Origin of the sequence: Pseudonocardia zijingensis (assembly GCF_042657305.1) — a bacterium.
Taxonomy (GTDB): domain Bacteria; phylum Actinomycetota; class Actinomycetes; order Mycobacteriales; family Pseudonocardiaceae; genus Pseudonocardia; species Pseudonocardia zijingensis.
Genome location: NZ_JBHSKO010000025.1, coordinates 1 through 56509 on the forward strand (window position 1 = coordinate 1; position 56509 = coordinate 56509).

Genomic DNA, 56509 nt, shown 5'->3' on the forward strand with positions numbered 1-56509 from the left:
CTCGACACCGTCGCCCACGAACTCAACGGCCGCCCACGCAAGACCCTCGGATGGAAGAATCCCGCCCAGGCACTCGACGAGCTGCTCGTTGCAACAACCAGTTGAGACCGCCGATCATCTAGCGACCCTTTCCCCTTGATCGACGGCCGAGGGAGGCAATCTCGGCCGCCACCGGGGCCATGATCAGAGAGTTGGCGCATTCCCGGGTCGATTTCGCCCGAGAACGCGCCAAAGCCCTGATCATGGCCGCGGAACCGGCCGGAGGTGGCGCCGCGCGCCCACCGGGCAGGCCCCGGCCTGCCCACGTGGTTGCCCCGCACGATGCGCGGCGCCACCGGAGGCCCCAGACCCGCGGTGGTCACCCTGTCGGGCCAGGGCCCGGCCAAACCGGTCATGATCGCCAACCTGGCGCGTTTCCCGACGCCTCACGTCGGGTTTTGCGCCGGAACAACGATCATGCCCTACTCAGCAGCCGGGAGCGGCGACTCGGGTACGGGTCCGTGCCGGCGCCCCCGACGTGCCGGCACGGACCCGGGGCTCATCGGGTGGGCGGTGCCGGCGGCGCCGATGGTTGCGGCGTGACCGGCGGGGCCGGCGGCGCCGACAGCTCCGGCGTGACCGGCGGGGCCGGAGCGGCGGGCGGGGCCGGCGCGGGGGTCGCGGTGACCGCGCCCGGGGCGGGCGTGGTGGGCACCGCGACGACCAGCGGCCCGGGCGGGGTGTGGCGGCAGCGTCCGGTGCGCGGGTCGTAGTCCCAGGTGCCGCGGGGGTAGGCCGCGTTGGCGGCCGCGGGGTCGTCGAGGTCGGGGTCGGTGCCGGAGCACTCGCCGCTGCCGGACGTGTCGATGGGCAGGCCGTCCTGGTCGAACAGGTACACGCCGGTGAGCGGGTTGCCCGCGGCGTCGACGGGGCGGATGTCGCGGATCTCCCGATCCCCGTCCTGCCACAGCCCGGGCGCGGACGCGGTGTAGCTCGCCGGGGAGGGCTCGCGCGAACCCGGCACCCCCTCGAACAGCATCCACAGCACCACGAGCGCGGCGAGTGCGTTCAGCGGAACCACCACCCAGAGCAGCCGCCGGTCGCGCCGGGTGCGGTGCCCCACCCAGATCGACGCGGGCACCGCGAGGAGGCCGAGCAGCAGCACCGCGGGCGCCTCGGCGCCGGAGAAGAACTCGAGCACGATCACGGCGGCCGCGATCGCGCGCAGCACCCACCAGGCGGGCTGGAGGCTCGCGACGAAGTCGGTGACCGTGCGGCTCGTGGTGCCGGTGGCCGGGCGCCCGGCGAACCACCGCACCTCCGGCAGGGCGGCCACGCTGGGGACGCCCGGCCCGTCGCGGAACACGAGGGGCAGCGCGATCGCCCCGATCACCAGCGCGACGAACACGACCGCGGGCTCACGTGCGGCGACGCCGAGCAGGAACAGGACCGCCCCGGCCACGGGCGCCGCGAGCATGAGCCGGGCGCGCGCGTGGCGCGGTTGGTCGGCGGGCTCGGCCGCCGGGTAGCCGGCGGCGGCCCGCAGTTCGGCGGCGTACGCGCTCGGGGGTCCGAGGCGCGCGGTGAGGGCGGCGACGTCCGCATCGCCGCCGAGCTCGTCGGTGAGGTCGGCGAGGTGCGCGCGGACGTCGTCGAGGATCTCGGCGACCTCGGGTTCGGGGAGGTCGGCCAGAGCCGTCCGCACGCCGCCCAGGTACTCCTCGGCCGCGGCGCTCGCCAGCTGCACCGTGGGCGCCCCGCTCTGCGCCCTCCCGTCGTCGGTCATGCTGCCCCCACCAGCCCTTCCATCGTCTCGGCGAACGCCCGCCACGTCTTGGCCGTCTCGCGCAGGCGCTCGCGCCCCGGCGCGTTCAGGCTGTAGTACTTGCGGTGCGGGCCCTCCTCGCTGGGCACCACGTACGAGGTGAGGAGCCCGGCGTTGTAGAGCCGCCGCAGCGTGCCGTAGACGGACGCGTCGCCCACCTCGTGCAGCCCGGCGGCACGCAGGCCGCGCACCACCTCGTAGCCGTAGCCGTCGCCGCGGTCGAGCACCGCGAGCACGGCCAGGTCGAGCACGCCTTTGAGCAGCTGACTCGTGTCCATGCCTGCCCCCTTCTGCGCGTTGCACACTACTACGCATCGCGCAGTAGCGCGCACCGGGTGGTTCCGGCGTGGCGGGATTACGCTGCGCACCCATGTCCCTGGTCGACAACGCCATCTACATCGACGGCAAGCGGGCCGCGGCACCGGACTCGCTCGGCCGGACCTTCGAGGAGCTCCGCCAGTGCCCCGACCAGGGCCGCAGCTTCTGCTGGATCGGCCTCCTGCGCCCGACACCGGAGGAGATCGAGGCCGTAGCGCAGGAGTTCTCGCTGCACGGCCTCGCGGTGGAGGACACGATCACCGCCCACCAGCGCCCCAAGGTCGAGCGCTACGGCGACGTGCTGTTCGTGGTGCTGCGCCCGGCGCGCTACGTCGACTCCGTCGAGGTCGTGGAGATCGGCGAGATCCACCTGTTCCTCGGCCCGGACTTCGTGATCACCATCCGGCACGCGGAGGAGCCCGACCTCGCGCAGGTACGGCAGCGGCTCGAACGCGAGCCGACCTTGCTCGAGACCGGGCCCTACGCGGTGCTCTACGCCGTGCTCGACCGGATCGTCGACGACTACGCCCCGGTGCTCGACGGCCTGCAGGACGACGTCGACGAGATCGAGGTGCAGGTCTTCGGCGGCGACCCGCACGTGTCCAAGCGGATCTACCAGCTCTCCCGCGAGGTGATCGAGTTCCAGCGGGCCGTGGAACCGCTGTCCGACATGTTCGACGAGATGCAGGAACGCCTGAAGGAGAAGGCCGGGGCGGCCGACCTGGAGCTGCGGCGCCTGCTGCGCGACGTGGCCGACCACGCCACCCGGGTGCTGGATCGCATCGAGGCGTTCCGGCAGCTGCTGGCCAACATCCTGCAGGTCAACGCGGCGCTCGTGGGCCAGCGGCAGAACGAGGAGATGGCCCGCATGACGCAGGCGGGCTACGAGCAGAACGAGCAGATGAAGCGGGTCTCGTCGTGGGCGGCGATCCTCTTCGCCCCCACGCTCGTGGCCTCGATCTACGGCATGAACTTCGACGACATGCCCGAGCTGCACTGGACGCTCGGCTACCCGTTCGCCCTGACGCTGATGGTGCTGCTCGGCGTGGCGCTCTACCTCATCTTCAAGCGGCGCGGCTGGCTGTAACCGCTTACCGCTCATGGCAGACCCCCTCTTGCCCTAATTATGAAACCTGCCTAGCGTAATGCGCCGTGGCCTCGGACTCGTCGGCGGAACGGCACGCCAACACGATCAGCGTGCTGACCGCCCTGCGCACCGACGAGGGCAGCAGGCTCGCGGAGCTGGCCCAGCGCACGGGCCTGTCCCGGCCCACCGTCGACTCGATCCTCACCGAGCTCGGCCGGCTGGGGTGGGTCGAGCAGCGCGAGCCCGCCGACGCGCCCGGCGGCCGCCAGGCCGGCCGGCCCGCCCGCACCTACCGGCTCGACCCGGACGCGGGATTCGTCGTCGGCGTGGACGTCGGGGTGAATCTCCTGACGGCGGTGGTCGCCGACATCACCGGCACCCCGCGGCACACCCTCACGCGCCCGATCAGCCGGACGACCCCGGGCACGGAGCGCCGCACGGCCGTGCAGTCGCTCGTGGCCGACGCCGTGGCCGAGTTCGGCATCGAGCCGCACGACACGCTGGCGCTGAGCCTCGGGGTGCCCGGCATCGTGGACCCCTCCGGCCGGGTCACGCTGAGCACCGTCATCCCGGACTGGACCGGCTTCCACGTCGAGCGGCACTTCGCCCGCTGGGCGGGCGTGCCGGTCACCGCCGCCAACGACGCCAACATGGCCACGCTGGCCGAGCACTGGATCGGCGCGGCCCGGCTCGTCGACGACGTCGTGTACGTCCTCGCCGGGCGCCGCACCAGCGCCGGCATCATCGTCGACGGCAAGTTGCACACCGGTCGCCACGGCGCGGCCGGCGAGATCGGCAGCATCCCGGACCTGTACTTCAGCACCGAGGAACTGCTCGCCACCCCCGGCCGCGACCCGGACTCGCCCGACGCCATCGGCTCGGTCTTCCGCGCGGCGCAGGCGGGCGACGCGCAGGCGGCCGCGCTGGTGGAGGAGTTCTACCGGCGACTCGCCCGCGTGGTCGAGTTCCTGGTCAAGTCGTTCGACCCGGACATGGTGGTGCTCGGCGGTGGCGTGTCGCGGGCCGGACGCCCACTGCGCGACGGCGTGGAGCGCCACCTCGACCGGCCCGTGTTCAACACGACCCCGCTCGTGCTGTCCGAGCTCGGGCCGGAGGCGGTGGCCCTGGGCGCGTTGCGCTCCGCCCTGCAGCTCGCCGTGCGACACAGCCCCCTGCTCGCGGCACTCGTCACACCGCCGCTGCGCGTCCCCACCCGCCCCGTCCCCGGAGGCCTGCGATGACCCCGGTCCCTCGACGCACCCTGCTCAGATCCCTCGCCGCGCTCCCCCTCGCCGGGGGTATCGCCGGGTGTTCCGGCACCACCGGCCCCGCGTTCGTGCCCGACGGCGGGCGCGTGCGCATCGGCTACGGCATCTGGGACGCCGACCAGGTGCCCGCGATGCAGGAGGTGATCGCCGCGTTCAACGCGGAGCACCCGGACATCGAGGTCGCGATCCAGCTCACGCCGTTCTCGACGTACTGGCCGCGCCTGCAGACCTCGATCGTGGGCGGTGGCGCTCCGGACGTGTTCTGGATGAACGCGCCCAACATCGCGATGTTCGCCCGGCACGCCACGCTGCTGCCCCTCACCGACCGGCTGGCCCGCGACGGGGTCACGCTCGCCGAGCACCCGCAGCACCTGGTGGAGCTCTACCGGCGCGACGGCGAGCAGTACGGCGTGCCGAAGGACTTCGACACGATCAGCCTCTTCTACAACCGGGAGCTGTTCGACCGCGCCGGTGTGCCGTACCCGGACGAGAGCTGGACCTGGCAGCACGTCCTCGACGCCTCCGCCGAGATCCGCGACCCGGCGGCGGGCGTGTACGGCTTCTCCGCGGGCCTGGACCGGCAGCGCAACCTCTACCCCGCGATCTTCCAGAGCGACGGGTGGGTGGTGCGGGGCACCCGGTCCGGGTTCGACGACGAGGCCACGCTCGGCGGCCTGCGCTTCCTCACCGGCGCGATCGACCGCGACCTCGCCCCCAACGCGATGGCCGAGTCGGACACCCGGGCGCGCGAACAGTTCCAGGGCGGCAGGATCGCGATGTACAACGGCCTGCCGAACGACTCGAACGCGACCTACGAGGACCCCGAGGTCCGCGCGCGCACCGGGATCGCCGTGCTCCCCCGCGGCACGCGGCGGGGCAACGTGATCCACGGGCTCGCGAACGTGATCAACGCGCGCACCCCGTACCCGGACGCCTGCTTCGAGTTCGTGAAGTTCATGGCCGGGCGCACGGCCGGGGAGATCCAGGGCCGCTCCGGGACGATCCTGCCCAGCTACGCGGGCACCCAGCAGGCGTTCCTGGACGCCAAGCCGGAGTTCCGGATGCAGTCCTACATCGACCAGGTGCCGGACGCGACCGCCTATCCGGCCTCGGTCACGACCATGACGTGGGAGCGCATGCAGCTGCAGATCCTCGGCCCGTCCTTCATCGGCCCCGGCGCCCGGCCCGTCGAGGAGTCGGCCCGGCAGCTGGCCGACGAGATGAACGTCGTCCTCAGCAAGGAGGCGGTATGACCCAGCTCGCGACGGCGCCCGCGGCGCGCGTCGAACGCCCCGTACCGGCCCGGGCGCCCCGGCGCCACCAGCACAGCGCCTACCTGTTCATCGCGCCGGTGGGCCTGGGCCTGGCCGCGCTCTACCTCTACCCCGCTCTCTCCACGTTCGTGCTCAGCTTCGCCGAGTGGGGGCCGTTCGGCGGGCACACGTTCACCGGGTTCACGAACTACCTCACCGTCTTCCGGCTCGAGACGTTCTGGACCGCGCTGGGCAACACGCTGCTCTACATGGCGATCGGCCTGCTCACGCTGCCCGTCGCGATCTTCTTCGCGGTGCTGCTCAACCGCGACGGGCTGCGCGGCGTGACGGTCTACCGCACGATGTTCTTCATCCCGTTCGTCACGCTGCCGGTGGCGTCCGGGATGGTCTGGCGCTGGCTCTACAACGGCGACTTCGGCCTGATCAACCAGTTCCTGTCGGTGTTCGGGATCCCGGGCACCTACTGGGTGTCCAACCCGGCCACGGCCCTGTTCGCGATCGGCGTGGTGCAGGTGTGGTCGCAGGTCGGCTACTACCTGGTGATCTTCATCGCGGGGCTCAAGGCGATCCCGCGGGAGTACGCCGAGGCCGCCGCGATCGACGGGGCGAGCGCGTTCCAGCGGTTCTGGCGGATCACGTTGCCGCTGCTGTCGCCCAGCATCTTCTTCTGCACGGTCATCAACGTGATCGCGACACTGCAGATCTTCGACCTCGTGTACGTGATGAGCGCATCGCCCACGGTCAACCCGGCCTTCTCCTCGTCGCAGTCGATCGTCCAGCTGTTCTACGAGAAGGCTTTCGTCGAGTCCGACAAGGGCACGGCCACCGCGCTGGCCTTCCTGCTGATGCTGCTGATCGCGGCGCTCACGTTCGTCCAGTTCCGGCTGCAGCGCAGGTGGGTGACCTATGTCTGATCGCCGACTCGGCTCCGTCCTCACCCACGCCGCGCTGGTGATCGGCGCGATCACGATGATCGGCCCGTTCGTCTGGCAGCTGCTCACCGCGTTCAAGTCGTTGCCGGAGACCACCACGGTGCCGCCGCCGATCCTGCCGCGGGAGTGGCAGTGGTCGAACTTCGCCGAGGTGTTCGAGCTGCTGCCGTTCGGGCAGCAGCTGCTGAACTCGCTGATCGTGGCGGCGGCCGTGACGCTGGGCCAGCTCGCGTTCTGCTCGCTGGGCGCCTACGCGTTCGCCCGCCTGGAGTTCCGCGGACGGGAGCTGATCTTCGCGCTGTTCCTGTCGGTGCTGATGGTGCCCAAACAGCTGCTGATCCTGCCGCAGTACCAGATCATGTCCGACCTCGGACTGCTCAACACCCTGCCTGCGCTCGTCCTGCCGGGGCTCTTCTCCGCCTTCGGCACCTTCCTGCTGCGCCAGTTCTTCGCGACGATCCCGAAGGACTTCGAGGAGGCCGCGCTGTTGGACGGCGCGGGCCGCCTGCGCATCTTCTTCTCGATCATGCTCCCGCTCGTGAAGCCGGCGCTCGCGGCGCTCGCGGTGATCACCGTGATGCACTCGTGGAACGACCTGCTGTGGCCCCTGGTGGTCAACACCGCCCCGTCGTCGATGCCGATCAGCGCGGGGCTCACCAGCCTGCAGGGCCAGGAGTGGACCGACTACCCCGTCCTCATGGCCGGGGCCCTCATGGCCTCGATCCCGATGCTGCTCGCCTACCTGGCGTTGCAGCGGCAGTTCGTGCAGGGCATCGCCCTGTCGGGCACGAAAGGATGATCCCCATCAAGACCACCTTGCGCGTCGGCGTGGTCGGCGCGGGCGGAATCGCGAACGCCCACCTCCCGGCCTGGCTCCACCTCGGCGCGGACGTCCGCGTGCACTCGCTGCACGGCGCCCCGGAGCTGGTCGAGCGGCACGGCGGCGGGCAGGTCGCCTGCAGCCTCGACGAGCTGCTCGCGGGCGTCGACGTCGTCGACGTGTGCACGCCCACCTTCGCCCACCCCGAGATCGTGCTCGCCGCCGCGGCGGCGGGCCGCCACGTGGTGTGCGAGAAGCCGCTCGCGCTCGACCCGGACACGGCGGAGTCGATGGTGGCGGCGTGCGCGGCAGCCGGGGTGCAGCTCTACCCGGGCCACGTCGTGCGCTTCTTCCCCGAGTACGCGGCGATGCAGCGCGCGGTGGCCGACGGCGCGATCGGCACGCCCGCGGTGCTGACGTTCCACCGTTGCGGCTCGCGCCCCCTGCGCGGCTGGTTCGCCGACCCCGCGCTCTCCGGCGGGATCATCATGGACCAGATGATCCACGACCTCGACTTCGCGCGGTGGCTCGGCGGCGAGGTCGACTCCGTGCACGCCCGGCTGTCCGACAGCGCGCCCGGCACCGCCACCGGCGTCGTGTCGGCGCACGTGACGGCGCGCCACCGCAACGGCGTGATCAGCAACGTCACCGGCACGTGGGCCCGCCCGGGCACCCGGTTCCGCTACGGGTTCCGCGTGGCGGGCACCGACGGCCTGCTCGCGTACGACTCGGCCGACGACCCGTCGCTGCGCACCGACACCGGAGCCCCGGACGCGGGCGGCGAACGGCTGCTGCCCGACGTCTCGCTGGTGGAGAGCCCGTTCATCGCCGAGCTCGGGGAGTTCGCGGCCGCGTTCGCGGGCGGCCCACCCCCACGGGTCGACGCCGCCGACGGCGTCGCGGCGGTGCGGCTCGCGGCCGCCGCCAACGCCTCGCTCGCGAGCGGCCGCCCCGAGGCCGTCGAGCTCGCTGGGGTGCCGGCGTGACGCGGCAGCGGATCGGCGTGATGTCGATGGCCCACCTGCACGCGCTGGGCTACATCGGGCTCCTGAACGAACGCGCGGACGTCGAGCTCGTCGTGACCGACCCGGACGCCGGGGAGCGCCCGCCGGGCGAGAGCGGCGGGCGGGAGCTCGCCGAGCGCCTCGGCGTGCGCCACTACGTCGACAGCTACGAGGAGCTGCTCGACCGGAGCCCGGACGGGGTGGTGATCTGCTCGGAGAACTCGCGGCACCGCGCCCTCACCGAGCTCGCCGCGGCGGCCGGGGCGCACGTGCTGTGCGAGAAACCGATGGCCACGACCGTCGCCGACGGCGAGGCGATGGTCGCGGCCTGCGCCGCCGCGGGCGTCCACCTGATGGTGGCCTACCCGGTGCGCTTCTCCCGGCAGTTCCGGGCGCTGCGGGCCGCTGCGGCGAACCTCGGCCGGGTGGTGGCCGTGACGGGCACGAACAACGGGAAGATGCCCTCGGCCCGCGCCTGGTTCGCCGACCCGGTGCTCGCGGGCGGCGGCGCGGTGATGGACCACACCGTGCACCTGGCCGACCTGCTCGACGTGCTCCTCGACGGCGCGGAGGCCGAGTCCGTGCACGCCGTGGCCAACCGGATCGTCCACGAGACCGCGGCCGTGGAGACCGGCGGGCTCGTCTCGCTGCGCTACCCCGGCGGTGTGGTGGCCACGTTCGACTGCAGCTGGTCGGTGCCCGAGAGCTACCCGACGTGGGGCGGGCTCACGATGCGGCTCACCGGCGACGGCGGCATCGCCGACATGGACGCCTTCGGCCAGGCCGTCCACGGGTTCCGCGAGTCCACGCGTGCGCCGCTGCGCGTCGAGTACGGCACCGGCGGCGACGCGGCGATGCTCGAGGAGTTCCTCTCCGCGATCCGCGACGGGCGCCTCCCGCAGCCCGACGGCGAGTCGGGCCTGCGGTCGCTACGGGTGGTGGAGCGTGCCTACGAGTCGGTGCGCACCGGGGAGCCCGCGTAGTGATCGGCGTGGGTGTGGTGGGCGCAGGCTTCCGCAGCGGGCTCGCCGCGGCCGCCGAGGTGCCCGGGACGTCGCGGGTGGTGGCCGTGGCCGACGTCGACGAGGACGCCGCGCGGCGGGCGGTGCGCGAGCGCCACCCCGGCGCGTCCGTCCACACCGACCACCGGGGGCTGCTGGAGCGCACCGACGTCGACGCGGTCCTGCTGATCACGCCCGACCACACCCACGCCGACCTCGCCTGCGCCGCGCTGGAGGCGGGCAAGGCGGTGTTCGTGGAGAAGCCGCTCGCGATCACCGTGGAGGACTGCGACCGGGTGCTGCGCACCGCGCACCGCACCGGCAGCAGGCTCTACGTCGGGCACAACATGCGGCACATGCCGGTGGTCCGCGCGATGCGCGAGATCATCGAGCGGGGCGACATCGGGGCGGTGCAGTCGGTGTGGGTGCGCCACTTCGTCGGCAACGGCGGCGACTTCTACTTCAAGGACTGGCACGCCGAGCGCCGCTGCACCACGTCGCTGCTGCTGCAGAAGGCGGCGCACGACATCGATGTCGTGCACTGGCTCGCGGGCGCCTACACCGAGCGGGTCAGCGCGTTCGGCGCGCTGCGCGTCTACGGCGACGGGCACCGCCGCGAGCCGGGCACCGCGAAGTCCGACGACTGGCTCGCTCCGGACCGGCACTGGCCCCCGCGCGCCCAGCGCGACCTCAACCCGGTGATCGACGTCGAGGACCTGTCGCTGGTGAACCTGCAGCTCGGCGGTGGCGTGCTCGCCGCGTACCAGCAGTGCCACTTCACCCCGGACTACTGGCGCAACTACACCGTGATCGGCGACGCGGGGCGGCTGGAGAACTTCGGCGACGGCTCCGGCGCCGTGGTGCGGGTGTGGAACAGCCGCCGCGCCGGCTACGCCCCCGACGCCGACGCCGAGCACCGGATGCCCGACACCGCAGCCGTGCACGCGGGCGCCGACGACCCCCTCCTGGCGGAGTTCCTGCGCTTCGCCCGCGACGGCGGGCCCACCGACACCTCCCCCGTGGCCGCGCGGATGAGCGTGGCGACGGGGGTGCGGGCGACGGAGTCGCTACGCGCGGGTGGCGAGCCGCGCGACGTCCCGCCGCTGGACCCGCAGGTGGTGGCGTACTTCGAGCGGGGACAGGCCTGAGCCGGGCTCCTCGCCGGGTGCCGCGACCTCGAGCAGCGACCGGGCTGAGTGAGCGAGTCGAGGGCACAGCGCTGCCGCTGAACGAGCGGCACCTTCGTCCGATAGGTGCGTACGAGTGTGCCGTTCGTACACGGAAGGGCGGGGTGGTCCACGCGAGGCGTACGTGGGGACAGCTGGTGCAGTGGTGTGGTGCTTCTCGCGGTCCGGGAGATGTTGACCAAGGGCAGATGGTCGCTCCTGGAGATCATTCAGCGACCTTCTGCCCTTGATCGCGGAGATGGCCGTGATCGTGCCCTTTACGCGTGGGGGCGGCGCCGCTCAGGGGTGCGGGTTGCGGGGCCGGGGCTGGCAGCGCGGGCAGGTGTAGGAGCTGCGGTTCATGAACGGGTCACGCCGGATCGGGGTGCCGCAGCGCGGACACGGGCGGTCGGCCCGGCCGTAGACGGCGAGCGAGCGGTCGAAGTAGCCCGACGCCCCGTTGACGTTGACGTACAGGGCGTCGAACGAGGTGCCGCCCGCGGCCAGCGCCTCACCCATGACGGCGGTCGCGGCGCCGAGCACCGCCCGCCCCTGCGCCCGGGTGAGCGTCTCGGTGGGCCGGGAGCCGTGCAGCCGGGCCCGCCAGAGCGCCTCGTCGGCGTAGATGTTGCCGATGCCCGACACCACGGTCTGGTCGAGAAGCGCGCGTTTGAGCCCGGTGCGCCTGCGGCGCAGGCCCGCCACGGCGGCGTCGAGGTCGAACGCCGGGTCCATCGGGTCGCGGGCGATGTGGGCCACCGGCGCCGGGAGCAGGCCGCCGCCCACCGCGGGCACCAGCGGGTGGACCGACAGCCCGCCGAACGTCCGCTGGTCGACGAACCGCAGCTCCGGACCGCCGTCGGCGAACCGCAGGCGGACGCGCAGGTGCGTCTCGTCGGGGCGGTCGGCGTCGGCCACGAGCATCTGCCCGCTCATCCCGAGGTGCGCGAGCACGGCGTCGTCACCCTCGTCGGCGTGGTCGAGCTCGAGCCACAGGTACTTCCCGCGGCGGCACGCACCGGCGACCGTGCGGCCGGTCAGGCGCGCGGCGAAGTCGGCGGCACCCGCGGTGTGGCGCCGGACCGCACGCGGGTGCGCGACGGCGACCTCGGCGATCGTGCGGCCCAGGACGTGGTCGGCGAGGCCGCGGCGCACGACCTCCACCTCGGGGAGCTCGGGCACCTACTGCTTCTGCTGCTCCGGGCCCGCGGCCGCCTCGGCCGTGAGCGTGCGCCACGCGAGCTCGGCCGCCTTCTGCTCGGCCTCCTTCTTGGTGCGCCCGACACCCGAGCCGAGGTCGCGGCCACCGACCACCGCCGTGGCGGTGAACTCCTTCAGGTGGTCCGGGCCGTCCTCGGCGATCCGGTACTCGGGCACGCCGAGGTCGGCCGACGCCGTGAGCTCCTGCAGGCTGGTCTTCCAGTCGAGGCCGGCACCCAGCAGCGGGGCACCCTCGAGCAGCGCGTCAAAGAGCCGGTGCACCAGCTCACGCGCGGTGTCGAGACCGTGCTCGAGGTAGACCGCGCCGATCAGCGCCTCGGTGGCGTCGGCGAGGATGCTCGCCTTCTCCCGGCCGCCCGTGAGCTCCTCGCCGCGGCCCAGGTACAGGTGGGCACCCAGCCCGGTGTCACCGAGCGTGCTCGCCACACCGGCGAGCGCGTGCATGTTGACCACGCTCGCGCGCAGCTTGGCGAGCTGGCCCTCGGGCAGCTCCGGGTGGTCGCGGTAGAGCCGCTCGGTGACGATGATCGAGAGCACCGAGTCGCCGAGGAACTCGAGCCGCTCGTTGGTGGGCAGCCCGCCGTTCTCGTACGCGTACGAGCGGTGGGTGAGCGCCAGGGTGAGCAGATCCTCGGAGATCTTCACGCCCAGCGACGCGAGTAGGGGCCCGCGATCCTCCGCGGGCCCCAGAGGGGCGCGATCCGCCATCCGCCCGTCGTCAGGCCGGAGTGACGACCGGACGGCCGTCGTAGGTGCCACAGGTGGGGCAGGCGACGTGCGGCGGCTTGGTGGCCCGGCAGGCACGGTTGGAGCAGGCGACGAGCGTGGGGGCGGCGGCCTTCCACTGCGCCCGGCGCGAGCGCGTGTTCGACCGCGACATCCGGCGCTTCGGAACAGCCACGTGAGTTCTCCTAGCAGTGAGGCGGGGTCAGTCGGCGGACAGGCGCCCCTTGAGGGCGGCCCACCGAGGATCCAGTGTCTCATGCCCGTGGTCGGGCGCGAGGTCGGCCCACTTCTCCCCGCAGTCGGGGCACAGACCTGGGCAGTCGGCGCGGCAGAGCGGGGCCAGCGGGAGGGCGAGCACCACGGCGTCGCGCACGATCTGCTCGACGTCGATCAGCTCGTCGACCACCCGCGGCACCTCGTCGGCGTCGGTGGTCTCGTCGGTGACGCTGTCGGGGTAGGCGAACAGTTCGGACAGGGCGACGTCGACCTCGTCGGCGAGCACGTCCAGGCACCGCGCGCACTCCCCGGACAGCGGCGCGCGCACGGTGCCGGAGACGTACACGCCCTCGGTGACGGACTCCAGCCGCACGTCGAGGTCGATCTCCTGGCCCTCCGGCACGGCGATCGTCTCCAGCCCGAGGCGCGCGGTGCCGGTGGGAGCGGCGATCTGCCTGCTGTAGGAGCGCATGTTGCCCGGGCGGCGCCCCAGCTCCCGCGTGGCGAACACCCACGGGCTGGCCGGGTCGGGGTGGACGGGGCGGGGGTGGTGCGTGGTCACGGGTCCAGGGTATGCCCCCAGCGCGAGTCCCCTCGCCGGCACGGCGCTCAGAGCTCGCCGAAGGGAGCCGCGTAGCGGAACGTGCCGCGCAGCCGCTCGTGGTAGGCGGTGAGCGGGCGGGCCTGGAAGTGCGGCGCCCACTCGGCCACCTCGGGATGGATGTCCAGCTCGGCGGCGGGCCGGAAGCCGAACCGCGGGTAGTAGTCCGGGTGCCCGAGCAGCACGACCACGCCCTCGTCGAGCGCGTCGGCGGCGCCGAGCACCGCGTGCACGAGCGCGCTGCCCACCCCGCGGCCCTCGAGGCGCTCCCGCACACCGAGCGGGCCGAGGCCGAGCGCGGGCAGCGCGTCGGGACCCAGCGTCGCGCGCGTGACGCACACGTGGCCCACCACCTCCCCGTCGACCTCGGCCACGAGCGACAGCGGCGGCAGCCACGCCTCGTCGGCGCGCAGCGCGTCGACGAGGCCCGGCTCCACCGGGGTGGCCCCGGGGTACATCGGGGCGAACGCGTCGGCGTGGACGGCGGCGACGGCGCGCGCGTCGCCCGGGAGTTCACGACGGACCAGCACCGGCACAAGATCCCGGCCGGCCGGCCGGGGCGCAATCGATTAGCTCACCCGATGTGGCGCAGCTGCGGCCAGAGCTGCGCCCACGACACCCGCCGGTCGCGCACCAGCCAGACCGGCTCGCCCTGCTCCTCGTTGTCGAGCCCGACCCCGTTGTCGATGCGCGCGGCGAGCTCCACCGAGCCGAACCAGCGCCGCAGCTGCGCCTCCTCCAGCCCCACCACGACGAGCGTGCCCGCCTCCTCGGGCGGCGGCCCCCACCCCCAGTACGCGTTGTGGCCGCTGTGGGCCGGGGCGAGCGCGGGCAGGAACCGGTCGACCGCGCCCGCCTCCCCGTAGTTGCCGGTGAGCACGGCCACCCGCTCCCCCGCCGGCACCGTGGCGTGCACGGCGGCGATCGTGGCGGCGAACTGCGGCCACCCGACCGTCTCCCCCACGTCGTAGCTGATGTCCGGGATCGGGGTGTCCGCGAGCTCCTCCACGGGCACGAGCGGCAGCATGAGCAGCGCCGACATCGCGGCGCTCACCGCGAGCGCGAGCCCGAGCAGGGTGCCGCGCAGCCGGACGGCGCCCCGGCGGGCCCACCCGACGACGGCGGGCGCGCCCGCGGCCAGCAGCACCGGGAAGAAGCCCGCGAGGTAGTAGGGCTTCCCGCCCGTCACCAGGAACAGCACCGCCACCACGACGTAGGCCACGGCGAACGCGCGCCACGTACGCAGTGCCGGGTCGCGGGCCAGCCGCCACCACCCGAGCGCCCACACCGGCACGAGCAGCGGGCTCACCAGCACGAGCTGGAACGGCAGGAACACGTACCAGGGCTCGCTGCTGCCGGAGCTGCCGCCCGCGATCGCGGCGGACAGCGCGACCACGGGGAACCCGTTCGCCGCCTGCCAGGCCAGGTTGGGCGCCCAGATCACCAGGGCGACGGCCGCACCCCGCCACGGCCACCGGCTCGCGAGCGCGGCCCGCGGCCCGGCCACCAGCACCCCGGCCGGCACGCCTGCGAGCAGCACCAGAGGCAGGGTCTTGTTCTGCAGGGCCAGCCCGGCCACGACGCCCGTGGCGAGCCAGACCGGGCCGCCGTCGCGCAACGCGCGCACCAGGAGCCAGGACAGCGCGGTCCAAGCGAGCAGGTCGAGCCCGGTGGTCGACAGGGTGTGCCCGACGGCCAGGAGCACCGCCGAGACGGCCATGCTCGCCGCCGCCAGCAGCTGCGCGCCGCGGTCCCCGCCCAGCTCCCGGGCGATCAGCCCGGTGAGCAGCACGACCAGCGCCGCCGCGAGCACCGACGGCAGCCGCAGCCCCGTGAGCGAACCCGGCAGCAGCACGTCCATCGCGCGGGCGAGCAACGGCGTGAGCGGCGGCTGGTCGACGTAGCCGAACGCCAGCTCCCGCCCGGCCCGCAGGAAGTACAGCTCGTCGCGGTGATGGCCGTAGCCGCCCGCCGTCGCGAGCAGCAGCGCGGCGACGCCGGCCGCGAGCGCGGCGAGACCGCCCCACGCCGGTGCACGGAGGGGGGCGATCACGCCGTGACGCTAGCGCCTTCCGCTCAGCCCCCGCCCCCGGCCGACGGGGCCGGGGTGGTGGCCTGCGGGAGCAGGAGCTCCTGACCCTCGCGCAGGCCCGAGAGCACCTGCGTGTACTCGTCGCCCGCCGCACCGGGCTCGAACGGCGTGGGCACCGGCTGGCCGTCCGGACCGCGGACGTCCACCAGCGTGCTCGCGCCCTCGCGCCGCACCGCCGCCGACGGCACGCGCAGGACGTTGTCCACGGACTCGGTGATGACGTCGGCCAGCGCGGTCTGGCCGTCACGCAGCCGGGCGTCGCCCTCGCGCAGCACGATCGTGGCGTTGTACTCCACGATCCCCGACGACGGCGTGCCGGTGGGGGCGAGCGCCAGCACCGTGGCCTGCGCCCGCAGGTCCGGGATGGCGTCGACCGTGACCTCCACCTGCTGGTTCACCGCCACGCGCGCCGCGTCCGACTCCTCGAACGGCACCACCAGCTGGAACGAGTCGACGTTGTTCAGCACCATGAGCGGGCCGCCCGTCCCGCCGCCCCCGCCGTCACCGCTCGCGGAGATGTCGTTGCTCTCGGGGAGCGTGGCGGTGCTGCCCGGCGCCACCGGGGTGGTGCCGGTGGCCTCGCCCACGAACTCGCCGACCCGCCCGTTGATCTCCGAGACCACACCGGCGACAGGCGCGTAGAGCACGGTGTTGTCCACGTCCTGCTGCGCCACCCGCACCGCCGCCTGCGCGTTGCGCAGCTGCGCCCGGCGCACCTCGATGTCGGCGGGTCGGTCATTGCGCGCCGCCCCGCTGTCGTTCTCGGCGGAGATGACGATCTGCTCCTCGCGCTCGACCGCCACCCGCCCGGCCGCCTCGTCGACGTCCTCCTGGTGCTTCGCGGCGTCCAGCGCGGCCTCCGACTCGAGCACCGTGCGCTTGGCCGTGTCGACGGCGTCGCGGGCCACCCGGACCTGCTCCTCGCAGGTCTGCGTCTGGGTGTAGGCGATGCCCCTGAAGAGGAACGACGCGTTCCCGGTGTCGTCGTCGTCCTCGTCGTCATCCGGCTCCGGCGTCCGGCTGGGAGCGGATCGCGAGTTGCTGGGCGCCGGAGTTTCGGTCGCCGGCGCGCTCTCGGCTATGGAGGGGCCGCTGTCGTCGCAGTCGTCCTCCAGCCGCTTGAGGTTGTCCCACGCCCGGGAGAGGACCTTCTTGTCGAAGTCGAGCCGGTCGCGCGCCCGCTTGGTGGCGGCGCGGTTGAGGTCGTTGGTCTCGTCGACCTGCTTCTTGACCGCGTCGAGGATCTCCCGCGCCTGGTCGAGGGTGCGGCCGGTGGCGTGCACCGAGTTGTTGCCGGTGGCGCGGTCCAGCTCGGCCTGCGCCTCGGCGAGGTTCGCCTGCTCCTGCGAGAGCGTCTGCTGCAGCGCGAAGTCGTCGACGCGGGCGAGCTCCTGCCCCGGCACCACCCGGTCGCCGACGTTGACCAGCACCTCCGTGAGCTGCCCGCGCCGCGGGAAGCCCAGGGTCTGCTCGGAGATGGCGACGAGCGTCCCGGTGGCCGACACGGTGGTCTGCACGCTGCCGCGGTCGACGCGCAGCGTCGGCGGGGGCGGCGGCTCGCCGGTGCAGGCCGTGAGGGCCAGCACCGCGACCGCACCGATGGCGCACGCCGGCCAGGCGCGGCGGCCGGTCGTTCGGGACATGGAAGCTCCTGCCTTGATCGCTTCGGGTCGGACTCTCGCGCGGGTCATTGGTATCGGAGGGCCTCGATCGGGCGCAGCCGAGATGCGCGGTGGGCGGGGTAACCCCCCGCGATCAGCCCGATGAGGAGGCTGATCGTGAACGAGAAGATGATGGATCCGGGGTCGACCTCCGGTGCCGGGAAGTCGGGGATGAGCTGCGGCAGGATCGCAGCACCGGCGAGCGAGATCCCGACGCCCACCCCGATGCCGATCAACCCGCCCACGCCCGCGAGGAACACCGACTCGAGCAGGAACTGCCCGAGGATCACCCGCGGCCGCGCCCCGATCGCCTTGCGGATGCCGATCTCGCGCGTCCGCTCCGTGACGGTGACGAGCATGATGTTGGCGACGCCGACGCTCCCGACGAGCAGGGAGATCGCAGCCACCCCCGCGGTGAAGATCGTGAGGATCGACAGCTGCGTGTTGACCTGGGAGACGATCTCCTGCAGCGCCTGGACGTCGAAGTCGCGCTTGGCCGTGTCCCGGATGTTGTGCCGCTCGGAGAGGATCTCCGTGACCTGCTCCGTGGCCGCCGACACCACCTCGGAGGAACGCGCCCGCACGATGATCGTGTCCAGCTCGTCGTCGCCGCCGGTCAGGTAGCTGCGGGCCGCGCCGATCGGCATGATCGCCACGTCGTCCTGCTGGCCGGTGGCCTCCACCACGCCGATCACCCGGAAGATCGCACTGCCGATCCGGATCTCCTGGCCCAGCGCGGCCGAGGCGTTCCCCTGGAACAGTTCCTGCACCGGGTTGGGGCCCAACACCACGACCTTGGCGTTGGTGCGCTCCTCCTGCGCGTCGAAGCCCCGCCCCGCTTCGAGGTCGCGGTCGTTGATCTCCAGGTAGTCGGCCGTGGTGCCGGTGACCGACGTGCGGTACTGCCCCCCACCGGGCAGCTGCAGCAGGGCGGCCCCCGCCACCACCGGGGTGGCCGACAGGACGTCGGGCGCGTCCCGCGGGTCGAGCAACGCCTTCATGTCGTTCTCGGTGAGGTCGCGCGCCTGCCCCCCGCCGGGCACACCGCCCTGCACCGGCGTGATGGTGATCTGGGTGTTCAACGAGCTGAACGCCTCGTTGAACCCGGTCTGGATCCCGTTGCCCAGCGCGGTGAGCAGGATGACCGCCGAGACGCCGATGATGATGCCCAGCATCGTGAGCACGGAGCGCAGCTTGTTGGCGCGCAGCCCCCGCAGCGCGATGCGGGTGATCTCCCAGATCATGCGACCAGTTGCTTCTGCCGTACGTCGCGCACGATCTGGCCGTCACGCAGCTCGATCACGCGCTTGGCGAACTCGGCGACCTCCGGCTCGTGCGTGATCAGCACGACGGTGCGGCCCGCCTCGTTCAGCTCGACCAGCAGCTGCATGACCTCCACAGTGGACGTGGTGTCCAGGTTCCCGGTGGGCTCGTCGGCCAGGATGATCGCCGGGTTGGTGACCAGCGCCCGCGCCACCGCCACGCGCTGCTGCTGCCCACCCGACAGCTCGTTGGGCATGTGGCCCGCCCGCTCACCCAGCCCCACCCGCTCCAGCGCGGCCAGCGCGCGCTCCCGGCGGCGGTGCTTGTCGCCCGCGTAGATGAGCGGCAGCTCGACGTTGCGCACCGCGGACGTGCGCGAGATGAGGTTGAACGACTGGAACACGAACCCGATCCGCGTGTTGCGGATCTCCGCGAGCTTGTTGTCGCGCAGCTTGCTGACGTCGATCCCGTCCAGGAGGTACTGCCCGCTGCTCGGCACGTCCAGGCAGCCGAGGATGTTCATCATCGTGCTCTTGCCCGAGCCGGACGGGCCCATGATCGCGACGAGGTCCCCCTCCTCGATCAGCAGATCCACGGGACCGAGCGCGCGAACCTGGACCTCGCCGTTGCCGTAGACCTTCGAGACGCCGTTCAGCTCGATCATGTTCCCCCCTGCAGGCGTAGCCGTCCCCCCGACCACCCCGATCGTCCCAACGAGCGACCGGTGATGGGGGTACGCCGTACTCATAATCTGCCACGAGTGACCGGAGCCACGTCACGCGGGTCCGGGCGCGGCAGCGGGGGGACGTGCCGCGCCCTGGCTCAGCCCGCCGCGACGGGGCGGCGGGCCCGGTGGGCGGAGTAGAGCCCGAGCGCGGCCAGCACGAGCGCGAGCGGCGGGAACCAGAACACCGCGGCGACGGCCAGCACGAGGTTGACCACGGCGATCCGGATCCAGTTGCGGCGGGCCGGGTCGGCGGCCGGGTCGGCGCCCGCCTCGGCGCCGCCCCGGGCCCGGGGCGGCCCGCTCGCGCGCAGGGCGAACCCGAGCTGCAGCAGGGCGAGCGCGGCGAACACCGCCGCCCAGCCCGGCGAGCCGTCGGCGAACCGCCACACCGACAGCACCGCGAGGCAGGCGGCGGAGAGGGCGGAGCCGGCCGGTGGTGCCCCGGAGCCGGAGGCCAGGAATGTGGCTTTCCGGGCCGCTCCGGCCCTGAATGTGGCTTTCCTGAACTCCCCCGGTGCCATCAGACGAACAGTTGCCACGTCGACACCAGCCCCAGCACGGTCAGCAGGATCCCCGACAGCAGCACCCACCAGCGGCCCGCCGTCGTGAGGCGGTAGGCCGGGGGCAGGACCTTCCGCTCGGTCCACAGGATCGCGAGGCAGAACAGGCCCGCGGTGAGCAGGCCGCCGAGCACCGAGGCGGGCGTCACGATCACCACGAGCTCGCCGACCGTGAACACCAGCAGGAGGCTCGTGACCAGGATGTAGCCGTACATCCAGGGGCGCAGGACGCGGGGGCCCGAGCGGCGCAGCCGCGCGAACACCGGGGAGAGGGTCTCGTAGGCGGTGTAGGTGTAGAGCTCCCAGAACGCGTAGAGAGAGCCGAAGAACGCGAAGAAGACCGCGACGTAGTAGAGGTACTGCAGCGTCGGGTGGATGGCGGTGAGGAACCCGGCCTGGTAGGTGAGGGTGTCGTTGCCCTCGGGGATCTGCTGCTGCTCGGCGAGCAGCGACGCGCCGTTGATCATGAACATGGACGCGAAGACGACGATCGCGGCGAACGAGAGCACGGTGTCGCCCAGCGGTGCCCGGCTCCAGGCCCGGCCGCGGGCCACCTGCTCGGGGTCCTCGGACAGCGGCAGCCGGGCGCCGCGGGGCAGGGCGGCGAGCCGCTCGGCGAGGCCGGCCTGGTCGGCGCGCCCGAGCATGCCCCACCGCTTCTCACGCAGCATGCCCGCGTAGCCGATGTAGTCGTAGGTGCCGCCACCGACGGCGCCCAGGTAGACGGCGAGCTCGAGCCACTCGGAGCGCTCGGCGATGTCGGGGTGGGAGGCCGCGACCCAGTCGTTGTACTCGGGAACCGTCGGCAGGAGCCCGGCCAGGGCGGCGAGCCAGTCGGGCTGCAGCACCACCACGCTCACCGCGATGGCGAGCAGCATGAACCCGACGATCACGGTCTGGGCGCGCTCCAGGCGCTCGTAGCCGCCGAACCAGGACAGCAGCCCGGACAGCACGATGAGGCCCGCGGCCCACAGCCCACCGGTGCCGATCGCGGTGAGCGAGGCCATGAGGTCGCCGAGCCCGACGCCGAGCCCGCCCACCCACGACGGGATCGCCGCGATCGACACCACGCCCATGAGCAGCGTGAACCACCCGCGCGGGCCGCGGAACAGGGTTGCCCAGCGGGCCATCGGGTGCTCGCCCGTGACCACCGTGTAGCGGTTGAACGAGTACGCGAGCGCCGCCTTGGCCGCGGCCGAGACGAGGAACGCCCACAGCAGCGCGTACCCGAACAGGGCCCCGCCGCGGGCGGCGAACACCATCTCGCCGCTGCCGATGTTGGCCGAGGCGACGATCGCGCCCGGCCCCAGCACGGACAGCGCCGTGACGAAGGTGAGCCTGCGCCGCAGCGCCTGTGGTGGCTCGGGGTAGGTGAGGAACTCGGTCGTCCCGGTGGGGTTCGCCACGTCCGCTCCTTTGCGGTTCGGTGCGGGATCGAGAGGTCGGCTAGGTCTCCTGCGCGCGCACCCGCTCCAGCCAGGCCAGCGACTCGGGGGAGCCGCCGGGGAAGGCCTCGTCGGCGTCGAGCAGGAAGGTGCGGTCGCCGTGGTGGGCGAGCTCGTGGTGGACGGCGGCGGGGTCGCCGGCCTCCACGAGTTCGAGGATGCGCTGGTGGCGGCGGGCGTCGCCGAGGAGCGACTCGTGGCTGCGGCGGGCGCGCCGGTTCATGGCCATGCACAGGTGCAGCTGCAACGCCAGCGCGCGGTAGGCCTCCTCGAGCCTGCGGTGCCCGGCCAGCCCGACCACCGCCACGTGGAAGGCGAACCCGCGCTCGGTGACGGCGGCCGCATCGTCAGCGGCGGCGGCCCGTTCGAGCTCGGCGTACGCGGCCCGGCAGCGCTCGATCCGCTCGGGCGCCCGGCAGGGCACGCCGAGGTCGACGGCGAGGCGTTCGAGGTCGTGGCGCAGCGTGTAGATCTCGTAGACGTCGTGCAGCGTCAGCGGTGTGACCACCACCCCGCGGCGGGGTGAGCGCACCACGAGGCCCTCCTGCTCGAGCACCCGCAGTGCCTCGCGCAGCGGCGGCTTGCTCACGCCGAGCCGGCCCGCCACCTGGTTCTCCACCACGCGGTCGCCGGGGCGCAGCTCGCCGGCGAGGATCATCTTCCGCAGCGCGGACGCGGCGAGCTGCGTGATGCTCGGGGGCGCCGCGATGCGGCTGTCGGGCAGTTCGGACACCGCCGTGCGCACCTCCTCGTGCCGACCCGGGAACCGACGACTTCTCGCGTGACCCTTGTCTCGCGCCTACGAACTTCTGTAGACAGTAGTTCAGCTTGTCGATGCCGCCAAGACGCCGGAGGTGCGTGTGCTGGGTTCCGAGGACTCGACCGGGGCGGCCCCGCTGGCCGGCATCACCGTGCTGGAGGTCGGCGCGTTCATGGCGGCGCCGTTCGCCACGATGCAGCTCGCCGACCTGGGCGCCACCGTCCTCAAGATCGAGGTTCCCGGAGCCGGTGACCCGGTCCGCACCACCGGCCCGTTCCTCGAGGGGCACAGCTCTCCGTTCGCGCGCCTCAACCGCAACAAGCGCTCGGTGGCCCTCGACCTGAAGTCCGAGGGCGGCCGGGAGGCGCTGCGCCGGCTGGCCGCCGAGGCCGACGTGCTGGTGGAGAACCTGCGGCCCGGGGCGATGCGCAAGCTCGGGCTCGACCACGAGAGCCTGCGCGCGACGGCGCCGCGGCTGGTGTACGCCTCGGCATCGGGCTGGGGCCAGGACGGGCCCCTCGCGCACCTGCCGGGGCTGGACATCATGGCGCAGGCCCGCGGCGGGCTGATGAGCATCACCGGCACCCCCGACGGCGAGCCGACGAAGATCGGCGTGCCGATGTGCGACCTGGTGTGCGCGCTCTACGTGGCGCTCGCGGTCACCGCGGCGCTGCGGGAGCGCGACCGCACCGGGCAGGGCCAGTACATCGACGTCTCGCTGCTCGAGGCCGGGGTCTCGTTCGCGGTGTGGGAGGCGGGCAAGTACTTCGCCACCGGTGAGGTCGGCCGCCCGCTGGGGTCGGCGCACCAGACGAGCGCCCCCTACCAGGCGGTCCGCACCGCCGACGGCCACGTCACCCTCGGCGCCGTCACGCCCAAGACCTGGTCCGGCCTGTGCGACGTGCTCGGTCTCCGCGCGCTCCATGCCGACGAGCGCTACGCCGACGCGTCGCGGCGCCACGCGCACCGGGAGGCCTTGATCGCCGAGATCGAGGACGTCACCCGCGGCTGGACCACCGCCGACCTCGTGCGGGCCCTCGACGAGGCCGGGGTGCCGTGCGCCCCGATCGCCGACTACGGACAGGTGTTCACCGACGAGCACCTCGAACAGCGCGGGTACTTCTGGGACGCCGCCCACCCCGTGCTCGGCCCGGTGCGCCAGCTGGGCTCACCGATGCGCTTCTCCCGCACCCCCGCGGTGCGCTCCGCCGCCGGGCCGCTGCTCGGCGAGGGCACGGCCGAGGCCCTGCGGGCCGTCGGCTACTCGGAGAGCGAGATCCGCGAGCTCGCCGCCCACGGCGCCGTCGGCCTGGCCGACGGGGACGCGGCCCGGCCCGATCCGTCCGACACCCGCGAGAGGGAGGACCCGGCATGAGGAACCGTGCTACATCGAGGACCGTCGTGGCGGCCGCTCTCGCCGGAGCGCTGGCGCTCGCGGGGTGCGGCGGCGGGGGCGGTGGCGGCGGCGAGCAGGGCTGGCGTCCCGACGGCGACGTCACGATGGTCGTGCCGTTCTCCGCGGGCGGCGGCAGCGACCGGGCCGGTCGCGCGCTCGCCGCGGCCATCGAGGCGGCCGACCCGGAGATCAGCGTGTCGGTCGAGAACCGGGAGGGCGGCTCGGGTGCGGTCGGCTACTCCTACTTCCTCGGCCGCGAGGGCGACGCGGAGACCCTGCTCGCCACCGAGACGGCACTGCTCGCGCTGCCCGCGGGCGGCCAGGTGGAGTTCACCTACGAGGACTTCACCCCGATCATGAAGATCGCGGAGGACTACACGCTGCTCGTCGTGCCCGCCGCCGCGCCGTACCAGACCTGCACCGACGTGGTCGACGCCGCGCGCGGGCAGCGGGTCGTGGCCGGTATCAGCGGCCAGGCCGGGCTGGACAACATCGTCCTGAGCCTCACCGAGAACGAGACGGGCGTGCAGTTCGACCGGGTGGCGTTCGAGTCCGGCGGTGAGCTCATCGCCGCGCTGCTGGGCGACCAGATCGACATCGCCTCGCTGAACCCCGGCGAGGTGATCGGTCAGCTCGACTCCGGCGACCTGCGCGCGGTCTGCGCCTTCTCCGAGAAGCGCTACGACTACGGCGCCCTGCAGGAGATCCCGACCGCGGGCGAGCAGGGCATCCCGGTGTCGTTCGCGCAGTTCCGCGGCGTGCTCGCGCCGGGCGGCATCGACGAGGAGCAGCAGAAGTTCTGGATCGACACGATGCAGCGCGCGCTCGAGACCGACGAGTACCGCCGCTACGTCGAGGAGAGCTACCTGCAGCCGGTGACCGCCGCCGGGCCCGAGTTCGTCGAGTACCTCGGCCGCAACAGGACGCTGCTGGAAGAGGCGCTGAAGCCGTGACCGGACCGGCGACCGGCGCACCGGAGGCCACGGGACCCGCCCCGCTGCCGACCGCGGGGCCGGGTGGGCAGGCGATCGCCTTCGGGGTGCTCGCGGCGCTCGGCGCGGCGGTGTTCGGCACCTCGTTCGGGTTCGGCATCCTCCTGGACGGGGGCCGGGTCGGTCCCGGCCTGCTCCCGATGGTGCTGGGCCTGCTGCTCCTGCTGCTCGCCGGTGTCCAGCTGCTGGTGCGGCTGCGGCGCCTGCGTGCGGGCGGGGAGGCGGCGCCCGCGGGCGGCGGCACGGACGTGTTCGGGCGCACCGACGCCCAGCGGGTGCGGCAGCTGTGGCAGGTGGTGATCGCCCTGCCGGTCACCGTGCTGCTGGTGCCGCTGCTCGGGTTCCTGCCCGCGTTCGGCCTGCTCGTGCTGTTCGTGTCCGCGGTCGTGGAGCGGCGCCCACCCCTGGTGGCGCTGCTCGTGGCCGCGATCGCGGTGGCGGCGGGCTACGGCGTGTTCGAGGAGTTCCTCGACGTCCCGCTGCCCACCGGCCTGCTCGGCGACCTCCTCGGGTGGTGACTGAGTGATGCTGGACAACCTGCTGCTCGGGTTCGAGACCGCGCTGTCTCTCGAGAACCTGGCGTGGTGCTTCGTCGGTGTGCTGCTGGGCACCGTCATCGGCGTGCTGCCCGGCCTGGGCTCCACCACCGGCGTGGCGATCCTGCTGCCGCTGACGCTCGGGCTGGAGCCCGTCACCGCGCTGATCATGCTCGCGGGCATCTACTACGGCGCCCAGTACGGCGGCACGATCACCTCGGTGCTGATCTCGACGCCCGGTGAGGCGGCCACGGTCGTCACCACGATCGACGGCTACCAGATGGCGCGGCGCGGACGCGCGGGTGCGGCGCTGTCGATCTCGGCGATCGGCTCCTTCGTGGCCGCGATCGTCTCGCTCGCCCTGCTGATGGCGCTCGCTCCCCCGTTCGCCGAGTTCGCGCTGCGGTTCGGCCCGCCGGAGATGCTCGCCGTGATGGTGCTCGGCCTGGCCACGATCGTCAGCTTCTCCGGCGAGGACCGCGTGCTCGGCGCCACCATGGCCGTGGTCGGGCTCGTGATCGCGATGGTGGGCGTCGACACCGGCAGCGGCGTGTCCCGCTACACGTTCGGCTCGGTCGACCTCCTGTCGGGCATCCCGTTCGTCGAGGTGATGATCGGGTTGTTCGCGGTGGGCGAGGTGCTGCACCAGATCCGGGAGGGCGCCGCCGCCCCGATCCGGGCGCGCTTCCGCGAGCTCATGATCAGCCGGGAGGACCTGAAGCGATCCGCCGGGCCCGTCCTTCGCGGCAGCGGCGTCGGCTTCCTGTTCGGCTGCCTGCCCGGCGCCGGGTCCACGCTGGCCTCGTTCATGGCCTACGGCGTCGAGAAGCGGGTGTCCAAGCACAAGGACGAGTTCGGCAAGGGGGCGATCGAGGGCGTTGCGGCGCCGGAGAGCGCCAACAACGCGGCCGCCCAGGCCAACTTCGTGCCCACGCTCACCCTCGGCGTGCCGGGTGGCGCCACCACCGCCGTGCTGCTCGGCGCGTTCACGATCTACGGCATCCAGCCCGGTCCGCTGCTGTTCGACCAGCAGCCCGAGCTGGTGTGGGGCCTGCTCGCGTCGTTCTTCATCGGCAACGTGATCCTGCTGGTGCTCAACCTGCCCCTCGCGCCGGTGTTCGCCCAGCTGCTGCGCGTGCCCTACGGCTACCTCTACCCGCTGATCCTGTTCACGAGCCTCCTGGGCGCCTACGCGATCTCCAACAACACGTTCAGCCTGTGGGTCGTGCTCGTCTTCGGGATCATCGGCTACGCGCTGAAGCGGCTCGGCTTCCCCACCGCACCACTCGTGCTGGGCCTGGTGCTCGGGCCCCTGTTCGAGAAGGCGCTCGTGCAGACCAGCGCGATCGGCGACGGCGACCTGCTCATCGTGTTCACCCGCCCGCTGTGCCTGGTGGTGCTGGTGCTCGCGGCGGTGCTGCTGGTGGGCCCGGCCGTCGTCGCGCGGATCCGGTCCGCGCGCCCGCCGGCCCGCGACCGGACGCCCGTCGGCTGACGCCACCGGGCGGCGTGCGAAGCTGGGCCCGGCACGTCCGGGCGACGCGACGTGATCCGGCGCACAGGGCACTGGGCGAGCCGCCACCGACCGTCCATCGTCGATCTCCCGGGAAGCGGCGACCAGGACGTGGCCGACGGGGGGAGGACCAGGATGGACGGGACCGGCGCGGGCACCGGGCAGGACACCGCCCCTGGCGAGGTCGCGGACGGGCCGGCGCGCCCGGTCGGCCGCGCCGACGCCACCGGGCCGCTCCCCGTCCAGGCACCGGCCGACCCCACGGGCCCGCTGCCCACCCCGCAGACCGAGTCGTGGTTCGCGCCCGCCGACGAGACCGCCGCCCAGCCGGTGGTCCCGGCTCCCCCACTTGCGGCAGCCGAGCAGACGGCCCCCCAGCCGGTGGCCGACCCCCAGGCCGCCGCGCCGTCCTGGTTCGCCACCGGGCCCCTCCCGGTGGTCCCCCCGTCGCCGGAGGAGGTGGCGGCGGCCGCCGCGGCGGCAGCACCCGCCGATCTCTTCACCCCCGCGGCGCCGCCGGCGCCGGCGCCGGGCGGACTGTTCGAACCCGCGACGCCGTCGCAGGTCCCCGGCCCGCCGCCGGCTCCCGCCGTGCCGCCTCCCACCCTCTTCGCGGCACCCACGCCCGAACCGGCCACCGGCCTGTTCGCCGCCGTGGCGCCCGCCGACGCACCCGCGCAACCCCCCGCGGACGCCACGGGGCCCATCCCGATGCCCGCCGCGGCGCCGCCGCAGGCCGCGCCCCCGCAGAGCGCGCCCCCGCCGGTCATGTCACCGCCGGCCCCGCCCCCGCCGGTCGTCTCACCGCCGGTCGTGTCACCGGCGGTCGATGCAGGGCACGCCCCGGCGCCCGAGGTGCCCGCGCCGCCTGCGCCGCCCGCCGCGCCGCTTCCGGCGTTCGCATCCGACCCGGCCCTCGCCGCAGACCTGGCACGCGACTCGCGGCCACGAACGCCGTCCACCGCGCCGGGCCACCCCACCGGCATCACCACCGTGAAGGCCGGCGCCCCGCGCACGCGGCGGGCCTGGCCGCTCACCGTCGGCGGGGTGCTCGTGGCGGTCGCCGCCGGGATCGCGCTGGTGTTCTCGGTGGCGCGCACCAACCCGGCCGACCTCGCCTCCACCGCCGCGGCCGACGCCGCGCGCTGGCCGGGCGTCCACTACCAGGGCACGGTCGGCGCGAACGACGGCGGTGAGATCCGGGTCGACCTCACCGTCTCCCCGGACGGGGCGGCGGGCACGCTGTCGCGCTACGGCGGGCAGGCCACCGCGGAGGTGATGGCCGACGCCGACGGGGCGCTCATCCGGGGCAACCGGGAGTGGTGGCTCTACCACCACCCGACCCGGGCCGACGACCTCGCGGGCGTCTGGGTGGCCGAGCCGGCCACCGAGACGGGGGAGATCGATCGCGCCCTGGGCATGACCGGGGAAGCGCTCGCCGCGTTCGTGCGCGGGGAGGAGCCCGGGCAGTGGCAGGCGCTGGAGCAGCAACTCGTGGAGGGCCGGTCCGGGATCGTGCTGTCCGACGGCACCCGGCGGGTCGTCGTCGGGGGTGACGAGGCGCACCCGCTGATCGCCCTCGACCTCGTCGCGGGGTCGAGCACTCCCCCGGTGCCCGTCACGAGCGCCACCGAGGAGCAGCTCGCCGCCGTCACCGGGGCGGCCGCCCGGGTGCGCCAGGAGGCCGCGCCGAAGACGCTGGACCAGATCCTGCAGGAGCGCCCGAACGTCGGGATCCAGCTGCAGCCCGACGCGCCGTGCACGGCCGAGACGTGCAACGTGACGATCACCGTCACCAACTCCGGCACGGCCCCGGCGAGGGGGCGGCTGGAGGTCACCGCCGACGGCAACGTCGTGGCCACCCACCCGCTCGACGTCCCACCCGGCCAGGTGGCCACGTTCAACGCCAGCGCGCCGAACCCCCAGTTCTCCCAGCCGGGGGCGAACGGCCGGATCCTCTGGGAGACGCGGGCCGTCGACGACTGACCGGCCGCGCGGGCCGTCAGCGGACGAGGCCCGCGCGGAACGCCAGCACCACGAGCTGCACCCGGTCGCGGGACTGCGTCTTCGCCAGCAGGTGGCCGATGTGGGTCTTGACGGTCGCCTCGGACACCACGAGGTCGGCGGCGATCTCGGCGTTCGACCGGCCCTCCCCCACCAGGCAGAGCACCTCCCGCTCGCGCGGGGTGAGTTCCTCGAGCACGGCGGCCTCGGCGGGCTCGGACCGCGGCAGCGCACCGTCCAGCAACGGCGCGGTGGCGCGCAGCAGCCGCCGCGTCGACACCGGGTCGATCATCGCGTCGCCGCGGTGCACCGTGCGGACGGCCTCGATCAGGTCGCCGGGCCCCACGCCCTTGAGCAGGAACCCGCTCGCCCCCGCGCCGATCGCCGCGGTGACCGACTCGTCGAGGTCGAACGTGGTCAGCACGATCACCCGCAGTTCCGGGTGCCTCTCGACGGCCCGGCGGGTGGCCTCGATGCCGTCCAGCCGGGGCATCCGCACGTCCATCAGCACGACGTCGACGCCGGTGGTCTCCAGCGTCGCGAGCGCCTCCTCGCCGTCGCCGGCCTGTGCGACGACGGCGAGGTCGTCGCAGGAGTCCAGCACCATCGCCAATCCGGCCCGCACGAGCTCCTGGTCGTCGACGAGCATCAACCGGACGGGGTTGTTCACCGTTCTCCTCAGGGGCGGGGCTCGGGGGCGATGGGCAGGCGCAGCCGCACGGCCCACCCGCCGTCGGGGTGCGGCCCGATGTCGACGGAGCCGCCGTGCAGGGCGGCCCGCTCGCGCATGCCGACCACGCCGTGCCCGCCGCGCGGCGGGGTGGGCGGCGTGCCCCGCGCGCCCTCGTCGCGCACGGAGACGGTGAGTTCGTCGGCGGTCCAGGCGAGCGTGACGTGGGTCGGGGTGTCGCGCCCGGCGTGCTTGATGACGTTGGTCAGGGCCTCCTGCACCACCCGGTAGGCGGTCAGGCCCGCCCCGGCGCCCAGCGCGCGCGGGGTGCCGGTCACCGCGACGTCGACGGGGAGCCCGCCGGCGCGGACCTGTTCGACCAGGGCCGGGATGTGCTCGGTGCCGGGCTGGGGGCGGTCGGTGCCGTCGCCGTCGAGCGGGCCGGTGTCGCGCAGCACCGAGAGCAGGCCGCGGATGTCGCCGAGCGCCTCGCGCCCGGCGGTGCCGATCCCGGCGAGCACCTCCACGGCCTTCTGCGGGTCGCGCCGCGCGGCGTACTGCCCGCCGTCGGCCTGGGCGATGATCCCGGACAGCGCGTGCGCGATGATGTCGTGCACCTCGCGGGAGATGCGCGACCGCTCGGCGAGCAGCTCGATCCGGACCTCCTGGCGGCGTCCCTCCTCGAGCAGCCGCGCGCGTTCGTGGAGCTGCTCGCCGTAGCGGCGCTGGGCGCGGCGCATCGCGCCGAACAGCAGCACGCACAGCAGCACCAGCAGCAGGAATCCCGCCAGGACGAGCGGCGCGAACCAGCCGAGCTCCGGATCGGGACCGAGCAGCCCCAACGCGAGCAGCGGGCCGAACATCCCGACCGCCAGCACCGCGGCGGTGAGCCGGCCCGCCCAGGGCGGTCCGTAGGCCACCGCCGAGTACCCCATGACCAGGGAGGGCAGGACGTACGCCGCGAGCGTGCCGGAGAGGGTGAACGTGCCGGCCGCGGCGACGACGGCGGTGACCGCCGCCGCCGGCACCGGGTAGCGCCGCCGCACCACGACCGGTGCCGTGGCCACCACCGCGACGACGATCGCGAGCCCCCGCGCGTCGCGCGGGACCTTGCCCTCCATCGTCCAGTTCAGGGCGATGAGGAACAGCACGACGGCCAGCGCGCCGTCGACGATCACCGGGTTGCGCCGGGCGAAGGCGACGAACCGCTCCACCTGCCGATCGAACGTGGTCATGCCCCGAGCCTCCCGCCGCGGGGCATCCTCCCGCGTCGGAGCACGGGGCGATCTCCGGGTCCACCCACGGGCTGAGCCGCGGCTCAGGCGCCTGCCACCCGCAACGGGTGCCCCGGGCGGCGCCGGGCCCGGGCGCTCCAGCGCCCGTCGCGGCGCTCGACGTCGATGGGGTGGGCGAAGGCGGCGCTGACGTTCGCGCTGGTGACCACGTCGTTCACCGCGCCGGAGGCGACCACCCGCCCGTCGGCGAGCAGGAGCGCGTGGCTGGTGGTGGTCGGCAGTTCCTCGAGGTGGTGGGTGACCAGGACGGACGCCGTGCCCGGGTGGGTGGAGTCCAGGCCGTCGATCGCCTCGAGCAGCTGCTCGCGGGCGGCGACGTCCAGCCCGGTGGACGGCTCGTCGAGCAGCAGCAGGCGGGGCCCGGGCAGCAGGGCCCTGGCGATGAGCACGCGCCCGCGCTCGCCCTGCGACAGGGTGGGCCAGCGGTCCTCGGCCTTCCCGGCGAGCCCGAACTCGCCCAGCAGGTCGTGCGCCCTGGCCAGCTGGGCGATGTCCGGCGTCCACCGCGGGGGCACCTCGATGCTGCCGGTCAGCCCGGTGAGCACGACCTCGAGCACGGTGAGCGGGGAGCGCAGCGGGTGGCGCGGGTTGACGTGCCCGATGCTGCGCCGCAGCGCCTGCAGCTCCACACGGCCCAGCTGCCCACCGAGGACGCGGACCACGCCGCTGGTCGGGTGGGTGACCGCGCCGCAGAACCCGAGCACGGTGCTCTTGCCCGCGCCGTTGGGTCCGAGCAGGGCCCAGTGCTCGCCCTCCCCGACGGTGACCGACACACCGTGCAGGATCTGCGTACCGGCACGCCGGTAGGTCACGTCCGCCAGTTCGAGGACGGGCGTCCTCATACGAGTGCCTCCTTCATTCCAGGTAGCGGTCGAACCAGTCGAGCATCTCGGTGTAGGCCTGGCTGGCAGCGGCGTCGTCGTATCGGGGGCCGGTGTCGTTGAAGAACGCGTCCTGCGCGCCCTCGAACGTACGGGTCCAGTGGGTGGCGCCCGCCGCCTCCAGCGCGGCCTCGGCGCGGTCCTGGCCCTCGTTCACGCCCGCGTTGTCCCCCGCGTACACGGCGAGCACGGCGGCGGTGACGCCGGCGAAGTCCGGCCGCTCGGGCACCGGCCCGTAGAACGGCACCGCGGCGCGCAGCCGCGGCTCCCCCGCCTCCAGCAGCTGCCAGGTCATGCCGCCGCCGAACTGGAAGCCGACCACGCCGAGCCCGGCCCCGGGGGCGCGACGCCCGAGCTCGTCGATCCCGGCGCGCAGGTCGGCGAGCAGCACCTCCACGGGCGTGTCCGCCAGCGCGGGGGGCGCCTGCGCGTCGTCGGCGATCGCCGACGTGCCACCCCGGGCCGACAGCAGGTCGACGCACAGCGCGGCGTACCCGGCACCCGCGAGCCTGCCGACGAGGTCGTGGAAGTGCCTGGTCAGACCCTCGTTCTCGTGGACGACCAGCACCGCCCCGCCCGGACGGCCCGCGGGCGCCGCCCACGAACCGATCAGCTCTCCGGCCGGACCGGGGAACCGGATCTCCTGCCCGGGGCCGACGGTCGGCGCCCGCCCGGGCGGCTCGGCACCCGGCGCGGGGGCGGCCCGCGTGGGCGGGCTCTCCACGGCGCAGGCCGCCAGCAAACCACCCGCCGAGGTGACCCCGAGCCCCAGCAGGGCGAGCCGCCGGAGCGCCTCCCTGCGGGAGAGGCCACCGTCGGCGTGGTCCTCGGCGGCCTCGCCGACCTGGTAGTCGTGCAAGGCCATGCAGCCAGCGTAGGCCGGGCCCGCACCGGCCCACGTCCCGGGACGCACTCACCCTTCCGGTCCACAGCGGTCCCGGCGTCGCCCCCTTAGACTCCGACGTCGGCCGCGCACGCCCCGCGCAGCCCGGGGAGGACTGATGTCCGAACGGGACTCGCAGGTCACGGAGCGGGAGGTGGCCGGGCCCGAGGCCCGGGCGACTCTGCGCGCCACCGCGCGTGCCCTCGTCTCGCTCCACGACCGCACCCCGGACCGGCTCGGCGCCCGGCTGTTCCGCCCGCGGCTGGCGGCGCTGTACGTCGACATGCGCGAGCAGCTGCGCCAGTACGCGCCGCGCTCCGACGACGACCTGCCAGGCGCGGAACGCCACCAGCGGCTCCTCACGGTGCTCGGCCCGCTCGACCGCTCCCTCGTCGCGGCGCTCGACCGGTGGAGCGCGATGCTCGCCACCGGGTCGGCGGACGTCCGGCACTACGTCGCGCCTGCGTGCGAGGCCCGCGACGCCGTCGAGGCGGTGTTGTCACGGCTGGACCGGGCCCGCGTGCTCGGCGAGCCCGACCGGCCGCTCTTCCCGGCCAGGAGCCCGGAACAGGTCCGGGTCGGCCTCGCCGTGCGGATGGTGGCGGTCGAGTTGGGGCGGGAGGCAGGCGAGGTCCTGTTCGGGCAGGTGGCACCACCCGGCGACCCGCTGGCCGGGGTACGGCAGCGGCTCGCGGACGTGCGCGAGGACCAGAAGTGGCTGCGGGCCGAACGTGACGCCCGCATGGGCGGGCCGCTGCTCACCCGCCGGGCCCTGCGCCCCCGGCACCTGGAGGCGCTCGACGGGCCGACCGTCGCGGCCCTCACCGTCGCCACCGCCGCCTTCGACGCCGCCGCGGCCCCGCCGGACCTCGTCGCGCTCGACGCGGCCACCGACCGGCTCCTCGACGTCGCGGGGCGGGCCCGCACCGTGGCCGCCGGGCTGCGGGAGTGGGACCAGCACGAGGTGCGCCAGCTCGTCGACCTGCTCCTGGCGATCGCCGCCGAGCAGCTGGAGAGGTGGTCGGGCCCGCTCGCCGCGGAGGCCGCGGCGCTGCGGGCCACGATCCCCGCGCTGCCGCTCCCGGCAGCCGGCCAGAGCGTGGAGGACTTCTGGTGGGCCGGCCGGTCGGCGGCACTGGCGGAGCTGCCGCCGCCGATCCGCACCCAGCTCGACGCGGCGCTGGACCTGCACCTCGGCCTCGCGCTGCGCCGCCTGACCGAGCTGGTTCGGCCGGGCGCCGCGAACGACACCGTCGACCTCGCCGCGGTCGAGGAACAGGCCTGGACGGTGCTGCGGATCCTGCGCGCCTACAAGGCGACGGCGGCACGGCTCCCGGTGACCCGCGCCGACACCAGGTGCCTCCTGCACACCAGGCTCGACGGGGTGGCGCTGGCGGTCCTGCGACTGCTGCCACCGCCCCCCGCCGGCCGCTGACCCGATCAGCCGGGCAGCAGCCCCGCCTCGGCGGCCCGGCGCACCTGCTCCTCACCCGCGGGCCGCGCGCTCACGTCGTACTCGTCGTGCCAGTTCCACCACGTGTACGGCGGGGTCTGCGGGTAGCCCTCCGGGGAGTCCTCCCACTCCTCCTGCCGGCCGAGCGCGGTGATGTCGAGGTAGGACCACGGAGTGCCCAGGGCCTCGTCGCCGCGGTTGTTGACGAAGTAGGTGCGGAAGACCCGGTTGCCGTCGCGGATGAACGCGTTGGTGCCGTGCCACTGGTCGACGCCGAAGTCGGCGTCGAACCCGTCGAGCATCGTGTACCAGGGCATCGTCCAGCCCATCCGGGCCTTCACGCGCGCGATGTCGGGCTGCGGCGCGCGCGACACGTAGGCGAGCGTGGTGTCGCGGGCGTTCAGGTGGGCGAGGTGGCTCACCTGGTCGGCCATCATCGAGCACCCCACGCACGGGTGGTCGGGCCACCCGTGCACGCCGGGGTCGAAGAACGCCCGGTAGACGACCAGCTGGCGGCGCCCCTCGAACAGGTCGAGGAGGCTCACCCGGCCCTGGGGGCCGTCGAACTCGTACGCCTCCTCCACCGCGAGCCACGGCATCCGCCGCCGTTGGGCGGCCAGCGCGTCACGGGCCCGCGTCAGTTCCTTCTCCTTCACGAGCAGCCGCTGGTGCGCGGCGTGCCACTCGTCCTTCGAGACCACGTCCGGTGTCTTCACGTCGGTTACCGCCTTCACGTTCGAGGTGTTCCTGCAGTGCGTCGAGGGACCCGTCCCAGTCGCGGGCGAGCGCGGCGAGGAACTGCTGCGCCACCTGCATGGGGGCGGAGCGCAGCCGGTACCGCACGCGGCGCCGCTCCCCCGGTTGTGCGATCACCAGGCCCGCGTCCGAGAGCAGGGCCAGGTGTTTGGCGATCGCCTGCCGGGTGATCGGCAGGCGGTCGGCGAGGTCGGTCGCGGTGGCCGGTCCGTGGGACGCGAGCGTCGCCAGGATGGCGCGCCTGCTGGGGTCGGCCAGAGCGATGAAGACCTGTTCTGCGACGGCCTCGACGTCAGGCGGCATCGAGGTAGTCAACCAGCTCGCCCAGTTCACGGGCCCAGCCGTCGGTGTTGCCGCCGAACGCGGCTGCGTGCGCGTCGTCCGGGAGCTGCGCGAAGCCGCTCTCGACCACGGTGAGCCGCGTGCCTGCGCCCGCCGGTTCGAGGGTGAACTCGACGTAGGTGCGGCGCGGGTCGTCCTCGGGCAGGCCGTAGATGTGCCAGCTGAACCCGAAGACGGCCGGCTCCTCGACCCGCTCGACGCGCAGGTTCGCCGAGTCGCCGCTGTCCCACGTGAGCTGCGCCGCCCCGCCGGGGCGCAGGTCGATGGTGGCCTTGTTGCCGAACCAGGTACCCAGGCCCTCGGCGGTGGTGAGGGCGTCCCACACCTTCTGCGGCGGGTGCCGGAGCTCGACGGTGCGCTCGATGCGGTCGGGGAAAGCCATGTCGTCCTCCTGAGTAGCAACTCATCGGTTGCTACTCAAGGTATAGCAGTCGACGGGTTGCGTCAACGGGTTCTCACCAGGCCGACGACGGCGCCTGCCAGCGCTTGCGGCGACCGAACCGGCCGCGCCACGAGACCTCCACGGCCGTGACCGTGTCCGAGCGGAAGATGCGGATGTAGGTCTGCTCCCCGGCACCGAGCACGGACGGGTTGATCGTCACGCCCTCCCGCCACGGCCGACCGTCGACACGACCGCGGAACTCCACCGCGACCGCCTTCGCGGGCCGGGCGGAGGTATTGGTGAGCAGCCACCCGTCCTCGTCGTCCGAGCGCTGCAGGTCCCAGCTCTGGTCGTCCGCCATCGCCCCACGGTGCCCGACGCGTCAAGCGTGGGCCGGGAACATCTCCTCGGCCGGGATCCCGGCGGACAGGCCGAACACGAGCCGCAGCCGCGCCTTCGGGGCGGTCAGCCTGGCCGCGAAGTGCAGGCCCGCCTTCCGCAGCTCGATCTCCGAACCCGCGCCGCCGTAGGTGCGCGCCAGCAGGGCGCCGTCCGGGCAACGGCTCGTGACCACCACCGGGCGGCCCGACTCCGCCACCCGGATCAGCGCCTCCCCGAGCGCGGGCGAGACGTGCCCGCCGCCGAGCGCGGCCACGACCAGGCCGTCGCAGCCGGCCGCGGCCGCCTCGGCCCACGACCCGTCGACGTCGGTGGCGGTGGGCACGATCGCGACGCGCCGGTCGGGCGGCGCGGTGCTCGGCAGCAGGTCCGGCGTGGGCGGCGGGCCGAGCAGGAGCTCGAGCCGGTCCTCCACCACGGACCCCACGGGACCCGCCGCGGGCGACGCGAACGCCGCGATGCGAGTGCCGTGCACCTTCGTGACCAGCCGGGCGACGTGCACCTCGTCGGAGAACACCACCACCGGCCCGTAGGCCGCCAGCGCCGGATCCGCGGCGGCCACGACGGCGGCCCGCACGTTGGCCGGGCCGTCCGGGCCGGCGAGGTGGGCCGCGCGCATCGCACCGGTGACGACCACGGGCACCGTGGTGGGCACCAGCAGGCCCAGCGCGTACGCGGTCTCCTCGAGCGTGTCGGTGCCGTGCGTGACGACCACCCCGTCGCAGCCCGCGGCGATCTCGGACCGCACGGCCTGCGCGAGCGTCCAGAGGTCGTCGAGGGTCATGGCCCGCGAGGAGCGGCGCAGCACGTCCCGCGGCCGGACCGCGATGCCTGCGGGCGCGGCGCCGTCGGAGGGCGCCAGATCGTCGGCCCCGCGGTGCCCCCGCGCCCCCGACTCGGTGGCCACGGCCGCGATGGTGCCGCCGGTGGCGACGAGGCTCACCGATCTGCTCGACCGCATCAGGCGGGGCTCTCCGACAACTCGCGCCGGGCCGAGCCGAGCTCGGCGGACAGGGCCTCCGCGGCGCGCAGCACCGCACGGGTGGCCCGCGCCCGCACGGCGGCGTCGGCTACCCGCGGGCCGGGGGCGGTGATCGTGACGCTGGAGGTGACCTGGTCCTCGCTGTCGCGGATCGGGGCCGACACCGCCCACACGTCGGGGTCCAGCTCGTTCTCGCACACGGCGTAGCCCTGCGCGCGGATCTCCCGGAACATCTCCATGACGTCCTCGACGTCGCGCGGGGTGCCCTCGGTGTAGCCGGTGAGCGGCGCGGTGCCGCTGAGCAGCGTGCGCGCCACCTCCTCGTCCATGTGCGCGAGGATCGCCCGGCTGGAGGCGGCGGCGTGCAACGGCATCTCCTGGCCGATGCGCACGAACAGCCGCAGCGCGTGCTCCGCCTCGACGATCGAGACGCAGACGGGGACGTCACCGACGAGCTCGGTGAGGAACGCCGTCTCCCCCGTGGCCGCGGCCGCCTCGACCAGCGCGGGCGGGGGCTGGATGAGCCGGGCGCTCGGGGAGCCGGTACCGCCGCCGAGGGCGCGCGCCGCCCTGCCGAGGAAGTAGCGCTTGGTGACCGGCGAGCGGCGCAGGTAGTCGCTCTGGCTGAGCGTGGTGAGGATCCGGTGCAGGCTGCCCAGCGGGATCCGGAGCTCGTCGTGCAGCTCCTGGAGGGTGCGGCCACCCCGCGCCGAGGCCACCGCGTTGAGCACTTCGACGGCGCGGACGACCACTTCGACCGGCTTGGCCACGCCCATCGACCAGCTCCTCCCCTGCACCCCCGTGGACCCGTACGTGCCCACTGTAAACACGCGGTTTCCCCGCGCCGGTCCGGCGCCGCGGTCCTTGACAACCGCGTCGGCTGCTCTCATGCTCGGCCCCCTGCACCAGACTGGAAAGATGTTTTCACTTTAGCGGAGGAGGCGCGGTGCCGCAGATCATCGGCGACGCGGTCGTCGACGAACTGCTGCCCCCGGCGGCTGCGGTGGCCGCGGTCGGCACGGCGTTCGACCTGCTCGCGGCCGGCACGGCGCACGACACCCCGCGCACCCGCCACACGGCGGGCGGCGTCACGCTCAACGTGATGTCGGCGGTGGCGCCCACGCTGGACGCGCTGGTCGTGAAGTCCTACCCCGTGGTGCACGCGGGCACGTTCCGCGCAAGCGTGATCACGATCCTCGTGCACGGCCACCGCACCGGCGAGCTGCGCGCCCTCGTCCAGGGCGACCTGCTCGGCAAGCGCCGCACCGCGGCCGCCTCGGCCGTGGCGACCCGCGCGATGGCCCGGCCCGGGAGCTCCACCGTGTGCCTGTTCGGCACCGGCTTCCAGGCGCCCGCGCAGGTCGTCGCGCTGGCCGAGGTGCTCCCGGAGCTCGACACCGTGCTCGTCGTCGGCCGCAGCACCGACCGCGCCGAGGCCACCGCTCAGGCGCTGCGCACCGCGCTCCCCCGGCTGCGGGTGGAGGCGGGCACCAGCCCCGAGCGGGCGGTGCCGCGCGCCGACGTCGTGGTCACCGCCACGGGGGCGAGCGAGCCGCTGTTCGACGGGGCGCTGCTGCGCCCGGGCACGCACGTCAACGCCGTCGGCAGCAACGACGCCCGCCGCCGCGAGCTGGACGCCACCGTGTTCCGGCGTGCCGCGCACGTGGCCGTCGACTCGGTCGAGGTGGCCCGCACCGAGTGCGGCGACCTGCTGGCCAACGGCCTCGACCCGGCGGCGGCCACCCCGTTCGCCGACGTGCACGCCGGCCGCGTGGCCGGCCGCACCCACGCCGACGACATCACCGTCTACGAGTCGCACGGGCTCGCACTGCAGGACCTGGTCTGCGCCGTGCGGGTGCTCGACGCGGCGCAGGCCCACCCATCCACCGACGTTCGAGGAGCGAACGAGTGAGACTGCACGTCACCAACGGCCGCGTCGTCACCCCCGCCGGGGTGCTGAACGCGGACCTGCTGTGCGAGGACGGCGTGATCGCCGGGATCCTGGACACCGGGGCCCGCGTGGACGCCGACGAGCGCTACGACGCGGCGGGCAAGCTCGTGCTCCCCGGGTTCATCGACCCGCACGTCCACTCCCGCGACCCCGGCCTCACGCACAAGGAGGACTTCGACCACTCCACCCGCGGCGCCCTCACCGGCGGCGTCACCACGGTGCTGGAGATGCCCAACGCGATCCCGCCGGTCGACTCGCTCGAGGTCTTCCAGGAGCGGCGCGCCCAGCACGAGGCCGCGGCGTGGACGGACTTCGGGCTGTGGGGCCTCGCCCTCGGCGAGCCGAACCTCGACCAGATCGGACCACTCTTCGCGGCGGGCGCCGTGGCCGTGAAGCTCTTCTGGGGCTACGCGCTGCACCGCGAGACCCGCTCCCTCGTCTACAACCTCGGCGACGAGCCGCCGGAGAACCTCCTCATGCCACCGCCCAACGGCCAGGTCATGCGGCTGTTCGAAGAGGTGGCGCGCCACGGCGGGCTGCTCGCGGCGCACTGCGAGGACAAGGACGTGCTCGCCACGAGCCAGGAGCGGCTCGGGCACCCCATCGAGACCTACGAGGACCTGCTGGCCGCCCGGCCCGCGGCCGCCGAGGCCACCACGATCGCGATCGCCACTGAGTTCGCCAAGGCCACCGGGTGCCGGTTCCACGTGGTGCACCTGGCGTCGGAGGCCGGCCTGGCCGCCGTGCGGTCCGCGCAGGCCCGCGGCGTGCGGCTCACCGCGGAGACCTGCCCCCAGTACCTCACGCTCACCGACGCCGACTACCCCCGCGTCGGCCCGGTGATGAAGGTGTACCCGCCGGTGCGCGAGCAGCGCGACCAGGACGCGCTCTGGGCCGGGGTGAACGAGGGCGCGCTGGTGTCGCTGGGCTCCGACCACGCCCCGCACACCGTCGAGGAGAAGAGCCGCGGGTTCGAGACGCAGCCCGCCGGGGCCGTCGGGTGCGAGACGTTCGGCCCGGTGCTCATCGACGCGCTGCTGCGCGGCAAGACCACCCCGGAGCGGTTCGCCGAGGTCACGGCCACCGAGACCGCGAAGCTCTACGGCCTCTACCCGCGCAAGGGCGTGATCCGGCCCGGCAGCGACGCCGACCTCGTCGTCGTCGACCCGGAGGCGCGGCGCACCGTGCGCAACGAGGAGCTGATCGCCAAGCAGCCGGTGAGCCCGTGGAACGGGTTCGAGCTGCGCGGGGCCCCCGTCGCCACCGTGCTGCGCGGGGAGGTCGTGGTGCGCGACCGGGAGATCGTGGCGCCGCGGTCCGGGCGCTTCGTCGCCGCCGACCACTCCGTCACGAGCGCGGTGGCCGGGTGACCGACACCGCCGCCCTCGCCCGCGGCCTGTCCGCCGCGATCACCCAGGCGGTCCGGCTCCACGGCGCCCCGCTCGCGGAGCCGGTGCGCCGCCACGCGCTGCACGTCGTGGCCGACACCGTCGGGGTGAGCATCGGCGGCGGGCGGACCCCCGAGATGACCCGGCTGCGCGCGACGCAGCCCCCCGGTGGGTCCGCCACCGTGCTCGCGCCCGGTGCCGCGCCCACCACCGCGGAGGAAGCGGCGTTCCTCAACGCCACCGCCGGGTCGTTCCTCGAGCTCGACGAGGGCATGCGCCCCACGGGCCACCCCGGCATGCACGTGGTGCCGGCGGCGCTGGCCGCGGCGGAGGTGGCGCACCGCTCGGGCGCGGAGCTGCTCACGGCGGTCGTCGCGGGCTACGAGGTGGCGGCGCGGCTGCTCACCGCGTTCCGGCTCACGCCGCCGACGCACCCGCACGGCCACCTCGCGGGGGTGGGGGCCGCCGTCGCCGTGGCGCTGCTGCTCGACGAGGACCCGCACGCCGTGGCGGCCATCGCGGCCACCACGCCGACGGTCCCGGTCTGGAACGCCTGCTACGAGGGCGCGACCGCCCGCAACACGGCGATGGGACTCGCCGCGCAGAATGCGCTGCGCGCGGTGCGCCTGCACCGGGCGGGCTTCCGAGGCTCGCGGGAGTCGGTCGGTGCGCTGTTCGGGCAGGTCACCGGCCAGGTCGTGGCGGCCGACGCGCTGGATGCCGAGCTGGACCCGGCCGAGCCGGCGATCCTGCGCAACTACTTCAAACGCCACAGCGCGTGCGCGCTGACCCACGGCGCGATCGACGCGGTGCTGTCACTGCCGGAGGTGCCCGTGGAGGAGATCTCCGCGGTGGAGGTCCGCACGGTGGCCAACAACCTCAAGCTCGACCGGCAGGCTGCACCCAACGACCTGTCGTCCCGCTTCTCGTTGCCCTACGCGGTGGCGGCGGCGCTCACGAGGCGGGCGTCGGAGATCAGCACCTTCGACTACCGTCCCCCGGTGGCCGAGTTGGCCCGGCGCGTGCGCGTCACCGTGGACTGCGAGCTCGAGCGGCAGTGGCCGCACCACTCTCCCACGCAGGTGGTGGTGCACGCCGGGGAGCGCCTCGTGGCCACGGTGGACGACCCGCGCGGCCACCACCACGACCCGCTCACCGCCGACGAGCTGCGGGCCAAGTTCCTGGCGCTCACCGGTGAGCCCGGCCCGCAGCTGTGGGACCGGCTGCTCGGGCTCGACCGGGAGCCCGATGTGATCACGGTCCTGGCCCCGCTCCGAGGGGCTTGACAGCACTCCCACCCGGGTGCAGGCTCCCCCCTTCCGTACTGGAAAGAGGTTTCCATTATGTCCGGTCTCGTCGACGGATCCGCCGGTGGCGTGCACGCACCCGCCCGGCCGGTCGACGTGTCCGTGCGCCTCGGGGACCTCGAGCTCGCCAACCCCGTGATGCCGGCATCGGGCTGCTTCGGCCCGGAGCTCGCCGAGCTCGTGCCGGTGCACCGGCTCGGCGCCGTCGTCACGAAGACGGTCTTCGCCGGGCGCCGCTCGGGCAACCGCGCCCACCGGCTCGGCGAGAGCGCCCACGGGATGCTCAACAGCGTGGGCATCCCCAGCCCGGGGCTGGCGGAGTTCGTGCGCACCGGGCTGCCCGCCTACCAGCGCCTCGGCGCCCCCGTCGTCGTGAGCGTCGGCGGGCTGTCCGAACCCGAGTACTGGCAGGTCGCAGAAGGGCTCGCAGGCACCGGGCACGCCGCGCTCGAGGTCAACGTGTCCTGCCCCAACCTCGAGCACGGCGGGGTCACCTTCGGCGCCGACCTCGCCGCCGTGCGGCGGGTGGTCGCGGGCGTCGTCGCCCGCACCGACGTGCCGGTGCTGGTCAAGCTCGGCCCGGACCTCACCTCCATCGACGCCGCCGCGCGCGCGGCCGAGGACGCCGGCGCCGCCGCGGTCACCGTGTGCAACAGCTTCCCGGCGCTCTCGGTGGAGGCGCCCACCCGGCGGGCTGCGCTCGGCAACGGCACCGGGGGCCTGTCCGGCCCCGCGATCAAGCCACTCGCGCTGCGGATGGTCTGGCAGGCGGCGCAGGCCGTGACCATCCCCGTCATCGGGTGCGGCGGCATCGCCACGGCAGGCGACGTGGCGGAATACCTCGTCGCCGGGGCGAGCGCGGTGCAGATCGGCACCGCGACCTTCGCCCGACCCTTCGTGATGACCGACATCGTCGACGAGCTCCCCGCGCTCGTCGACCGGCTCGGGGCGTCACGACTCACCGACCTCGTGGGAACCCTTTCCTTCTGACGGCAGGAGCCGCCTCATGGGCCTGGACGACCGGACCGACGACCGCACCGAGAACCGCAGCATCGAGAGCACAGACGCCGAGACCGTCACGCCGTACGGGCGCAAGGCGGTCTTCGCCGCCACGCTCGGCTACGCGATGGACGGGTTCGACCTGCAGATCCTCGGGTTCGCCCTGCCGGCGATCACCTTGAGCCTCGGCCTGTCCACCACGGAGGCCGGCTGGCTCGCGACGATCACGCTCATCGGCACCGTGGTCGGTGCGATGATCTTCGGGACGCTGGCCGACAAGTACGGCCGGGTCAAGATGCTGACCTACTCGATCGTCCTGTTCGCGGTGTTCACGGCGCTCACGGCACTGTCGCAGGGCTTCACCGAGATGGCGATCTTCCGGTTCATCGCCGGCACCGGCATCGGCGGCGAGTTCGGCATCGGCATGGCGCTGGCCGCCGAGGCGTTCCCCGCGCTCAAGCGGGCCCGGGCCACTTCGATCGTCGGCGTCGGGTTCCAGCTCGGCGTGCTGCTCGCGGCGGTCATCTCGGCCCCGGTGATCACGTTCTGGGGCTGGCAGGGCCTGTTCATCATCGGGATCTTCCCCGCCGTCATCGCGGCGGTCTTCCGGTCGCGCCTGCACGAGCCCGAGGCGTTCGTCAAGCAGAAGGAGGCGGCGGCCCACACGAAGCAGCCGAACCCGTTCCGCCTGCTCGTCGCCGACCGCAGGACCGCGCGCACCAGCCTCGGCATCGTGATCATCTGCTCGATCCAGAACTTCGGCTACTACGGCATCATGACCTGGCTGCCGACCTACCTGTCGCAGCAGATCGGGCTCAGCCTCACCGCGTCCGCCGCGTGGACCGCGGTCACGATCGGCGGGATGATCTTCGGCATCCTGGTGTTCGGGCAGCTCGCCGACCGCATCGGCAGGCGGCGCGCCTTCTGGATCTTCCAGGCGGGCGCCTGCCTCGCCCTGTTCGGCTACGCGCAGCTCACCGCGCCGCTCGCCGTGCTCGCCGGTGGCGCCGTGATGGGGATCTTCGCCAACGGCATGCTGGGCGGCTACGGCGCCGTCATCGCCGAGAACTACCCCACGGCGGCGCGCGCCACCGCCCAGAACGTGCTGTTCGGCATCGGACGCGGCGTGGGCGGGCTCGCCCCGCTCGTCGTCGCCCTGCTGGCCGGGACGTACGGCCTCGCCGGCGCTCTGAGCTTCCTCGCGGTGATCTACATCGTCGACATGGCGGCCATGTTCCTGATCCCGGAACGCACCGCGGAAGAGCTCGACACCACCCCGCGCAGAGCCTGAGAGGAGGACGACCGTGGCACCCGCCGACCGTCCCGCCGTGATCGCCGCGCTGCGCGCCGTCGGCGTCGCCCCCGACGAATACGGCCCCACCCTCAACACCGCCCAGTCCCCGCCGGACGTCGACGTTCTCGGCGCCGCGCTGGCCGAGGAGATCCGCGCCGTCGCGGCACCGGCGGCCCTGGTCGTCTGGGACACCAGCGACGAGGCGGTCCTCGCGCACGTCGTCGCGCGCCACCTGGGCGTCGGCGTGCTGCGGGCGTCGGAGGCGGAGGGGTTGCTCGCGCTCACCCCCGACCTCACCTCGGGCACGCCCCTCGCGCTGCTCGCCACCCAGTGGGGCGAGCGGCGCCTGGCCACCCTGCGCACGCTCGTCGCGAACCGCGGCGGGCGGGTCGTCGCGGTGGCCGCGGCGCTCGCCTCGCCCGCCCTCGCCGCCGTGGCGGACGTGCCCACCGCCGCGCTCGCGGAGGCCGGTGACGTGGCGGGGGTGCCGTCGTGACGGCGGCACCGCTCGCCCGCGACGCGCTCACCGCCGACCCCGAGCGGCTGCGGGCGCTCCTCGACGGGTTCGCCGAGCTCACCGAACCCGACTCGGGACCGGGCGTCACCCGGCTCGCGTACACCCCGCTCGAACGGCGGGCACACGCGGTGTTCGCCGCCGAGCTGGCCGACCTCGGCGCCGCCGTGCGCACCGACGCGGCAGGCAACACGATCGCCGAACTGCCCGGCACCGACCCCGCCGCACCCGCGATCGGCACCGGCTCCCACCTGGACAGCGTCCCGAACGGCGGCCGGTTCGACGGCATCGTCGGCGTCGTCGCCGCGATGGAGACCGCCCGGCTCGTCGTCCGGCACGACGCCGCGCACCGGCACCCGCTGCGTTTCGTCGTGTTCGCCGCCGAGGAGGGCGCCCGCTTCGGCCAGGCCTGCACCGGCAGCCGGATCGTGGCCGGCCTGACGAGCTCCGACGACCTGCCCGGCAAGCGGGACGCCGACGGGGTGTCCTTCGCCGACGCGATGGCGGCCATCGGGCTCGACCCCGCCCGGGTCGGCGAGGCCCGCTGGGACCCGGCCGGCTGGGCGGCGTTCGTCGAGCTGCACATCGAGCAGGGCTCCGTGCTGGAGTCGACGGGCAGGCGCGTCGGAGTCGTCGACGCGATCTCCGGCAGCACCCGGCTGCGGATCGACCTCGCCGGGCGCGCCTCCCACAGCGGGGGCACCCCGATGCACCTGCGCGCCGACGCCGCCGCGGCGGCCGCCGAGATCGTGCTGCTCGCCGAGTCGGTGGCGCTGCGGGCCGCCGCGTGGGGCACGCGCGCCACCGTCGGGCGGATCGACGTCGCGCCCGGCTCGATGACCACCATCGCGGGCAGCGCCGCGCTCTGGGTGGACGTCCGGGGCCTGGACATCGACCGCCAGCAGCGCGCCGCCGCCGAGATCGTCGAGGGTGCCGAGGCCGCCTGCGCCCGGCGCGGGGTGCGGCTCACCGCCACCCCGCTGGCCGAGACCCCACCGGTGCCGCTGCCCGCGGCCGTGCGGGACACCCTCGTGGCGGGCTGCCGCGACCTCGGCCTGGACCCCGCCGTCCTGCCCAGCGGGGCGAGCCACGACGCGCAGCAGGTCAACGAGGTCACGCCCACCGGGATGATCTTCATCCCGAGCCGGGACGGGATCAGCCACGACCCCGCGGAGCACACCGACCTCGACGACGTGGCGCTCGGCACCACCGTCCTGGCCGCGAGCCTGCTGCGCCTGGACGCCGAGCTGTGACGCTGCAGCCATTGGCGGCGGAGCGCCCGGCCCCCACCTGGTGCCGCGCCGATGTGATCGACAACCGCCGCCTCACCGACCGGTACCGGCACCTGCGCCTCGCCGCACCCGACATCGCCGCAGCCGCCCGGCCGGGGCAGTTCGTCATGCTCACGCCCGCGCGGGACGAGACGACGGGGCCGGTCCTCCCCCGCCCGATGGCGATCTACGCGCGCGACGCCGCGAGCGGCGTGGTCGACGTCCGGTATGCGGTGATCGGGCCCGGCACCCGTGCGCTGGCCGCGTTCGTCCCGGGCGACCGCATGGTCGTGGTCGGCCCGCTCGGGCAGGGGTTCGCCGTGGGCCCGGGTACCGACCGGCTGCTCCTCGTGGGCCGCGGGATCGGCACCTGCTCCCTCACGACCGTGGCGCAGGACCTCGCCGACGGACGGGTCGACGTCCTCGCCGTCACCAGCGGCCGGGACCCGGAGTCGGTGATCGGCGCCGACCTGTTCCGCGCCCACGGCGCGAGCGCCGTCTGGGAGGTGCACGACCGCGACGGCAGCAGCGCCGTCGACGTGCTGCGCCGCCGCCTGAGCCGCGCGTTCGACGACCGGCCGCCGCAGCAGATCCTCACCTGCGGGTCGGACCGGCTCGCCCGCCTCTGCACCGAGCTGGCGAAGCGGTGGGGCGCGGCGGTGCAGGTCTCCCTGGAGGCCCACATGGCCTGCGGGCTCGGCTACTGCCACGGCTGCTCGACCGGTGGTCCGGCGGAGGCGCAGGAGTCGCCGCTGGTCTGCCGGGACGGCCCGGTCTTCCGTCTGGTCGGGTGAATCGCTTCAATTCCGACCGCTTGATCGACGCCTTGTGGCTCGCAGATCGGGTTGATACGTTCAAATTCGACCCCACCGACCCGAGGAGTCGAGACGATGCCGTCTGCAGGTCAGGGCGTACGCACGCTGCGAGAGGGCTTCGCCGCCCGGCCGCCGGACGGCCGGGTGATGATGCGCTGGTGGTGGTTCGGCCCCTTCGTCGAGGAGGCGGAGCTCGCCCGCGAGCTGGAGGCGATGGCGGCGGCCGGGATCGGCGGTGTCGAGGTCGCGTCGGTGTACCCGCTCTCCACGTCCGCCGCCGACCGCGACGGCGGCGGCTTCCTCTCGCAGCGGCACCTGTCCCGGCTGCGGTTCGCGGCCGAGACCGCCGCCCGGCTGGGCCTGCGCTTCGACGTCACGCTGGGCAGCGGCTGGTCCTACGGCGGCCCGCACGTCACCGACGCCACCGCCGCCCGGCGGCTGCGGTGGGACCTGCGCGAGGTGCCCCCGCACCCGCTGCGCATCGCCGCCGGCCAGCCGTGGCCCGCCGACGAGCTCGTCGCCGCCTACATCGGCCACGGCTCGGAGCAGGAGCCCCCCACCTCGTGGGAACGACTGCCGATCAGCGACGGCGCCGTGCAGGTGCCCGCAGGCTCCGGCCCGCGCACCGTGCTGCTCGCCGTCTCCAGCCCGACCGGCCAGAACGTCAAACGCGCCGCTGCGGGCGCCGAGGGCCCGGTGCTCGACCACTACAGCCGCGCCGCCACCGAGGAGCACCTCCAGGCGGTGGCCGAGCCGATCCTCACCGCCGTCGGCAGCGACCTGATCACCGCGGTGTTCTGCGACAGCCTCGAGGTCTACAGCGCGGACTGGACACCGGACCTCCCCGCACAGTTCCTGGCCCGCCGCGGCTACGACCTGCTCCCCGAGCTGCCGCTGCTGCACACCCGCGCCTCGGGCTCCGAACGCGTGCGCGCGGACGTCGCGGCCACCCTCGGCGAGCTCTACGAGGAGAACTTCGTCGCCGTCGTGGCGCGGTGGGCGACCGCGCGCGACGTGCTGTTCCGCATCCAGAGCTACGGGCAGCCACCCGGCCCGCTGTCGGCCTACCGGCACGCCGACCTCCCCGAGGGCGAGGGCTGGGGCTGGCGCTCGGTCACCCAGACCAAGTGGGCCACCTCGGCCGCGCACCTGTACGGCAGGCCCGTCGTCTCGTCGGAGACGTGGACGTGGGTGCACTCGCCCTCGTTCGCCGCCACCCCGCTCGACCTCGCCGGCGAGGCGCACGAGCACCTGCTGCTGGGCGTCAACCAGTTCGTCGGCCACGGCTGGCCCTACTCCCCGCCGGACGCCCCGGCCCCCGGGTGGATCTTCTACGCCTCCGGTGCCCTCACCGACGCCAACCCGTGGTGGCCCGCGATGCCCGACCTCACCCGCTACCTGCACCGGCTGTGCTGGCTGATGCGACAAGGCGAACCGGTCGTCGACGTCGCCCTGTACGTGCCGAGCCGCGACGCCGCCCTCCACTTCACCCCCGGCGAACGCGGCCACCTCGACCTGTGGCACTCCACCCGCACCCACATCGGCGAGGCCCTGCCCGCCGCGCTGCGCGACGCCGGCCACGACTACGACCTCGTCGACGACACCGCGCTGCAGGAGACCGACTGGAGCCGCTACCGCGTGGTCGTCCTGCCGTTCGTGCACGACCTGCCCGACGCCACCGCCCGCCTCCTGGAGAAGCACGACGGTCCCGTCGTCACCGTCGGCGGCAGCGTCCACCGTGACGGCTGGACCGCCGTCGACGACGTCGACGCCCTCCTGCCCGCCCTCGCTGCCCTCGTGCCGCCGGACGCGCCGACCGGCCCCGACATCGGCGTCGCCCACCGGCGCGTCGGCGACGCCGACGTCTACCTCGTCGCCAACACCGGCCCGGCCACCCGTACGTTCACGCTGCGCCCGCGCGACCCCGCGGCCGCCTACGAGCGCTGGGACGCCCGCACCGGCCACGCCCACCGGATCGACGCCCGCGACGGCGCGGTGCCCCTCGAACTCCACCCCTACGAGGCCACCGTCGTGGTTGCGCTGCCCGCGCCCGACGCCGACGTGCCGGCCGCACCGGCGGCCACCAGCCCGGCCGAGACGGTGCAGCTCACCGGCCCGTGGACCGTCGCGTTCCCCGGCGCCGCACCGCAGGAGGTCACACTCCCGCACCGCTGGGAGGACGACCCGGCCCGCGCCGACCACTCCGGCGAAGCCACCTACCGGACCACCGTCGACGTCCCCGCCGACCGCCTCGACGGGCGCGTCCTGCTCGACCTCGGGCCGGTCCGCGACCGCCCCCAGGACCCCGACGGCGAACCCGGCCTGCGCGGCGCGTCGTTCCGCCCCGACATCCTCGCCCCCGTCGGCGAGGTCGCCCAGGTGCTCGTCAACGACGAGGACTGCGGCTGGGCGTGGGCAGCCCCCTACACCGTCGACGTCACCGGCCACCTGCATCCGGGCGAGAACACCGTCACCGTGCGCGTGCTCAACACCGCGCTCGGCGCGCTGCGCGCCAACAACACGCTGCCCGCCACCGTCGACGCCGTGACCCGCGCCGACGGGAAGCGGTTCCGCATGCAGGACCTCGAACGCGCGCAACGGCCCACCACCTCGGGGCTGAGGGAGGTGCCCGCACTGCGGTTCGAGCGGTCGTAGGCGCGCTGCGCGCCGTTCAGCTGAACTCCGACACACGCCAGGAAGGTCAGGCGCGCACCTCGCAAGGCGCCCACCGAATCGATCTCCCCGACCCGGCCCCGCACGCGACCGCAGCGCGCGAAGCGCAGGCGCGCCCACCCCGAGGGCCGGTGGTCGCGCCTGCGGGATCGGGCGAGGCCGAGTGCCGTGCGTCTCCGACAGAGCGACGCGAGCGCGGTCGAGAACCGCGCCAACCCCACCAACCGTCCGCCGGGGTTCAGCTGAACCCCCTCGTGGTGATCGTGCGGTTGGCGAGCCGGGTCGTCCGGCTGCGGAGGCCTCGCCGGGGCCTCGTCCTGGCCCGCCATGCATTCCCTCCATTCCCGACTCAGCTACCGGTGGCGCGGTGGCCGGGTTGGCATCACCACCGAACCCAGTGGTCGCCCTGGCGGCCGTTCCCGAGGCGGGAGCACTCGGTTCTCGACGAGACCGTCGCCGCCGGGTGCCTGCGCCACTGTCCTGTGGTCCCGAACCACCCCGACCGACCTCCGCAAGAGCGGGCAGCCTCCCCCGCCGCGCACGTGTTCACCGTGGTGTCGATGTCGAGCGTGTGAACAGCACCCCCGTAGCTCTCGACCACCGGAAAAGTCGCCCTGCACCGGACGGGACGGGCTCGTGCACGAGCCCGGGAGGGCAGGCGACCACCTCGCAGGGCGCAACCCGCCGAATCGATCTCCCCCACTCGGCCCCGCACGCGACCGCAGCGCGCGAGGCGCAGGCCCCCCACCCGAGGGCCGGTGGCCACACCCGCTGAACCGAGCGATGCCGAGCGTCGTGCATCTCCGACAGGCCGACGCGAGCGCGGTCGCGAACCGCGCCAACCCCACCAACCATCCGTCGAAGTTCAGCTGAACCCAGCCCCGTGTGGTGATCGTGCGGTTGGCGAGCCGGGTCGTCCGGCTGCGGAGGCCATCCCGGGCCCCTTCCTGGCCCGCCGCGCAGTTCCTCCCGTTTCTCGACCCGCCGTGCATGGCGTCGTGGTCGGGTTGGCATCACCACCGGACCCCGTGGCCGCTCTGACGGCCGTCCCCGACGCGGGGGCACGCCCGTTCTCGACGAGACCGTCGCTGCCGGGTGCCCACGCCACTGTCCTGTGGTCCTTTCCCTTCCTGATCGACCTCCTCGGAGGTTCAGCTGAACCTGCCGCAGAAAATCTTGAACGAGATCGCACCTGAACACCCGGAATTGTCAGACCCGGCTGCCATCCTGAATCCATGACCGCCACCATCCTGCCCCTCCCCACCGGCCTCGCCGACGACACCCTCGAAAAGGAACTCCTCACGCTCGCCGGGCAACTCGCCGCCGCCGAATGCCGCTTCCTGCAGCTGCTCGCCGAATTCGACGACCGCCGCGGCTGGGCGATCGACGGCATCCACTCGTGCGCGCACTGGCTGTCCTGGCGTGCCGGCATGAGCATCCGTACCGCGAACGAGCGCCTCCGCGTCGCCCACGCCCTGCAACGGTTACCGAAGATCACCGAGGCCTTCGCCGCCGGACGGCTGTCCTACTCCAAGGTCCGCGCCATCACCCGGCTCGTCGGCACCGATGCGGCGACACTCACGAAGATGGCCGCGGAAATCGCCGCAGGCACCTCCGAATTGACGCACACCACCGTGGCTGATCCCGAGACCGCCGAGCAGGTCCTGCTCTCCCTGGCCCTGCGCGGCACCACCGGACACCTCGAAACCGTGGTCCGCGCGGTACGGCGCCGGCACATACCCGCCGGCGACACGGCCGCTCGCAGGTCGCTGACCTGGAGCTGGGACGACGACGGATCGTTGACCGTGCGGGCCCGGCTCACCGCCGACGCTGGGGCGGCGTTCATCAACGCCATCAACGCCCGGGTACCGGACAGGCAGCCGGTCACGCCGCAGCGGGAGCCGGTGCCACCCGACCTCGACGAGATGGCCCGGGAACAGGAACCGGGCAGGGCGGTGGACCGGACCGAGGCCCGGCGGGCCGACGCGCTCGTCGAGTACGTCACCCGCGAACCCGGCGACGGGCCGGTCGTCGCGCGCGGCGACGCCAAGGTGATCGTCCACCTCGATGTCGACTCCGGGAGCGCCCGGTTGGAGAACGGGCCCGAGATCCCCCGCACCACCGCAGAACGGCTGGCGTGCGATGCGCGGGTGCAGGTTCTGCTGAACGACCGCACCGGCAACCGCATGTACCTCGGCCGCTCCCGCCGCCTGGCCACCGACTCCCAGATCACCGCACTGCGCGTGCGCGACGGGGACGGATGCCAATTCCCCGGATGTGCACACACCCGATTCCTGAACGCCCACCACGTCTGGTGGTGGGCATTCGGCGGGCCTACGGACATCGACAATCTGGTGCTGTTGTGCAGCCACCACCACACGGTCATCCACGACCACGGCTACCGGATCGTCCGCCGCGACGGGAGGTGGGAGTTCACCCGCCCCGACGACTCACCCATCCCGGCGACCGCGGCGCAGCTGAACGGCAACCTGGAGGACCTGGCCGAGCGGCACGCCCGCATCGACCACCTCACGCTCACCCCGGACTGGTACGGCGACCGGCTCGACCCCGAACCGTTCCTCGACGCCCTGCTGCCCAGACGGGTCAGGGCCGCCGCATGACGAGCGTGGCCAGCAGGCCCGGGTGGTCGGACGCGCCGTTCAGGTCGATCAGGCGGGCGTCCGGCAGGGCGAGTTCGGGGGTCACGGCCACCACCTGGACGGCGCCGTCGTCGGCGGTCGGGTGGTCGGCGGGGAGGCAGGAGGCGAGGTCGGCGCCGTCGTCGGAGCCGAGGTTCAGGTCGCCGCCCAGCACCACCGGGCCCCGCGCGCGCATCCCGGCCACCACGGTGCCGAACAGGTACCGGCACTCCTCGATCGTGACGGAACGGTCGGTGTAGGCGAGATGCGTGGTGCAGACGCCGGCGGCCGGGGCGGCGGCCGCCACCTCGAGGCACACCCAGCTCCGCTCCTCCGGGTCCTCCGGGTCCTGCGCCGGGAAGATCCCGTCAGCGGGCGGGGAACCGGGCGCGGACGGCCAGCGGGACAGCACGCCGTTGCCGAACGGCTGGCCGTTGCGGCAGCGGTACGCGTCGCCGGTGTCCCGGTCACGGGCAGCCCGGAACGCCGAGGCCGGCTGCGCGCCGGGCAGGGCCGCGGTGAGCGCCTGCGCGAGCACCGCGACGTCGCCCTCGCACACCTCGTTCAGGGTCACCAGGTCCGGCGCCTCGGAACGGATCACCGCGGCGGCCTCGTCGATCGACCGGCCACCGGCGTAGCAGGCGGCGATGCCGCTGTTGCACAGGTTCATCTGCAGCAGCCGGGCCGGACCGGCTGCGTCCTCGCCGGCTGCAGGCGCAGCGCACGCCGCGAGCGCCACGACGAGCAGACCGACGAGCGCGACCCGCAGCCCGACCATGCGCCGTCCTCCCCGCCGAAGCACCCACTGGCCACACGGGGCTCACGGCCGCACGGTTCAGCGCAGCAGATCCATCACCCCGCCGACGGTGCCCCGCTCGGGCAGTGCCAGCACCGCGTCGGAGACCGCGGTGACGGTGCCGGCGTCGAGGACCTGCCCGGCGTTGAGCGCGAACTTCGCGGCGTGCTCGGCCGCGGTCAGCGGGTTGCCGGGGCCGCCGCGGTTGGCGTCGACGCGCACCTCGTGGCGTTCGCCGTCGTCGAGGCGGACGCGCAGCACCGCGGGGAACTGGTTCGGGAAGATCTCGTCGCAGCGGGCGTCGGGCACGCAGCGCACCTTCGCGGCCAGCGCGAGCCGCCGCTCGTCGGCGGCCGCCTCGTCGGTGAAGTCGCCGTGCCCCAGGCCCAGCCCTCCCCCACCGAGCAGCGCCGCGGCCACGGTGTACGGCCCGCTGAACGCGGCGTGGTAGCCCGACCGGGGGCGCGCCTTCTCCTCGGGCGGCTGCGCGATCGTGCGCAACACGGGCGAGGCGACGCCGAGTTCGATCTCCTCGATCCGCGCCGGGTCGACGCCGCGGGCGCGCAGTTCCAGCGCCGCGTCGATGCCGGCGTGGGTGAAGTGGTTGCACGGGTAGGGCTTGAAGAAGATGCCCGGCAGTTCCCAGTGCTCCCCGAGGCCAGCGATCACGGCGTCGGCGTCCGCGCGCTCGCCGCAGAACGCCTGCAGGAACCCGAACCGGCCCTCCACCACGGTGGGCGGGCCGGTGAGCCCGTGCTTCGCGAGGTCGGCTGCCACCACGCCGGAGTGGGCGGCCCACCCGCAGTGCATCCGCTTGACGGTGCCACCGGTGCGGTTGGCCTCGAGCAGCCCGGCGCCCATGCTGGCCGCGATGCCCGCGGCGTGGGCGATCCGCTCGGCGTCCAGCCCGCCCACCACGGCGGCGGCGACGGCAGCACCCACGGCGCCGCAGATCGAGGTGGCGTGCTGGCCGCGCTCGAAGAACACGGAGTTGCCCAGCTCGCGGTCGTAGCCGCCCATGCCGAGCCGCACCGCGACCTCGATGCCCACACCGGCGGCGTCGAGCAGCACGGGGGCGGGAGCGCCGGTGGCCTCGGCCACGGCGAGCGCGGCGGGCACGACGGGCGACGACGGGTGCAGCACCGAGGGCAGGTGGGTGTCGTCGAAGTCGAGGGAGTGCGCGAGCGTGCCGTTGAGCAAAGCGGCCGAGGGGGCCGGCAGCCGCAGCCCGGTGCCGATCGCGGTGGCGTCGGGCGGGCCGCCCCACCCCCGCACCACCGCGGCGACCGAGCCCGCGGTCGGCTGGCCGGTGGCGGCCACGCTGTTGCCGAGGACGTCGAGCAGGCGCCGGGCGACGTCGGCGCGCAGGTGCGGTGGCAGCCCGTCCTGCTGCACGTCGTGCGCGAGGCGCGCGAGGCGCTGGACGACGGTCTCGGTGGCTGCCGCCGTCACGCCGCCACCGCCGCGACCGGCCGCACCGGCGACCCGGTGCCGCCGACGATGCGCAGCGGCGCCATGACGAACACGAACTCGGTGAGCCCCGCGGCGGCCGCGGGCTCGAGGTTCATGTGCTCGATGATGTGGATCCCGGCTTCGACGAGCAGCACCCGGTGCACCGGCAGCACGCTGTGCCCGGCGCCCGGCTTGATCTGCTCGTAGGCGGTGGTGTCCGCGCCGGTGGTCACCACTCCCGCCTCGGCGAGCCAGGCCCCCGCGTCCGGCGTGGGGCCGGGCACCCCGTCCTCCTGGCCGAGGTAGGTGGTGGGGTCGGTGTCGAAGTGCCGCGCCCAGCCGGTCCGGACCAGCACGACGTCGCCGCGGCCCACCTGCACGCCCGCGCTGTCGGCGGCGTCCTGCAGGTCGCGGGCCGTGACGCCGTAGCCGGCGGGGAGGACGTCCACGCCGTGCGTGCCCGCGACGTCGAGGAGGACGCCGCGGGTGAGCAGCGGCGGGGTGTGCTCGGCGCCGAGCTGGGAGAAGCGCCCGCCGCGCTGCGCCTCGGCCGCGTCGACGCCGCCGTGCAGGAGGCCGTCGTGGCTGACGTGCGAGAGCGCGTCGACGTGGGTGCCGACGTGCCCGCCGGTCACGATGATCTCGTTCGAGGCGGATCCGCCGTCCGGGCGGACCACGTCGCCGTGCCTGCGCGCGAGGCTCATGCGGAAACCGGGGTGGTTCGGGGAGCAGGGCATCCCGGTGAAGTGCGGCTGGCCGAGCTCGACGAGCCGGACGCCGCTGCTCACGGCGGCCAGTAGCGGGTCGGTCATCGGTCTCCTCCTGTGGGGGCGGCGAGTTCGAGCACGACGCGGGCGCGCTCGACGACGGCGGGGTCGACGAACCGCCCGTCCGCGTCGAGAACGGCGACCTCGCCGCGGGCACGGGCCTCGTCGGCCGTGCGGACGACGGCGGCGGCGCGGCGCACCTGCGCGGGAGTGGGGGTGTAGACGTCGTGGACGACGGGCAGCTGGCGCGGGTGCACCACGGATCGCCCGACGAAACCGGTGGCGCGCCCGCGTTCGCTGCTGGCGCGGAGCCCGTCGAGGTCGGCGACGTCGGTCCAGACGCTCTGCACCGGGGAGGGCAGGCCGGCGGCTCGGGCCGCGACGACGATCCAGCCGCGCGCCCAGTCGAGGCCGGCGTCGGAGACGAGCCGCAGGTCGGCCGAGAGGTCCGCCTCGCCGAGCCCGAGGCCGGCGACGAGCGGGTGTGCGGTGGCGAGCTCCGTCGCGCGGGCGAGGCCGGCAGCGGTCTCGATCACCAGTTGCATCGGGAGGCCGGTGCGCTCGCCGACGGCGCGGACCGTGCCGGGGTCGGCGCTGCGCGGGAGGCGGATGCCCGCGATCCCGGAACCGGTGACGGCGTCCAGGTCGGCATCGCCCCACGGGCCGTCGGGGTCGTTCACCCGGACCCACAGCTGCGGGCCGCCGGGCGCGACGGCGGCGACGGCGGCGGCGACCGCCTCGCGGGCAGCCGCCTTGCGGTCGGGCGGCACCGCGTCCTCGAGGTCCACGACCACGGCGTCGGCTCCGGCGACCAGCGCCTTCTGGACGCGGTCGGCGCGGTGGCCGGGGACGTAGAGCCAGGACCGGGGCACCCGGGTCACGCCGACTCCTGGCCGGCGTCGTCGGGGAGCCCGCCGCGCCACCCGAGCGCGCGGGAGATCCGGTCGGCCGCGTCGGTCAGCAGCGGTGCGAACCGCTCCCGGGCGGCGTCGTCGACGCGGTCGGCGGGGCCGCACACGGAGATCGCGCCGACGACGGTGCCGTCGAAAGCGAAGACCGGTGCCGCCACGGACGCGGCGCCGCTCTGCCGTTCGCCGATCGAGTGGGCGTAGCCGGCCGCGCGGACCTCGGCGAGCCGCGCGCGCAGCACGGCGCCGTCGGTGACGGTGCGGTGGGTCATCGCGGCGAGCTCGTCGGCGAGGACCGCCTCCTGCTCGTGGGGTGGGAGGAACGCGAGGATGCACGTGCTGGATCCGCCCGCGTGGAGCGGGAAGCGGCGGCCGACCTCCACGGTCATCTTGATCTCCTGCGTGCTCTCGACCTGGTCGAGGTACACACGACCATCGGGGACCCGGGCCGAGATCGTGGTGGTCTCGTCGGTGGCGGCCTGCAGCTCGCGCAGCACCGGCATCGCGACGGTGCGCACCTTCGACTCGCGCAGGGCCCTGGCGCCGAGGGCGGCGGACGCCGGGCCGAGCCGGTAGCCGCGCGACACGGGGTCGGCGGCGAGCAGGCCGCGGTCGGTGAGCGTCCGCAGGATGCGGTGCACCACGGCCTTGGAGAGCCCGAGCCGGCGCGCGATCGCCGAGACGCCCAGCGAGTCGGGGCCGTCGGTGAACAGGAGCAGGACGTCGGCGACCCGAGCCGCCGCCTCCGTGCCGTTGATGTCCGCCACGCCCCCGCCTTCCCCGACCGTTCCTGCGAGCGGAACGATAGTCGACGAGCGCGGCACGGTTCGTCAAGGGGAGTGGCCGCGATCGACGTGCATAACTCGGTTGTAACCGCTCTTCCCCTTGACCACGTCCGCCAACCAGTGCAGCATCCTCCGCACCAATGTTCCGGCGACCGGAACGAAGCCCCCACCGGGCAGGAGCAGACATGAGGAAGACCTGGATCGCCGCGCTGGCGTGCGCCCTCTCCTTCGGCCTCGCGGCCTGCGGCGGGTCGGCACCCTCCGGCGCCACGGACGACGCACCCGCGGGCGGGGTCAGCCCCGAGGGCACCATCAAGATCGGATCGCTGCACCCGCTCAGCGGCGCGGCCGCGGCCGACGGGCAGCAGATGGACAACGGCGCCAAGCTCGCCGTCGAGACGATCAACGCGGCGGGCGGCATCGCGGCGCTCGGCGGGGCGAAGCTCGAGCTGCTGAGCGCCGACACGCAGGGCAAGCCCGAGGTCGGGCAGAGCGAGGCGCAGCGGCTGGTGCAGGAGGG

The 56509-nt window shown here is 74.1% G+C and carries 53 protein-coding genes and 1 pseudogene (1 of these 54 cut by a window edge); 25 read left to right on the plus strand and 29 right to left on the minus strand.

What is annotated here, in order from left to right:
* Positions 1-538 precede the first annotated feature (538 nt).
* Together ACFPL3_RS33370 and ACFPL3_RS33375 are read right to left on the minus strand one after the other, a co-directional pair.
* Positions 539-1765 carry an HAAS signaling domain-containing protein gene (locus tag ACFPL3_RS33370; RefSeq protein WP_379590123.1) on the minus strand — a complete coding sequence of 409 codons (1227 nt, stop codon included), beginning with the start codon at positions 1763-1765 and terminating at the stop codon, positions 539-541.
* A complete protein-coding gene (locus tag ACFPL3_RS33375; RefSeq protein WP_343941267.1) occupies positions 1762-2082 on the minus strand; it encodes a PadR family transcriptional regulator in 321 nt (106 codons plus the stop codon). Before ACFPL3_RS33375 ends, ACFPL3_RS33370 begins: the two co-directional genes overlap by 4 nt.
* A gap of 92 nt (positions 2083-2174) precedes the next feature.
* Between ACFPL3_RS33375 and corA the strand changes: the two genes are divergently transcribed.
* From corA to ACFPL3_RS33415, 8 genes are all read left to right on the plus strand, one after another.
* Positions 2175-3209 carry a magnesium/cobalt transporter CorA gene (corA, locus tag ACFPL3_RS33380; protein WP_343941268.1) on the plus strand — a complete coding sequence of 345 codons (1035 nt, stop codon included), beginning with the start codon at positions 2175-2177 and terminating at the stop codon, positions 3207-3209.
* Between the two features lie 65 nt (positions 3210-3274).
* A complete protein-coding gene (locus tag ACFPL3_RS33385; protein WP_343941269.1) occupies positions 3275-4450 on the plus strand; it encodes an ROK family transcriptional regulator in 1176 nt (391 codons plus the stop codon).
* On the plus strand, positions 4447-5730 hold the full coding sequence (locus tag ACFPL3_RS33390; RefSeq protein WP_343941270.1) for an ABC transporter substrate-binding protein: 1284 nt from the start codon (positions 4447-4449) through the stop codon (positions 5728-5730). Before ACFPL3_RS33385 ends, ACFPL3_RS33390 begins: the two co-directional genes overlap by 4 nt.
* Complete coding sequence (locus tag ACFPL3_RS33395) at positions 5727-6665, plus strand: carbohydrate ABC transporter permease (RefSeq protein ID WP_343941271.1); 939 nt, start codon at positions 5727-5729, stop codon at positions 6663-6665. Before ACFPL3_RS33390 ends, ACFPL3_RS33395 begins: the two co-directional genes overlap by 4 nt.
* Positions 6658-7482, plus strand: coding sequence for a carbohydrate ABC transporter permease (locus tag ACFPL3_RS33400; RefSeq protein WP_343941272.1), 825 nt, complete (start codon positions 6658-6660; stop codon positions 7480-7482). The genes ACFPL3_RS33395 and ACFPL3_RS33400 overlap by 8 nt, the downstream gene beginning before the upstream one ends.
* The gene (locus tag ACFPL3_RS33405) at positions 7479-8489 is read left to right on the plus strand and encodes a Gfo/Idh/MocA family protein (protein ID WP_343941273.1); all 1011 of its coding nucleotides are present in this window, start codon (positions 7479-7481) and stop codon (positions 8487-8489) included. Before ACFPL3_RS33400 ends, ACFPL3_RS33405 begins: the two co-directional genes overlap by 4 nt.
* Positions 8486-9490, plus strand: coding sequence for a Gfo/Idh/MocA family protein (locus tag ACFPL3_RS33410; protein ID WP_343941274.1), 1005 nt, complete (start codon positions 8486-8488; stop codon positions 9488-9490). The genes ACFPL3_RS33405 and ACFPL3_RS33410 overlap by 4 nt, the downstream gene beginning before the upstream one ends.
* A complete protein-coding gene (locus tag ACFPL3_RS33415; RefSeq protein ID WP_343941275.1) occupies positions 9490-10656 on the plus strand; it encodes a Gfo/Idh/MocA family protein in 1167 nt (388 codons plus the stop codon). Before ACFPL3_RS33410 ends, ACFPL3_RS33415 begins: the two co-directional genes overlap by 1 nt.
* A 318-nt stretch (positions 10657-10974) precedes the next feature.
* Here ACFPL3_RS33415 and mutM read toward each other — a convergent pair whose 3' ends face one another.
* The 12 genes from mutM to ACFPL3_RS33475 form a co-directional block, all read right to left on the minus strand.
* Positions 10975-11856 carry a bifunctional DNA-formamidopyrimidine glycosylase/DNA-(apurinic or apyrimidinic site) lyase gene (gene mutM, locus ACFPL3_RS33420; RefSeq protein ID WP_343941276.1) on the minus strand — a complete coding sequence of 294 codons (882 nt, stop codon included), beginning with the start codon at positions 11854-11856 and terminating at the stop codon, positions 10975-10977.
* Positions 11857-12603: a ribonuclease III gene (gene rnc, locus ACFPL3_RS33425; RefSeq protein ID WP_343941277.1), complete on the minus strand. Its 747-nt coding sequence runs from the start codon at positions 12601-12603 to the stop codon at positions 11857-11859. It abuts the gene before it with no gap.
* A gap of 10 nt (positions 12604-12613) precedes the next feature.
* Positions 12614-12796, minus strand: a complete 183-nt coding sequence (gene rpmF, locus ACFPL3_RS33430; RefSeq protein WP_142049071.1) for a 50S ribosomal protein L32 — start codon at positions 12794-12796, stop codon at positions 12614-12616.
* Positions 12797-12823: 27 nt separating this feature from the next.
* Positions 12824-13399: a YceD family protein gene (locus ACFPL3_RS33435; protein ID WP_379590129.1), complete on the minus strand. Its 576-nt coding sequence runs from the start codon at positions 13397-13399 to the stop codon at positions 12824-12826.
* Positions 13400-13446: 47 nt separating this feature from the next.
* A complete protein-coding gene (locus tag ACFPL3_RS33440) occupies positions 13447-13968 on the minus strand; it encodes a GNAT family N-acetyltransferase (RefSeq protein WP_343941278.1) in 522 nt (173 codons plus the stop codon).
* A 44-nt stretch (positions 13969-14012) separates the two neighbouring features.
* A complete protein-coding gene (locus ACFPL3_RS33445) occupies positions 14013-15491 on the minus strand; it encodes a glycosyltransferase family 39 protein (protein WP_343941279.1) in 1479 nt (492 codons plus the stop codon).
* A 23-nt stretch (positions 15492-15514) separates the two neighbouring features.
* On the minus strand, positions 15515-17173 hold the full coding sequence (locus ACFPL3_RS33450; protein ID WP_343941280.1) for an efflux RND transporter periplasmic adaptor subunit: 1659 nt from the start codon (positions 17171-17173) through the stop codon (positions 15515-15517).
* Positions 17174-17217: 44 nt separating this feature from the next.
* Entirely contained in the window at positions 17218-18435 is a 1218-nt protein-coding gene (locus ACFPL3_RS33455) for an ABC transporter permease (RefSeq protein ID WP_343941281.1), read from the minus strand.
* Positions 18432-19118: an ABC transporter ATP-binding protein gene (locus ACFPL3_RS33460; RefSeq protein WP_343941282.1), complete on the minus strand. Its 687-nt coding sequence runs from the start codon at positions 19116-19118 to the stop codon at positions 18432-18434. Before ACFPL3_RS33460 ends, ACFPL3_RS33455 begins: the two co-directional genes overlap by 4 nt.
* A 158-nt stretch (positions 19119-19276) precedes the next feature.
* Positions 19277-19570, minus strand: coding sequence for a hypothetical protein (locus tag ACFPL3_RS33465; RefSeq protein ID WP_379590133.1), 294 nt, complete (start codon positions 19568-19570; stop codon positions 19277-19279).
* A gap of 131 nt (positions 19571-19701) precedes the next feature.
* On the minus strand, positions 19702-21147 hold the full coding sequence (locus ACFPL3_RS33470; protein ID WP_343941283.1) for an Nramp family divalent metal transporter: 1446 nt from the start codon (positions 21145-21147) through the stop codon (positions 19702-19704).
* Between the two features lie 40 nt (positions 21148-21187).
* Complete coding sequence (locus ACFPL3_RS33475) at positions 21188-21919, minus strand: GntR family transcriptional regulator (protein WP_343941284.1); 732 nt, start codon at positions 21917-21919, stop codon at positions 21188-21190.
* A gap of 127 nt (positions 21920-22046) precedes the next feature.
* On the opposite strand from ACFPL3_RS33475, the gene ACFPL3_RS33480 reads away from it, so the two are divergent.
* The 5 genes from ACFPL3_RS33480 to ACFPL3_RS33500 all read left to right on the plus strand — a co-directional run bounded on the left by ACFPL3_RS33480 (position 22047) and on the right by ACFPL3_RS33500 (position 28369).
* The gene (locus tag ACFPL3_RS33480) at positions 22047-23321 is read left to right on the plus strand and encodes a CaiB/BaiF CoA transferase family protein (RefSeq protein ID WP_343941285.1); all 1275 of its coding nucleotides are present in this window, start codon (positions 22047-22049) and stop codon (positions 23319-23321) included.
* Between the two features lie 26 nt (positions 23322-23347).
* On the plus strand, positions 23348-24295 hold the full coding sequence (locus ACFPL3_RS33485) for a tripartite tricarboxylate transporter substrate binding protein (protein WP_379590136.1): 948 nt from the start codon (positions 23348-23350) through the stop codon (positions 24293-24295).
* Entirely contained in the window at positions 24292-24852 is a 561-nt protein-coding gene (locus ACFPL3_RS33490) for a tripartite tricarboxylate transporter TctB family protein (protein ID WP_343941287.1), read from the plus strand. The genes ACFPL3_RS33485 and ACFPL3_RS33490 overlap by 4 nt, the downstream gene beginning before the upstream one ends.
* Before the next feature lie 7 nt (positions 24853-24859).
* Complete coding sequence (locus ACFPL3_RS33495) at positions 24860-26365, plus strand: tripartite tricarboxylate transporter permease (RefSeq protein WP_343941289.1); 1506 nt, start codon at positions 24860-24862, stop codon at positions 26363-26365.
* A 153-nt stretch (positions 26366-26518) separates the two neighbouring features.
* Positions 26519-28369 (plus strand): hypothetical protein, encoded by a 1851-nt coding sequence (locus tag ACFPL3_RS33500; RefSeq protein ID WP_379590138.1) that lies wholly within the window; start codon positions 26519-26521, stop codon positions 28367-28369.
* 16 nt (positions 28370-28385) lie between these two features.
* On the opposite strand, the gene ACFPL3_RS33505 is transcribed toward ACFPL3_RS33500, so the two are convergent.
* The 4 genes from ACFPL3_RS33505 to ACFPL3_RS33520 form a co-directional block, all read right to left on the minus strand.
* Positions 28386-29036, minus strand: a complete 651-nt coding sequence (locus ACFPL3_RS33505; protein WP_343943059.1) for a response regulator transcription factor — start codon at positions 29034-29036, stop codon at positions 28386-28388.
* 29 nt (positions 29037-29065) lie between these two features.
* Positions 29066-30292 (minus strand): sensor histidine kinase, encoded by a 1227-nt coding sequence (locus ACFPL3_RS33510; protein ID WP_343942965.1) that lies wholly within the window; start codon positions 30290-30292, stop codon positions 29066-29068.
* Positions 30293-30375: 83 nt separating this feature from the next.
* A complete protein-coding gene (locus ACFPL3_RS33515) occupies positions 30376-31194 on the minus strand; it encodes an ABC transporter ATP-binding protein (RefSeq protein WP_343942966.1) in 819 nt (272 codons plus the stop codon).
* Between the two features lie 13 nt (positions 31195-31207).
* Entirely contained in the window at positions 31208-32098 is an 891-nt protein-coding gene (locus ACFPL3_RS33520; protein WP_343942967.1) for a dienelactone hydrolase family protein, read from the minus strand.
* 136 nt (positions 32099-32234) lie between these two features.
* Between ACFPL3_RS33520 and ACFPL3_RS33525 the strand changes: the two genes are divergently transcribed.
* On the plus strand, positions 32235-33551 hold the full coding sequence (locus ACFPL3_RS33525) for a hypothetical protein (protein WP_343942968.1): 1317 nt from the start codon (positions 32235-32237) through the stop codon (positions 33549-33551).
* 5 nt (positions 33552-33556) lie between these two features.
* Here ACFPL3_RS33525 and ACFPL3_RS33530 read toward each other — a convergent pair whose 3' ends face one another.
* The 6 genes and pseudogenes from ACFPL3_RS33530 to ACFPL3_RS33555 all read right to left on the minus strand — a co-directional run bounded on the left by ACFPL3_RS33530 (position 33557) and on the right by ACFPL3_RS33555 (position 37206).
* A complete protein-coding gene (locus ACFPL3_RS33530) occupies positions 33557-34285 on the minus strand; it encodes a DUF899 domain-containing protein (protein WP_343942969.1) in 729 nt (242 codons plus the stop codon).
* A gap of 19 nt (positions 34286-34304) precedes the next feature.
* A pseudogene (locus ACFPL3_RS33535) lies at positions 34305-34628 on the minus strand (ArsR/SmtB family transcription factor); the annotation flags it as partial.
* Entirely contained in the window at positions 34618-35049 is a 432-nt protein-coding gene (locus ACFPL3_RS33540) for an SRPBCC domain-containing protein (RefSeq protein WP_343942970.1), read from the minus strand. The gene ACFPL3_RS33540 and the pseudogene ACFPL3_RS33535, both read right to left, overlap by 11 nt.
* 73 nt (positions 35050-35122) lie before the next feature.
* The gene (locus ACFPL3_RS33545) at positions 35123-35410 is read right to left on the minus strand and encodes a hypothetical protein (RefSeq protein ID WP_343942971.1); all 288 of its coding nucleotides are present in this window, start codon (positions 35408-35410) and stop codon (positions 35123-35125) included.
* Positions 35411-35431: 21 nt separating this feature from the next.
* Positions 35432-36391: an asparaginase domain-containing protein gene (locus ACFPL3_RS33550; protein WP_343942972.1), complete on the minus strand. Its 960-nt coding sequence runs from the start codon at positions 36389-36391 to the stop codon at positions 35432-35434.
* A gap of 17 nt (positions 36392-36408) precedes the next feature.
* A complete protein-coding gene (locus ACFPL3_RS33555) occupies positions 36409-37206 on the minus strand; it encodes an IclR family transcriptional regulator (RefSeq protein ID WP_343942973.1) in 798 nt (265 codons plus the stop codon).
* Between the two features lie 170 nt (positions 37207-37376).
* Between ACFPL3_RS33555 and ACFPL3_RS33560 the strand changes: the two genes are divergently transcribed.
* The 10 genes from ACFPL3_RS33560 to ACFPL3_RS33605 all read left to right on the plus strand — a co-directional run bounded on the left by ACFPL3_RS33560 (position 37377) and on the right by ACFPL3_RS33605 (position 51263).
* Entirely contained in the window at positions 37377-38342 is a 966-nt protein-coding gene (locus ACFPL3_RS33560; RefSeq protein WP_343942974.1) for an ornithine cyclodeaminase family protein, read from the plus strand.
* A complete protein-coding gene (locus tag ACFPL3_RS33565) occupies positions 38339-39751 on the plus strand; it encodes a dihydroorotase (protein ID WP_343942975.1) in 1413 nt (470 codons plus the stop codon). The genes ACFPL3_RS33560 and ACFPL3_RS33565 overlap by 4 nt, the downstream gene beginning before the upstream one ends.
* Positions 39748-41055 carry an MmgE/PrpD family protein gene (locus ACFPL3_RS33570; protein WP_343942976.1) on the plus strand — a complete coding sequence of 436 codons (1308 nt, stop codon included), beginning with the start codon at positions 39748-39750 and terminating at the stop codon, positions 41053-41055. The genes ACFPL3_RS33565 and ACFPL3_RS33570 overlap by 4 nt, the downstream gene beginning before the upstream one ends.
* A 57-nt stretch (positions 41056-41112) precedes the next feature.
* Positions 41113-42066, plus strand: coding sequence for a dihydroorotate dehydrogenase (locus ACFPL3_RS33575; protein ID WP_343942977.1), 954 nt, complete (start codon positions 41113-41115; stop codon positions 42064-42066).
* A 16-nt stretch (positions 42067-42082) separates the two neighbouring features.
* Positions 42083-43366, plus strand: a complete 1284-nt coding sequence (locus ACFPL3_RS33580) for an MFS transporter (RefSeq protein WP_343942978.1) — start codon at positions 42083-42085, stop codon at positions 43364-43366.
* 13 nt (positions 43367-43379) lie between these two features.
* A complete protein-coding gene (locus tag ACFPL3_RS33585; RefSeq protein ID WP_379590145.1) occupies positions 43380-43865 on the plus strand; it encodes a hypothetical protein in 486 nt (161 codons plus the stop codon).
* A complete protein-coding gene (locus tag ACFPL3_RS33590; RefSeq protein ID WP_379590147.1) occupies positions 43862-45136 on the plus strand; it encodes a Zn-dependent hydrolase in 1275 nt (424 codons plus the stop codon). The genes ACFPL3_RS33585 and ACFPL3_RS33590 overlap by 4 nt, the downstream gene beginning before the upstream one ends.
* Positions 45133-45948 carry an iron-sulfur cluster-binding protein gene (locus ACFPL3_RS33595; RefSeq protein WP_343942981.1) on the plus strand — a complete coding sequence of 272 codons (816 nt, stop codon included), beginning with the start codon at positions 45133-45135 and terminating at the stop codon, positions 45946-45948. The genes ACFPL3_RS33590 and ACFPL3_RS33595 overlap by 4 nt, the downstream gene beginning before the upstream one ends.
* A gap of 96 nt (positions 45949-46044) precedes the next feature.
* A complete protein-coding gene (locus tag ACFPL3_RS33600) occupies positions 46045-48624 on the plus strand; it encodes a glycosyl hydrolase (protein ID WP_343942982.1) in 2580 nt (859 codons plus the stop codon).
* Positions 48625-49877: 1253 nt separating this feature from the next.
* Entirely contained in the window at positions 49878-51263 is a 1386-nt protein-coding gene (locus tag ACFPL3_RS33605; protein ID WP_343942983.1) for an HNH endonuclease signature motif containing protein, read from the plus strand.
* Here ACFPL3_RS33605 and ACFPL3_RS33610 read toward each other — a convergent pair.
* From ACFPL3_RS33610 to ACFPL3_RS33630, 5 genes are read right to left on the minus strand one after another with little or no spacing between them, the layout of a single operon-like run.
* Positions 51247-52059 carry an endonuclease/exonuclease/phosphatase family protein gene (locus ACFPL3_RS33610; RefSeq protein WP_379590150.1) on the minus strand — a complete coding sequence of 271 codons (813 nt, stop codon included), beginning with the start codon at positions 52057-52059 and terminating at the stop codon, positions 51247-51249. The two genes, ACFPL3_RS33605 and ACFPL3_RS33610, sit on opposite strands and share 17 nt — an antisense overlap.
* A gap of 57 nt (positions 52060-52116) precedes the next feature.
* On the minus strand, positions 52117-53529 hold the full coding sequence (locus ACFPL3_RS33615) for an MmgE/PrpD family protein (RefSeq protein WP_343942984.1): 1413 nt from the start codon (positions 53527-53529) through the stop codon (positions 52117-52119).
* Positions 53526-54341, minus strand: a complete 816-nt coding sequence (locus ACFPL3_RS33620; protein ID WP_343942985.1) for a cyclase family protein — start codon at positions 54339-54341, stop codon at positions 53526-53528. Before ACFPL3_RS33620 ends, ACFPL3_RS33615 begins: the two co-directional genes overlap by 4 nt.
* Positions 54338-55177, minus strand: a complete 840-nt coding sequence (locus tag ACFPL3_RS33625; RefSeq protein WP_343942986.1) for an HpcH/HpaI aldolase/citrate lyase family protein — start codon at positions 55175-55177, stop codon at positions 54338-54340. The genes ACFPL3_RS33620 and ACFPL3_RS33625 overlap by 4 nt, the downstream gene beginning before the upstream one ends.
* Entirely contained in the window at positions 55174-55971 is a 798-nt protein-coding gene (locus ACFPL3_RS33630) for an IclR family transcriptional regulator (RefSeq protein ID WP_343942987.1), read from the minus strand. The genes ACFPL3_RS33625 and ACFPL3_RS33630 overlap by 4 nt, the downstream gene beginning before the upstream one ends.
* Before the next feature lie 203 nt (positions 55972-56174).
* Between ACFPL3_RS33630 and ACFPL3_RS33635 the strand changes: the two genes are divergently transcribed.
* Positions 56175-56509: the start of an ABC transporter substrate-binding protein gene (locus ACFPL3_RS33635; RefSeq protein WP_343942988.1), read on the plus strand. The gene runs 928 nt beyond the window's last position; the window shows 335 of its 1263 coding nt (coding positions 1-335); its start codon is at positions 56175-56177; its stop codon lies off the right edge, out of view.

What these genes read in the sequence shown, in the direction of transcription:
- ACFPL3_RS33370 (WP_379590123.1), bottom strand. Translation starts at nt 1,765, where the DNA reads ATGACCGACGACGGGAGGGCGCAGAGCGGGGCGCCCACGGTGCAGCTG.
- ACFPL3_RS33375 (WP_343941267.1), bottom strand. Translation starts at nt 2,082, where the DNA reads ATGGACACGAGTCAGCTGCTCAAAGGCGTGCTCGACCTGGCCGTGCTC.
- corA (WP_343941268.1), top strand. Translation starts at nt 2,175, where the DNA reads ATGTCCCTGGTCGACAACGCCATCTACATCGACGGCAAGCGGGCCGCG.
- ACFPL3_RS33390 (WP_343941270.1), top strand. Translation starts at nt 4,447, where the DNA reads ATGACCCCGGTCCCTCGACGCACCCTGCTCAGATCCCTCGCCGCGCTC.
- ACFPL3_RS33395 (WP_343941271.1), top strand. Translation starts at nt 5,727, where the DNA reads ATGACCCAGCTCGCGACGGCGCCCGCGGCGCGCGTCGAACGCCCCGTA.
- ACFPL3_RS33400 (WP_343941272.1), top strand. Translation starts at nt 6,658, where the DNA reads ATGTCTGATCGCCGACTCGGCTCCGTCCTCACCCACGCCGCGCTGGTG.
- ACFPL3_RS33405 (WP_343941273.1), top strand. Translation starts at nt 7,479, where the DNA reads ATGATCCCCATCAAGACCACCTTGCGCGTCGGCGTGGTCGGCGCGGGC.
- rnc (WP_343941277.1), bottom strand. Translation starts at nt 12,603, where the DNA reads ATGGCGGATCGCGCCCCTCTGGGGCCCGCGGAGGATCGCGGGCCCCTA.
- ACFPL3_RS33450 (WP_343941280.1), bottom strand. Translation starts at nt 17,173, where the DNA reads ATGTCCCGAACGACCGGCCGCCGCGCCTGGCCGGCGTGCGCCATCGGT.
- ACFPL3_RS33455 (WP_343941281.1), bottom strand. Translation starts at nt 18,435, where the DNA reads ATGATCTGGGAGATCACCCGCATCGCGCTGCGGGGGCTGCGCGCCAAC.
- ACFPL3_RS33460 (WP_343941282.1), bottom strand. Translation starts at nt 19,118, where the DNA reads ATGATCGAGCTGAACGGCGTCTCGAAGGTCTACGGCAACGGCGAGGTC.
- ACFPL3_RS33495 (WP_343941289.1), top strand. Translation starts at nt 24,860, where the DNA reads ATGCTGGACAACCTGCTGCTCGGGTTCGAGACCGCGCTGTCTCTCGAG.
- ACFPL3_RS33500 (WP_379590138.1), top strand. Translation starts at nt 26,519, where the DNA reads ATGGACGGGACCGGCGCGGGCACCGGGCAGGACACCGCCCCTGGCGAG.
- ACFPL3_RS33505 (WP_343943059.1), bottom strand. Translation starts at nt 29,036, where the DNA reads ATGCTCGTCGACGACCAGGAGCTCGTGCGGGCCGGATTGGCGATGGTG.
- ACFPL3_RS33510 (WP_343942965.1), bottom strand. Translation starts at nt 30,292, where the DNA reads ATGACCACGTTCGATCGGCAGGTGGAGCGGTTCGTCGCCTTCGCCCGG.
- ACFPL3_RS33515 (WP_343942966.1), bottom strand. Translation starts at nt 31,194, where the DNA reads ATGAGGACGCCCGTCCTCGAACTGGCGGACGTGACCTACCGGCGTGCC.
- ACFPL3_RS33520 (WP_343942967.1), bottom strand. Translation starts at nt 32,098, where the DNA reads ATGGCCTTGCACGACTACCAGGTCGGCGAGGCCGCCGAGGACCACGCC.
- ACFPL3_RS33525 (WP_343942968.1), top strand. Translation starts at nt 32,235, where the DNA reads ATGTCCGAACGGGACTCGCAGGTCACGGAGCGGGAGGTGGCCGGGCCC.
- ACFPL3_RS33540 (WP_343942970.1), bottom strand. Translation starts at nt 35,049, where the DNA reads ATGGCTTTCCCCGACCGCATCGAGCGCACCGTCGAGCTCCGGCACCCG.
- ACFPL3_RS33545 (WP_343942971.1), bottom strand. Translation starts at nt 35,410, where the DNA reads ATGGCGGACGACCAGAGCTGGGACCTGCAGCGCTCGGACGACGAGGAC.
- ACFPL3_RS33555 (WP_343942973.1), bottom strand. Translation starts at nt 37,206, where the DNA reads ATGGGCGTGGCCAAGCCGGTCGAAGTGGTCGTCCGCGCCGTCGAAGTG.
- ACFPL3_RS33575 (WP_343942977.1), top strand. Translation starts at nt 41,113, where the DNA reads ATGTCCGGTCTCGTCGACGGATCCGCCGGTGGCGTGCACGCACCCGCC.
- ACFPL3_RS33580 (WP_343942978.1), top strand. Translation starts at nt 42,083, where the DNA reads ATGGGCCTGGACGACCGGACCGACGACCGCACCGAGAACCGCAGCATC.
- ACFPL3_RS33600 (WP_343942982.1), top strand. Translation starts at nt 46,045, where the DNA reads ATGCCGTCTGCAGGTCAGGGCGTACGCACGCTGCGAGAGGGCTTCGCC.
- ACFPL3_RS33605 (WP_343942983.1), top strand. Translation starts at nt 49,878, where the DNA reads ATGACCGCCACCATCCTGCCCCTCCCCACCGGCCTCGCCGACGACACC.
- ACFPL3_RS33610 (WP_379590150.1), bottom strand. Translation starts at nt 52,059, where the DNA reads ATGGTCGGGCTGCGGGTCGCGCTCGTCGGTCTGCTCGTCGTGGCGCTC.
- ACFPL3_RS33620 (WP_343942985.1), bottom strand. Translation starts at nt 54,341, where the DNA reads ATGACCGACCCGCTACTGGCCGCCGTGAGCAGCGGCGTCCGGCTCGTC.